Annotated in this window: 45 protein-coding genes (2 of these 45 only partly in view); 17 read left to right on the top strand and 28 right to left on the bottom strand. The window is 71.4% G+C overall.

Features of this window, described 5'->3' with window-relative positions; translation table 11 throughout:
• Positions 1–304: the beginning of a cytochrome P450 gene (locus tag OV090_RS09275; RefSeq protein WP_267703181.1), read on the bottom strand. The gene continues 1,085 nt to the left of window position 1, outside the view; only the first 304 of its 1,389 coding nucleotides appear in the window; the start codon lies at positions 302–304; its stop codon lies beyond the left edge, outside the window.
• A gap of 224 nt (positions 305–528) precedes the next feature.
• Here OV090_RS09275 and OV090_RS09270 point away from each other — a divergent pair, with 224 nt between their 5' ends.
• On the top strand, positions 529–1,473 hold the full coding sequence (locus OV090_RS09270) for an SMP-30/gluconolactonase/LRE family protein (protein WP_267703180.1): 945 nt from the start codon (positions 529–531) through the stop codon (positions 1,471–1,473).
• A gap of 2 nt (positions 1,474–1,475) precedes the next feature.
• Here the strand turns inward: OV090_RS09270 and OV090_RS09265 are convergent, their stop codons facing one another.
• The 4 genes from OV090_RS09265 to OV090_RS09250 form a co-directional block, all read right to left on the bottom strand.
• A complete protein-coding gene (locus OV090_RS09265; protein WP_267703179.1) occupies positions 1,476–3,440 on the bottom strand; it encodes a hybrid sensor histidine kinase/response regulator in 1,965 nt (654 codons plus the stop codon).
• A gap of 1 nt (position 3,441) precedes the next feature.
• Entirely contained in the window at positions 3,442–3,894 is a 453-nt protein-coding gene (locus OV090_RS09260; protein ID WP_267703178.1) for a response regulator, read from the bottom strand.
• Positions 3,891–5,381, bottom strand: coding sequence for a PAS domain-containing sensor histidine kinase (locus OV090_RS09255; RefSeq protein ID WP_267703177.1), 1,491 nt, complete (start codon positions 5,379–5,381; stop codon positions 3,891–3,893). Before OV090_RS09255 ends, OV090_RS09260 begins: the two co-directional genes overlap by 4 nt.
• A gap of 502 nt (positions 5,382–5,883) precedes the next feature.
• Positions 5,884–8,334, bottom strand: coding sequence for a hypothetical protein (locus tag OV090_RS09250; RefSeq protein ID WP_267703176.1), 2,451 nt, complete (start codon positions 8,332–8,334; stop codon positions 5,884–5,886).
• A gap of 265 nt (positions 8,335–8,599) precedes the next feature.
• Here OV090_RS09250 and OV090_RS09245 point away from each other — a divergent pair, with 265 nt between their 5' ends.
• Both OV090_RS09245 and OV090_RS09240 read left to right on the top strand, forming a co-directional pair.
• Complete coding sequence (locus OV090_RS09245; protein ID WP_267703175.1) at positions 8,600–9,322, top strand: hypothetical protein; 723 nt, start codon at positions 8,600–8,602, stop codon at positions 9,320–9,322.
• 108 nt (positions 9,323–9,430) lie between these two features.
• Positions 9,431–9,757, top strand: a complete 327-nt coding sequence (locus tag OV090_RS09240) for a plasmid stabilization protein (protein ID WP_267703174.1) — start codon at positions 9,431–9,433, stop codon at positions 9,755–9,757.
• Positions 9,758–9,779: 22 nt separating this feature from the next.
• Here the strand turns inward: OV090_RS09240 and OV090_RS09235 are convergent, their stop codons facing one another.
• From OV090_RS09235 to OV090_RS09220, 4 genes are all read right to left on the bottom strand, one after another.
• Positions 9,780–10,181: a hypothetical protein gene (locus OV090_RS09235; RefSeq protein WP_267703173.1), complete on the bottom strand. Its 402-nt coding sequence runs from the start codon at positions 10,179–10,181 to the stop codon at positions 9,780–9,782.
• Positions 10,145–10,753: a hypothetical protein gene (locus OV090_RS09230; protein ID WP_346660360.1), complete on the bottom strand. Its 609-nt coding sequence runs from the start codon at positions 10,751–10,753 to the stop codon at positions 10,145–10,147. Before OV090_RS09230 ends, OV090_RS09235 begins: the two co-directional genes overlap by 37 nt.
• Positions 10,754–11,009: 256 nt before the next feature.
• Positions 11,010–11,486 carry a DUF2243 domain-containing protein gene (locus OV090_RS09225; RefSeq protein ID WP_267703172.1) on the bottom strand — a complete coding sequence of 159 codons (477 nt, stop codon included), beginning with the start codon at positions 11,484–11,486 and terminating at the stop codon, positions 11,010–11,012.
• Positions 11,477–11,686 carry a hypothetical protein gene (locus OV090_RS09220; RefSeq protein WP_267703171.1) on the bottom strand — a complete coding sequence of 70 codons (210 nt, stop codon included), beginning with the start codon at positions 11,684–11,686 and terminating at the stop codon, positions 11,477–11,479. Before OV090_RS09220 ends, OV090_RS09225 begins: the two co-directional genes overlap by 10 nt.
• A 96-nt stretch (positions 11,687–11,782) precedes the next feature.
• Here OV090_RS09220 and OV090_RS09215 point away from each other — a divergent pair, with 96 nt between their 5' ends.
• Both OV090_RS09215 and OV090_RS09210 read left to right on the top strand, forming a co-directional pair.
• The gene (locus tag OV090_RS09215) at positions 11,783–12,469 is read left to right on the top strand and encodes a UdgX family uracil-DNA binding protein (RefSeq protein ID WP_267703170.1); all 687 of its coding nucleotides are present in this window, start codon (positions 11,783–11,785) and stop codon (positions 12,467–12,469) included.
• A gap of 180 nt (positions 12,470–12,649) precedes the next feature.
• Positions 12,650–13,636 (top strand): hypothetical protein, encoded by a 987-nt coding sequence (locus OV090_RS09210; protein WP_267703169.1) that lies wholly within the window; start codon positions 12,650–12,652, stop codon positions 13,634–13,636.
• Between the two features lie 75 nt (positions 13,637–13,711).
• Here the strand turns inward: OV090_RS09210 and OV090_RS09205 are convergent, their stop codons facing one another.
• From OV090_RS09205 to OV090_RS09190, 4 genes are all read right to left on the bottom strand, one after another.
• Positions 13,712–14,926 (bottom strand): LanC-like protein, encoded by a 1,215-nt coding sequence (locus OV090_RS09205; RefSeq protein WP_267703168.1) that lies wholly within the window; start codon positions 14,924–14,926, stop codon positions 13,712–13,714.
• Between the two features lie 95 nt (positions 14,927–15,021).
• Positions 15,022–15,666: a hypothetical protein gene (locus tag OV090_RS09200; protein WP_267703167.1), complete on the bottom strand. Its 645-nt coding sequence runs from the start codon at positions 15,664–15,666 to the stop codon at positions 15,022–15,024.
• A 295-nt stretch (positions 15,667–15,961) separates the two neighbouring features.
• Positions 15,962–17,116 (bottom strand): STAS domain-containing protein, encoded by a 1,155-nt coding sequence (locus OV090_RS09195; RefSeq protein ID WP_267703166.1) that lies wholly within the window; start codon positions 17,114–17,116, stop codon positions 15,962–15,964.
• 390 nt (positions 17,117–17,506) lie between these two features.
• The gene (locus tag OV090_RS09190) at positions 17,507–18,652 is read right to left on the bottom strand and encodes an alpha/beta hydrolase-fold protein (protein ID WP_267703165.1); all 1,146 of its coding nucleotides are present in this window, start codon (positions 18,650–18,652) and stop codon (positions 17,507–17,509) included.
• A 45-nt stretch (positions 18,653–18,697) separates the two neighbouring features.
• Between OV090_RS09190 and OV090_RS09185 the strand changes: the two genes are divergently transcribed.
• Positions 18,698–20,668, top strand: a complete 1,971-nt coding sequence (locus OV090_RS09185; protein ID WP_267703164.1) for a hypothetical protein — start codon at positions 18,698–18,700, stop codon at positions 20,666–20,668.
• A 234-nt stretch (positions 20,669–20,902) separates the two neighbouring features.
• Here OV090_RS09185 and OV090_RS09180 read toward each other — a convergent pair whose 3' ends face one another.
• Positions 20,903–21,532, bottom strand: coding sequence for a hypothetical protein (locus OV090_RS09180; protein WP_267703163.1), 630 nt, complete (start codon positions 21,530–21,532; stop codon positions 20,903–20,905).
• 31 nt (positions 21,533–21,563) lie between these two features.
• Here OV090_RS09180 and OV090_RS09175 point away from each other — a divergent pair, with 31 nt between their 5' ends.
• The 4 genes from OV090_RS09175 (at position 21,564) to OV090_RS09160 (ending at position 25,737) form a co-directional block, all read left to right on the top strand.
• A complete protein-coding gene (locus OV090_RS09175) occupies positions 21,564–22,511 on the top strand; it encodes a LysR family transcriptional regulator (RefSeq protein WP_267703162.1) in 948 nt (315 codons plus the stop codon).
• A 17-nt stretch (positions 22,512–22,528) separates the two neighbouring features.
• The gene (locus OV090_RS09170) at positions 22,529–22,714 is read left to right on the top strand and encodes a hypothetical protein (protein WP_267703161.1); all 186 of its coding nucleotides are present in this window, start codon (positions 22,529–22,531) and stop codon (positions 22,712–22,714) included.
• A gap of 166 nt (positions 22,715–22,880) precedes the next feature.
• Positions 22,881–24,308, top strand: a complete 1,428-nt coding sequence (locus OV090_RS09165) for a hypothetical protein (RefSeq protein ID WP_267703160.1) — start codon at positions 22,881–22,883, stop codon at positions 24,306–24,308.
• Between the two features lie 25 nt (positions 24,309–24,333).
• Complete coding sequence (locus tag OV090_RS09160; RefSeq protein WP_267703159.1) at positions 24,334–25,737, top strand: DUF2403 domain-containing lipoprotein; 1,404 nt, start codon at positions 24,334–24,336, stop codon at positions 25,735–25,737.
• A gap of 33 nt (positions 25,738–25,770) precedes the next feature.
• Here the strand turns inward: OV090_RS09160 and OV090_RS09155 are convergent, their stop codons facing one another.
• From OV090_RS09155 to OV090_RS09120, 8 genes are all read right to left on the bottom strand, one after another.
• A complete protein-coding gene (locus tag OV090_RS09155; RefSeq protein ID WP_267703158.1) occupies positions 25,771–27,606 on the bottom strand; it encodes a M23 family metallopeptidase in 1,836 nt (611 codons plus the stop codon).
• Between the two features lie 72 nt (positions 27,607–27,678).
• A complete protein-coding gene (locus OV090_RS09150; RefSeq protein WP_267703157.1) occupies positions 27,679–28,689 on the bottom strand; it encodes a hypothetical protein in 1,011 nt (336 codons plus the stop codon).
• A gap of 33 nt (positions 28,690–28,722) precedes the next feature.
• Positions 28,723–29,739: a hypothetical protein gene (locus OV090_RS09145; RefSeq protein ID WP_267703156.1), complete on the bottom strand. Its 1,017-nt coding sequence runs from the start codon at positions 29,737–29,739 to the stop codon at positions 28,723–28,725.
• A 151-nt stretch (positions 29,740–29,890) separates the two neighbouring features.
• Positions 29,891–31,069, bottom strand: coding sequence for a FecR family protein (locus tag OV090_RS09140; protein ID WP_267703155.1), 1,179 nt, complete (start codon positions 31,067–31,069; stop codon positions 29,891–29,893).
• A gap of 1 nt (position 31,070) precedes the next feature.
• Entirely contained in the window at positions 31,071–31,697 is a 627-nt protein-coding gene (locus tag OV090_RS09135) for a sigma-70 family RNA polymerase sigma factor (protein WP_267703154.1), read from the bottom strand.
• A gap of 375 nt (positions 31,698–32,072) precedes the next feature.
• Positions 32,073–32,228: a hypothetical protein gene (locus OV090_RS09130; protein ID WP_267703153.1), complete on the bottom strand. Its 156-nt coding sequence runs from the start codon at positions 32,226–32,228 to the stop codon at positions 32,073–32,075.
• On the bottom strand, positions 32,195–32,881 hold the full coding sequence (locus OV090_RS09125; protein ID WP_267703152.1) for a hypothetical protein: 687 nt from the start codon (positions 32,879–32,881) through the stop codon (positions 32,195–32,197). Before OV090_RS09125 ends, OV090_RS09130 begins: the two co-directional genes overlap by 34 nt.
• 206 nt (positions 32,882–33,087) lie before the next feature.
• Positions 33,088–33,465, bottom strand: a complete 378-nt coding sequence (locus OV090_RS09120; protein ID WP_267703151.1) for an MAPEG family protein — start codon at positions 33,463–33,465, stop codon at positions 33,088–33,090.
• Positions 33,466–33,557: 92 nt separating this feature from the next.
• Here OV090_RS09120 and OV090_RS09115 point away from each other — a divergent pair, with 92 nt between their 5' ends.
• Positions 33,558–35,066 (top strand): aldehyde dehydrogenase family protein, encoded by a 1,509-nt coding sequence (locus tag OV090_RS09115; protein ID WP_267703150.1) that lies wholly within the window; start codon positions 33,558–33,560, stop codon positions 35,064–35,066.
• A gap of 142 nt (positions 35,067–35,208) precedes the next feature.
• Positions 35,209–36,528, top strand: a complete 1,320-nt coding sequence (locus OV090_RS09110) for an SMP-30/gluconolactonase/LRE family protein (protein WP_267703149.1) — start codon at positions 35,209–35,211, stop codon at positions 36,526–36,528.
• Between the two features lie 3 nt (positions 36,529–36,531).
• On the opposite strand, the gene OV090_RS09105 is transcribed toward OV090_RS09110, so the two are convergent.
• Together OV090_RS09105 and OV090_RS09100 are read right to left on the bottom strand one after the other, a co-directional pair.
• The gene (locus OV090_RS09105) at positions 36,532–36,999 is read right to left on the bottom strand and encodes an SRPBCC family protein (RefSeq protein WP_267703148.1); all 468 of its coding nucleotides are present in this window, start codon (positions 36,997–36,999) and stop codon (positions 36,532–36,534) included.
• Positions 36,996–37,370: a metalloregulator ArsR/SmtB family transcription factor gene (locus OV090_RS09100; protein ID WP_267703147.1), complete on the bottom strand. Its 375-nt coding sequence runs from the start codon at positions 37,368–37,370 to the stop codon at positions 36,996–36,998. Before OV090_RS09100 ends, OV090_RS09105 begins: the two co-directional genes overlap by 4 nt.
• Before the next feature lie 592 nt (positions 37,371–37,962).
• Here OV090_RS09100 and OV090_RS09095 point away from each other — a divergent pair.
• From OV090_RS09095 to OV090_RS09075, 5 genes are all read left to right on the top strand, one after another.
• On the top strand, positions 37,963–38,283 hold the full coding sequence (locus tag OV090_RS09095; RefSeq protein ID WP_267703146.1) for a hypothetical protein: 321 nt from the start codon (positions 37,963–37,965) through the stop codon (positions 38,281–38,283).
• 221 nt (positions 38,284–38,504) lie between these two features.
• On the top strand, positions 38,505–39,854 hold the full coding sequence (locus OV090_RS09090; RefSeq protein WP_267703145.1) for a dipeptidase: 1,350 nt from the start codon (positions 38,505–38,507) through the stop codon (positions 39,852–39,854).
• A gap of 65 nt (positions 39,855–39,919) precedes the next feature.
• Entirely contained in the window at positions 39,920–40,660 is a 741-nt protein-coding gene (locus tag OV090_RS09085) for a dienelactone hydrolase family protein (protein ID WP_267703144.1), read from the top strand.
• Between the two features lie 89 nt (positions 40,661–40,749).
• A complete protein-coding gene (locus OV090_RS09080; RefSeq protein ID WP_267703143.1) occupies positions 40,750–42,210 on the top strand; it encodes a hypothetical protein in 1,461 nt (486 codons plus the stop codon).
• 284 nt (positions 42,211–42,494) lie between these two features.
• The gene (locus OV090_RS09075) at positions 42,495–43,607 is read left to right on the top strand and encodes a hypothetical protein (protein WP_267703142.1); all 1,113 of its coding nucleotides are present in this window, start codon (positions 42,495–42,497) and stop codon (positions 43,605–43,607) included.
• On the opposite strand, the gene OV090_RS09070 is transcribed toward OV090_RS09075, so the two are convergent.
• The 4 genes from OV090_RS09070 to OV090_RS09055 all read right to left on the bottom strand — a co-directional run.
• Complete coding sequence (locus OV090_RS09070) at positions 43,556–44,689, bottom strand: hybrid sensor histidine kinase/response regulator (protein WP_267703141.1); 1,134 nt, start codon at positions 44,687–44,689, stop codon at positions 43,556–43,558. The genes OV090_RS09075 and OV090_RS09070 overlap by 52 nt on opposite strands.
• On the bottom strand, positions 44,686–45,996 hold the full coding sequence (locus OV090_RS09065; protein WP_267703140.1) for an ATP-binding protein: 1,311 nt from the start codon (positions 45,994–45,996) through the stop codon (positions 44,686–44,688). Before OV090_RS09065 ends, OV090_RS09070 begins: the two co-directional genes overlap by 4 nt.
• Positions 45,997–46,288: 292 nt before the next feature.
• Positions 46,289–48,646, bottom strand: coding sequence for an N-acetylmuramoyl-L-alanine amidase (locus tag OV090_RS09060; protein ID WP_267703139.1), 2,358 nt, complete (start codon positions 48,644–48,646; stop codon positions 46,289–46,291).
• A 200-nt stretch (positions 48,647–48,846) separates the two neighbouring features.
• A protein-coding gene (locus OV090_RS09055; RefSeq protein ID WP_267703138.1) for a non-ribosomal peptide synthetase/type I polyketide synthase crosses the window boundary here: on the bottom strand, positions 48,847–57,671 show its 3' portion. The gene runs 592 nt beyond the window's last position; the window shows 8,825 of its 9,417 coding nt (coding positions 593–9,417); its start codon lies off the right edge, out of view; the stop codon is at positions 48,847–48,849.

Raw genomic sequence — 57,671 nt, 5'->3', positions numbered from 1 at the left:
ACAGCTCGCCGTTGCTGGCCGGCAGCCCGTCGCCGATCAGCGGCGCGGCGCGGTGCATCGCCTTGGTGTAGTTCTCCCGGCGCGTGACGAGCACATGCTGGATCTGGTCGGGGTGGACGACGAGATAGAGCAGTCGAGTGCCGACCCGGGCGCAGCTGATGTCGCCGTGGGCCCGCCACATATGATGCAGGAGCTCGAACATGCGGCCCTGGGCGACCTCCGGGAGGTTGCCGAGGAGAAGCCCGCCGCGCGGCCCGGGGGCGGTGCGCCGCATCAGGTGAGCGACGATTCCGGAGCGTGTCATCGCCGGCAGGATAGCAGCCCGACGGAGCCGACCCACTTCGATTTCGAGAATTCCGCGACGCGCCGCCGCCGCGCTCGTCGCCGCGCCCTCCGATCATCATACTGTGTGGCGCGACGATTTCTTTGATCCTTGACGACGTACCGCGACGCTCCATGCCCCGGGTCGAATCGGGGGGATTTGTCATGGGTCGCAACCTGATCGCGTCAATCTCTGTAGGGCTTTTCATGTCTCTCTCGCCGGGGGTGGCCGCGGCGGGCGGCAAACTGTCGACTGTGGTGGCGTTCAACCCGGCCCTGGGCGAATTACCGGAGTCGATCACCGTCGACGACGACGGGAACATCTATGCTTCCATGGGGGCGCACATCAAGAAGATCACCCCGTGGGGCCACGTAAGCGTGTTCGCGACCTTGCCGCTGCCGTCCGGCGTGCTGTCGGCCGGACTCAAGTTCGGCGAGGACGGTGACCTCTATGTGGCCACCGGCAGCATCTCGCCCACGCCGCCGGTCGCGTTCGTGTTTCGCGTCGACCCCGACGGCGGGGTGTCGACCTACGCGACCCTCGATCCCACCGGCTATCCCAACGATCTGGCGTTCGGCGACCACGGCGAGCTGTTCGTCACCGATCCGCTGCACGGGCTGATCTGGAAGATCGACGAGGACGGCGACCCCGCGGTCTGGCTGACAGACCCTGCATTCGCGGGCAATGAGGAAGATCCGTATCTGCAGCTGTCGGACTTCGGGGTCGACGGCATCGCCTTCGACCGCCACAAGAACGACCTTTACGTGTCGAACCTCGATTACGGGACGATCCTCCGCGTCGAGATCGAGTGCGACGGTTCGCCTGGCGACGTCGAGGTGTGGGCCGACGACTTCGACGCGCTGGCCGGGGCCGACGGAATCGCGTTCGACGACAAGGGGACGCTGTTCGTGGCGGTCAATGGGCAGGACCGGCTGGTCGCGATCGACAAGCACGGGGACATCGACGTGGTCGCCGAAGGCGGACTGCTCGACGCGCCGTCGTCGCTGGTGTTCGGGGTGACGAAGCAGACCAAGAAGACGCTCTACGTGGCGAGCTTCGCCATCACCCGCGCGTACGGGATCGTGCCCGGCGCGCCGAAGCCGGCGCTGCTGAAGCTGCCGGTGCAGCACAAGGGGCTGCCGCTGCTGTGAAATCAGTCGTGGCGCATCTTCGCCATCAACGCGGCGCCGACCTCCCGCGCGAGCTCCTGGCGCGGGATGCCGGTCTGCTCGACGAGCGCGCGCATCTCGGCGGCGAAGCTCGGCGGGACTGCGCGCGGGTCGTGGGGCGCGACCAGGACGACGGCAGGGCCGCGCGCGCGATCGTCGACCCGCGCGGCCGCGAGGCCCCACGAGGCCCCGGGCGCGGCGAGGTGGACGAGGTGCAGCTCGCTCGGGTCGACGACCGCGCCGCCGGCCGGGGCGGCGATCCGGCGGGTGTGGCGGATCATCTCGCTGGCCTCCTGCAGCAGGCCGGCGCTGTTCGACCACAGGTGCAGCGGCTGAGCTGTCCCCGGGGACAGGCGCTCGACGATCCGCTGCAGCTGCAGCGCCTGCAGCGGGGCGCTGACGATCCCGTCGTTGACGAGCAGGCAGCCGAACTGGGCCTGCTCGTCGACCAGGTAGACCAGGATGCCGGCCTCCTGCAGGCTGGGCTCGCGCGCGAGCTGGCCGAGAGTGACGAGGGTGGCCGGGGCGCCGACGTTGAGCTCGACCACCAGCAGCGACGGGCCGAGCGCGCGCGCCAGCTTGACGCCGCGGCGCAGGTCGGCCTCGACGACGATGTCGAGCTGGACGTCGGCGAGCTGGTCGCGCAGCTGGCGGCCGAACGCGTCGGTCGGGCCGAGCACGAACACGATCGGCAGCTGGCCGCGCTCGCCGGCGGCGAACTGCCGCTCGGGCGTGAGGCCGCGCCAGCGCGCAGCGGCGGTGCTGTCCGACGGCAGCGACAGGCGGAACGAGGAGCCGCGGCCGATCTCGCTGCGCGCCCGCAGCTCGCCGCCCATGGCCCGCGCGAGCCGACGGCTGATGGCGAGGCCGAGGCCCGAGCCGCCGAAGCGGCGCCCTCCCGTGTCGTCGACCTGCGAGAACGGCTCGAACAGCCGCTCCATTTGCTTCGGCGTCATGCCGATGCCGGAGTCGGCGACCACGAACTCGACGCACTCGACGCCCTCGATCGGCTGGTCGCCGGCGTGATGGTTGAAGTCGCTGAGCCGCGCGGCCCGGCGGACGACCGCGAGCGAGACCACGCCCTTGCGCGTGAACTTGCCGGCGTTGGAGAGCAAGTTGAACAGGATCTGGCGGGTCCGCGTGGCGTCGGCCACCATCTCGCCGAGCTCGTCGGCGGGGGCGTAGACGAAGCGGTTGCCGTTGCGGTGGATGAGCGGAGCGACGGCGTCGACGACCTCGCGCAGCAGCTCGCCGAGCTGGTAGCGCTCGGGCGCGAGGCTGAGCCGGCCGGCCTCGATGCGGCTGAGGTCGAGGATGTCGGTGACGAGCGCGAGCAGGTGATGGCCGGCGTTGCGGATCCGGTTGAGGTCGTCCTCGATCTGCTCGAACTCGCCGGCGCGCGCCTGGTCGATCAGCATGTCGCTGTAGCCGAGGATGGCGTTCAGCGGGGTGCGAAACTCGTGGCTCATGTTGGCCAGGAACGTGCTCTTGGCCTGGCTCGAGCGCTGGGCCTGGACCTGCATCAGCCGCAGCTCCTCGGTCAGCCGGCGCTGGGCGGCGCCGGTGGCCGCCCGCTCGATGGCGTAGCGGATCGCCCGCTCGAGCTCGCGGGTGGTGAAGCTGCCCTTGATCAAAAAATCGTCGGCGCCGGCGTGCATCGCCTCGACGTCGAGCTCGCGCTCGGTCTGGCCGGTGAGGAAGATGATCGGGACGTCGCAGCCGAGCCCGCGGACCTCGCGGAGCAGGTCGATGCCGGTGCGCGCCTCGAGCCGATAGTCGAGCAGGCACACGTCGGGCGCGGCGGTCAACAGGGCGTGGACGGCGTCCTGGTACGACTGGACCCACCGCACCCGATAATCGCTGGTCTCGATGTCGGCGATCAGCTCGCGCGCGAGGACGAAGTCGTCCTCGTCGTCGTCCACGATCAGCACGTCGACCGGCTCGTGCATCTCAATCCGCGGCGATCTCGACGATCTCGAACCAGTACTTGCGCAGCACCTGCATGACCTCGACGAGCGAGTCGAAGGTGACCGGCTTGACGATGAAGGAGTTCACGCCGAGGTCGTAGCTGCGATAGATGTCGATCTCGGCCTTGGAGGTGGTGAGCACGATGATCGGGATCCGGCGCAGCTCCGGGTTCTCCTTGATCTCGCGCAGCGCCTCGCGGCCGTCCTTGCGCGGCATGTTGAGGTCGAGCAAGATGACGCCTGGGCGCGGCGCGTCGTCGGGGTTGGTGAAGCCGCCGCGCAGCAGCAAGTAGTCGAGCAGCTCCTCCCCGTCCTCGACGAAGCGAATGTCGTTGGCGAGGCGGCTCTCCTTGAGCGCCTCGGCGGCGAGCATGCGGTCCTCGGGGTCGTCGTCGGCGATGAGTATCGTGATCGGTCGCTTGCTGTTGGACTTCATGGGTACTGGTGCTTCCTCTCCTGACGGAGCGGGAGTTCGACGATGAAGGTGCTGCCCGCGTCCGGGTTGCTCTCGACCCGGATCGCGCCCCCGTGTTGTTCGCAGATCTTGCGGCACACCGCCAGGCCCACGCCGGTCCCCTCGTACTTGCCGCGGCTGTGTAGGCGCTCGAAGATGCCGAAGATCCGTTCGTGGTACTTCGAGTCGATGCCGATGCCGTTATCCGACACGCGCATGACCATGCTGGTCGCCCGCCCGCGCGCCGGCAGCTCCTCGGCCGTGATCTTGACCACAGGGGCGTGGTCGGGCCGGCGGAACTTGATCGCGTTGCTGATGAGGTTCTGAAACAGCTGCCGCATGTGCATCGGGTCGGCCTCGAGCATCGGCAGGCCCTCCGCCTCGATCTTGGCCTCGTTCTCCTCGATGCGCACCTCGAGGTCGGACAGCACGGCGGTCAAGATCTTGTTGAGGTTGACCGGCGCGTGGCGCTGCTCCTTGGTGGTGAGCCGCGAGAACATCAACAGATCGTTGATGAGGTCCTGCATGCGCTTGGCGGCCTCTTGCATGCGCTGGACGTAGTCGCGGCCGGCCTCGGGGAGGAGCTCCGCGTACTTCTGGCGCAGGCGGTCGCCGAACGCCTGGATCTTGCGCAGCGGCTCCTGTAGGTCGTGGGAGGCGACCGAGGCGAACCGCTCGAGCTCGCGGTTGCTGCGCTCGAGCTGGATGGTGTACTCGCGGATCTGCTGCTCGGCGGCCCGCCGCGCCTCCTCCGCCTGGCGCTGACGGGTGAGGTCGCGGGTCACGAGCACGGTGCCGGTGATCCGGGTGCCGTCGAAGATCGGGCCCAGCCGGCTCTCGAAGGTGCCGTAGGTGTTGTCGGGGTAGAGGACCTGGGTCTCGTAGGTGAGCGTCTCGCCGGTCTGGACCACGTGGGCGAACCGCTGGCGCAGGGCCGGCCGCTCGTCAGGGGCGATCGGGGTGAACATGCTCTCGGGTCGACCGACGAGCTGATCGGTGGGGATGCCCGGGACCTCGCGGTTGATGGTGAGGACGACGCCGTCGAGGTCGGAGGTGACGACGAAGTCGGGGAGGCAGTGGACCAGGGCGTCCCAGCGGTGCCCGATCTGCCGCAGATGGTCGCGCTCGGCGTCGTCGAGCCAGCGCTCGCGGGCGATCAGACAGACGTCCCCCGATTCGGGGGCCCGCAAGGCCCGGAGGTGGGTCAGGCGATATTCACCGTTGCCGGCGCGGAGCCGGGTATGCAACTCCCGGGGCCGGCCGTCGGGGGCGAGGTCGCCGAGCCAACGACCGAGGTGTTCGGCCTCCTGCGGGGGCAGCAGACCCATCAAGGCCTGGCCCACGAGCTCGTCCGCCGAATGCCCGAAGGTCGGCTGCCAGCTGTCGTTGACGCGCGTGACGACGCCCTGCGAGTCCAGCAATACCGCCGGGTCGAGGCTCATGGCAAAGATGGGCTCGTGATAGCTCATGCGCGGCCGCCCTCCATCGAACGCCTCGGATGATGCCCCGAAGCCCGGAAGCGGCGCAACATTGCGCGATCGCGCAGCGGGCGGATGCGACCCCATCCGCAGGATGCGACGACACCCCATATCTGCGACTCGCGGCCCGCGGCCGCGATTCGCGGCTGCGAGACCGCTGCGGGATCGTCGCGGAGGTCGATTCGGCCGACGGACGTCGCGGACCCGGCAACCGGTCCTGCGAAGCCACAGGGCTCGAATGCGCGCGGAACCGGCGGGGTACCGATCGCATCCGGCTCGAACCGGGTTATTCCCGGCATCACCGTCGGGTACGGCGATTCGCCGGTGAGACCCCGGGTGGGGCAGGGTGCGCGAATGCCGTCGGCGACGCGCAGCACCTCGGGGTTCGCCCGGACGGCGGGGCTCCTCTCTTTTCTTGTTTAAGGAAAGAGGCGAAGCTGATCCGCGGCCGGGCGCGCGAGACGCGAGGCCGCGAGACCAGCAGTCGAGTCAATCAGCGGAGGTGGGCGATCCCGACCGACGAGAGCCGGGCTTCGGGCGGCCCTGCCTCCGCGATCGTGCCGCCGAACCACAGGCCGTCGTGGGCAAGCGCCGACGATTCGACGTAGATCGCGGTCGCTCCGCCGCGCAGGCTCGAGAAGCCGGCGCCGTCGTAGACGAAGAGGTTGCGCTGCCCGGAGTTCGGCCAGGCGAAGCCGGCGGCGACCACGTATTGGCCGCGGGCCAGCAGCGAATAGAAGGCGTAGCCGGCCTCGACCGGGCCGGGCTCGGGGGTGGCGACGTCGGCCCAGGCCGCGCCGTCCCAGCGGGCGAGGATCGGTCGATTGGGGGTACCGTCGTCGGCGGTGCTGGCATAGATCGCGCCGTCCTCGGCGTAGGCGACGGCGAGGACGCTGCCGACGATCCCGTCGGCGAGCGGCTCCCAGGCCTCGCCGTTCCAGTGGGCCACGCCGCCGGCCGGGACGCCCTCGAATTCGCTGAAGTAGCCGCCGACCACCGCCTGCGCCGGCTCGCCCGCGGGGACCGGGCGGAAGGCGAGCGAGGCGACGCGGCCATTGCTCGTCCCGAAGACCGTCAGCGCGCCGCCGTCCTCGCGGGCGACGAAGCCCTCGCCGCCGCCGCCCGCTGCCCACAGCGCGCCCGCGGGGTCGAAGCCGACGGTGGCCACGCCGCCCTGCGGGAACGGCTGACCGACGACCTGCCACGAATCATCGACGAGGCGCAGGACGCCGCCCTCGGGCGGCAGGTCGCCCTCGGGCGGCAGATCGCAGCCGAGCACCGGGACGCCGGCGGCGTCGACCGCGAGCTGCCAACAATAGGCGTCGGCGGGGACCGGCGGACCGAGCGGGGTCCAGGCGTCGCCGTCGTCGCGCATGACGCGATTGTCGACCGCGACGCCGCCGGCATGCGTCACGCCGCCCATGACGTGGACCGCACATTCGGGCCCGCCGACGGCGAGCGAGCGGGTGGCGCCGGAGAAGCCGCGGCCCGGCTCGCCCTGGGCGACCCATTGATCGTCGGCGTCGAGGGCGATGACGCTCTGGGAGGCGACCCCGCCCGCGCCGGCGAACGAGCCGCCGAGGAGGAGCCGGTCGCCGTCGACGAACAGGCGCTGGTGCTGGGCGTCCCAGATCGCGTCGGGGCCCTCGTCGCCGCACTTCAGCGGGGTGAACCACGCAGTGCCGACGCCGAGGCCCGGGTCGGCGAGGGTCTCCCAGGCGCCGCCGGCCCAGCGCGCCAGGCCCGGGGCCGGGATCGCGGCCGGCTCGCTGGGGGTGCCGCCGGCCGAGGTGAAGCAGCCGGCGACGTACAGCTCACCTGACCGAACGGCCAGGTCGGAGACGACCCCGCGGAAGGTCGGATTGGCCAGACCGCCGGCGACCGACTGCCATGATTGGCCGGACCAGCGGGCGATGCCGCCGGTCTCGACGCTGCCCTCGACCGAGAACAGGCCGCCGGCGTAGAGGTCGCCCTGGCCGTCGCGCGCCAGCGCGAACACCGTCGATTCCGGCAGGTCGAAGGCGGTCCAGTCGGCGCCGTCCCACGCGGCCACCGATTGCGCAGGGATGCCGCCGACGCCGGAGAACGCGCCGCCGACCAGCAGCTCGTCGCCGTCGACGGTGAGCTCGAAGGCGCCGGTGCCGGTCAGCGCGCCGCCCGGCGGGGCGTGCCAGCCCATGTCGCCGTAGACCGCGAGGTGCGGGGTGGCCGGCTCGTCGTCGAGCGAGAACACGCCGGCGACCCACAGCTCGCCGTCGTAAAAGGCCATGCTGCGCACCGCGCCGTGGAAGGTGCCGATGACCTCGAACTCGCCGCCGTCGGCCAGCAGCAGCTCGCCCTCGCGCTGCATCAGGTCGAACGGCATCGCGGAGTAGGTGGCGAGGGCGATCCGACCGCCGTCGTCGGCGGCCACCGCAGAGAGGGTGGGCCGCTCGAGCTCGACGCCGAGGCTCGGGTCCTCGATCCAGCCGCTGCCGTCGTTGCGCGCGAATGGCTGGACCATGTCCTTGCCGATGTAATGGAAGTACCCGACGGCGAGCACGTCGCCGTCGGCGTCGCGGGCGAAGTCGTAGACGTTCGGGGTGAGGCCGTCGTAGCCGGCGAAGCCGGAGATCGTGAGGCCGTCGTCCCACGCGCCGTCCTCGACGAGCGCCGCCGGGAGCGGGAGCTCATGGCACGCGAGCGCCGGACCGTCGGTCGTCGAGGTGCCGTCGGTGGTCGAGCTGCTGTCGCTCTCGCTGTCGCCGGCGGTCGGATCGACGTCCGTGGTCGGTGCGCCGGTGGTCGGAATGGTCGTGGTCGGCTCGCCCGTCGGCGCGGTCGTGGTGGGTCCGTCGGTGCTCGCGTCGTCGGTGGCCGAGGCGTTGCCGTCGTCGCCGCAGGCGATCAGCGCGAGGCCGGACCCGGAAATCATCATCATGCCAAGGAGAGGTCGAAGGTGCATGGGCTTGCCATAGCATCCCTGGCGGACCGGCCCCCGTGATTTCCGTGTGCGGTCATTTCGCGCAGCCTGCGCCCGGGCGAGCGCGCCCTCGGGTGATTGCGATGATTTGCCGGATCTGGAGCTGGCGAATACCGGGAGCGAATGTTAGGTATGTGCGCACTGACGCTCTGGCGGCGTTCTGGGGCCGCCAGGCCGCGTGAGGAAAGTTTTGGACAAGCCGGGCTCGCTGGCCCATCTTCCTCGAATGCGACTTGATGTTACGAGCTTGATGGTGAGGACAGTCCGCGGTCTCTGCGCAGCGTCGATCTTCCTGTTCACGGCGTGCCCCGAGAAGGAGGACGAGTCGGCGTCGGCCTCCGAGTCGACTACGACCGGAGCGCCGACGACGAGCGAAGCGACGACCACGGACGCGACTGCGACCGCCGCGACGACCGAGGTGAGCACGACCGAGGCGAGCACGACCGAGCCGACCACGACTGCGACGACCGGCGAGGCCCTGTGCGAGGGCGACATGACGGAATTCGAGGCGTCGTGCGACCAGGTGTGCGAGGTGTACGCCTCGTGCCCCACGGACGTCGATCCGGTCGCGTGCGCCGAGAACTGCAAGACCGACACGCTGTTCAAGGACACGCCGGCGTGCCTGTGCAGCGGGACGGCGTGGAACACCTGCCGCGGCGCGCTCGACTGCGAGGGGATCGACGCGATCATGATGGTGGCGGACACGCCGTGCTTCGCCGAGGGCGCCGCCTACCTCATCCATTGCGCGGACTGCCACGTCCAGCCGGAGTTCGTCGCCGCGGACGTGTGCGTGACGGGCGTCGAATGCCCGGACGCGCTGGGAGTGAGCTTCATCTGCCAGCAGGACACGTGCGTGTGCAACGACGGCGAGAAGGACTTCGCCTCCTGCCCCGCTGCGGGCGTGTGCGCCGGCATGGACGCGGCGGCGTTGAACGCGGCCGCCACGGAGTGCTGCGGGATCCCGCTCTGAGGTTCGTCGTCACGGCCGCGATCGGTCGGATGAAATCCGCGGGCCGCGTGTTGCCGCGGCTCGCGTGTGTGCCACCTTCTCGAGCAAATCGTCGGAAGGAGGATCCCCATGGCACGCGGAAGCAAGGAAAAGTACACCGACAAGCAGAAGCGCCAGGCCGAGCACATCGAAGAGGGTTATAAAAAGCGAGGCGTCGGCGAGGACGAGGCAGAGAGCCGGGCCTGGGCCACCGTCAACAAGGAGACGGGCGGCGGCAAGAAGTCGGGCAGCGGCCGCGGCAAGAAGGTCAATCGCTCCTCGTCGCGCAAGGGCGGGCGGATCGGCGGCAGCAGTCAGTCGGCCAAGAAGCGCAGCGAGGCGGCCAAGAAGGGCTGGGAGACGCGTCGCCGCAAGGCCGCGAGCGCGCGCAGGAAGACCAGCGCGAAGCGGCGGTGAGCGCGACGTGAGGCCTTCCGGGTCAACCTCGCGGGAGCCCCGCGAAGGGCCGAGCCCGGCGGTAGAACGGCTGGACCTGCGCCACGTCGACGTGCGGATGCCCGCGATCGATCACGACCCGGCCGGTGAGCATCACCGGGCCGGGGTTGCGGATCGGGTCGCCGAGCGCGGCGTAGACTGCGGACGAGACCAATGCCTCGACCAGGCCCGATTCGTTATCGAGGGTGACGAACTGCATGACGCGGCCGTGCGCGCCGCGGTGGCGACGCGAGGCGGCGACGAGCCCCGCCAGCCGGACCTCGCGGCCCGCGTGGGCCGTCACTGCGCAGGTCGGGATGCAGCCGGCGCGCTCCGCTTCGCCGCGGAGGAGCTGCAGCGGGTGGTCGCTCAGGTGCATGTGCAAGTAGGTGAGCTCGTTGCGCACGCGCACCAGCCGGCGATAGAGGTCGGCCGCGGGGCCGACGAGCGCGCCGGGGACGAAGTCGTGCAGGCGAGCCGGCGAGCGCTCGACGTCGAGGCGGGCGAGCTGGGCCTCGTGGGCCGCACCGCGGCGAGGTCGAAGGTGCAGGCCTCTGCGAGGTGCCATGATTCGCGGAGCAGCGGCTCGGCGAAGCGCTGGCGCAGGCTCCGCGGCTCGGGCAGCCACTGCACGGGGGCGCGAGGGACGTCCAGCCGGCGCTGCTGGGTGCGCACCGCGATGAGCAGGCGGTGCAGCTCGAGGTCCGCGCGCTCGAGCACGACGACGTCGGGGTCGGCGACTGCGCGGACCGGGAGCGATGATTCGTCGCCGGCGAGGGCGAGGCGGCGGATGTCGGCCGGATCGACGCCCCCGGCGAGCAGGCGCGACAGCACCGCAGGATCGTCGCCGAGGTAGAAGAGGCCGGTCGGGGCGACCGCGAGACAATCGTCGACATTGTCGCCGGCCCTGGCCACGCGCCGGCGGGTGAGGACGCGGCACAGGCTGGCGTAGCCGCCGGCGTCGCGGGCGAACAGCACGAGGCGACCCTGCTGCCGGCCGAGCTCGCCGGGGACGAATTCGTCGCGCAGCTCGACGCCGGCGATCGCTCGCAGGCCCCACGCGCGCGCGGCGTGGTGAAATTCGACCTGGCCGGCGAGGGTCTCGACGTCGGTCAGGGCGAGCGCCGAATAGCCGTACTCGGCGGCGCGGCGGACGAGCTCGGTCGGGGTGGCGGTGCCCTGACCGAGCGAGTACTCGCTCTTGACGTGGAGCGCGGCGAACCTCTCGGCGCGCTCAGCGGCGCGCCGGGCAGACGAGGGCGATGCCGAGGGCGATGCAGAGGAGGCCGGAGCCGAGGAAGCCGAGGTCCCAGGCGAGCTCGTGCGCGCCGGGGTGGACGTGGTGGATGCCGAGGATCTGGTGATCGACGAGGCCCTCGACGAAGTTGAACAGGCCCCAGCCGAGGGACAGACCGCCCACCAGGGTGCGGCCGCGCCACGGCACGTCCTCGCGGCCGCCGGCGCGCCACAGCAGGGCGAGCCCGACCACCGTCATCAGCCAGGTCAACACGTGGAACAGGCCGTCCCACATCATGTTGACCTTCATCGCCACCAGGGTGTCCGGCGGCAGCCGGGAGCTGAGCATTTGGTGCCACTGCAACAGTTGGTGGAAGAGGATGCCGTCGACGAACCCGCCCAGGCCGACGCCGAGGGCGATCCCGGCGGCGACGAGCGGACCGTCGTGCTGCTTGTGCTGCTGGTTCAGCGCCATCGCGTGACCTCCCGGCTCGGCTCGCTGCGGCCGAGGCGATACACCAGAGCGATCACCACCGAGGCGACCAGGAACGGGGCAGCGACCCCGAACGCGTACAACCAGCGGTCCGGATCGGCCGCGATCGCGGATCGGGCGGCGCGGACGGGGGCGCAATCGGGGCAGGCCAGCGATTGCGCGAATGCGGCGAGCGCGAGCATGGCCGGTATGTAGCACCGGATCTCCGGCGAGCACGCCCGCGCAAAATCGTGGCTCGCGGACGCGCGCGCGGTCGCAACCCGCGCCACACTTTGTACATGCACGACGACGAAGACGACGACGTGACGGGCAGCGCCCGGGACTTCCTCCCGGAGCGGCTGTCACTCCCGACCCTGCGGTCGGCCGCGGCGGGATGCCACGGCTGCCCGCTCTACCGCAACGCCACGCAGACGGTGTTCGGCGCCGGTCCCGGCGGCGCCCGCCTGATCCTGGTCGGCGAACAGCCCGGCAACGACGAGGACATCGCCGGCGCGCCGTTCGTGGGCCCCGCGGGCCGCGTGCTCGACCAGGCGCTCGAGCAGGCCGGCATCGCCCGCGACGACGCGTACGTGACCAACGTGGTCAAACACTTCAAGTGGGAGCGGCGCGGCAGTCGTCGCCTCCACAAGAAGCCGAGCGCCCGCGAGATCGGCGCGTGCCTGCCGTGGCTCGACAAGGAGATCGAGCTCATCCGTCCGGAGGTGCTGGTGTGCCTCGGGGCGACCGCGGCGCAGGCGCTGCTGGGCCGGTCGTTCCGCGTGACTACGATGCGCGGGCAGCTGATGGCCAACGACCGCGTGCCCCAGGTGCTGGCGACGGTGCATCCGTCTTCGATCCTGCGCCAGCCGAGCTCGGCCGATCGCCGCGCGGAGATGGCGAAGTTCACTGCGGATCTAGAGGTCGTGGCCGGCGTGCTGTACGGGCGCTCCGAGGCGGCAGGCCGGCGCTCGTCGGCGGCGCGGTGAGGCGAGGTGTCTGGAGAGGTGCCGAGGCGGTAGCGATTGCGACTGCAGACGGGCGCCGGCGCGCGGATCCAATATTTTTCCCCGGCCCCGGCAATTGCGATCGGGCCCGCGGTTACTCCACGATCGCGCCGGCGGCGATCGCCGGCGCGATCCTTGGCTTTCACCGACGAGACTCGAATCATGCCCCGCTCTCCTCGTTCCTCGCGTCTGCTCGCCTCGTTCGCCCTGGCGGCGGCGGCCGGCACGGCGCTGCCCGGCGCGCTCGCCTGCAACCGGTGCGACCTCTACTACCTGCCGATCGAGTGGCAGGCGGAGGAGGTCCCGGTGGACGCCGACCTGTTCGCGGTCGCGGTGGCCAAGGGCGTCGTGGTGGCGGTGGGCGACGGCGGTGCGATCGCGCGACAGGCGGGCGAGGGGGCCTGGACGGCGCCCGCGAGCGCGACGGACGCTGCCCTGCGCGGGGTCGAGTTCGCCACGGCCGAGGTCGTGATCGCGGTGGGCGAGGGCGGCGTGGTGGTGCGCTCGGTCGACGCGGGCGAGACGTGGGCGGTGGTCAACGCCGGCGTGACGGACGACCTCGCGGCGGTGGGCTGCCACGAGGCGGGCACGTGCGTGGCCGCGGGCGACGGGGTGCTGCTGGTCAGCACCGACGCCGGGGCGAGCTGGGCGCCGCCGGCGTCGGCTCCGGCCGAGCTCGGCGCGCTGCGGGCCGTCGGGGTCAACAACGGGTACGACGAATTCGTCGCCGTCGGCCTCGCCGGCGCGATCGTGATCAGCCCGGATGCGCAGACCTGGACGGCGGTGCCGGGGGCGAGCGCCGACTTCCACGCGGTCGCCCTGACCGCCAGCGACTGGGCGCTCGGCGGCGCCGACGGGGCCCTGATCATCCTGGCGAACGGCGTGCTCATCGACCTCTCTCAGTTCGATCGGGCGACCATCACCGGCCTCACCCGCGAGGGTGAGTGGATGGCGCGCGCCGACGGGGTCGTGGTCCACGGGTACCCGGCCTGGGCGGAAGACGGCGGCGGGGTGCGCACGGAGGAGGAATTGCCGCTCTTGCACGCGGTCGTGGCGATCGGCGACGAGGCGGTCGTGGTCGGCGACGACGGCACCGTCGGTCGCGTCCGCCTGGCCGAGGAGCGGGAGTGCGACCGGCGCTATCAGTGATACGTTCTTCGGGGCATGTCTGAGAGGACATGTCCCATGAAGCATGGTCTTGCGGGCATGCTCGCCCTGGCTGCGTCACTCGAAGGCGTCGAGCGCCGGCAGGTCGGCTTTCTCGGTGAGGCAATGCCACACGTACACCGCGACCCCCGGGTCACCGGTCCACAGGGTGTAGCGGCCGCGGCCGTGCTCCTGGCGCATGCGCTCGCTCTGGCGAATGGCGTGCATGGCGAACGCGCGGGCGCGGGCCAGCCATAGCGGGTCGCCGGTGCGCCGATACAGCTTGAGGAACGCGTAGCCGTTGCCGGCGGTGCCGTGACACACGCCGGCGCCCTTGGCGAGCGGGCCGGCCTGCCAGGTCGCGCGGCCGGCCGCGAGCAGGAGCGCGTCCATCTCGGCGGATTCGCCGGGCGGGAAGTCGTTCAATGCGGTGACGATGCCCGGGGCGCCGTGGCACCATTGCATGAGGATCTTCTCGCGGCCGGGCGGCTCCGGGCCGACCTGCGGCGGCCAGTTGGCGGCGTCGCCCTCGTGCCGGGCGGTGATCCGCAGGGTCTCGACGCAGCGGGCGAGCAGCTGCTGGCGGCGCTCGGCGGGCAGCAGCGCTCGCCCGCGCAGCAGCGGGTAGGCGTTGCCGGCGAAGCCGTGCCCGGCGCCGAGGTATTGCACGACGTTGCCGTAGAGGTCCTGCGTCCACAAATGACACGACGGGCGCTCGCTCGGCAGCCAGGTCCGCCACAGCTGCTCGACGTTGGCGAGGAACAGCTCGCGCCAGCGCGGCTCGCCGGTCCATTGCAGCATGTGCAGGGCGCCGAGCATCGTGCCCGGGGCGGCCCACAGCGCCTCGTTGGTCGGGTTGGGGATGTTGGCCTCGATGGCCGCGTACAGCCGCTCGGCGGCCGCCTCCGCGCGCGTCAGCTTCCACAGGACGAGGAGGATGCCGACCTCGCCGAGGTAATAGGACGGCACGACCTCGCCGACGTCGGGCGTAGCGAGGAAAGCGGCGTGCACGCGGGCGATGTGGTCCTCCGGCCCGAACGGGAGGCTCGCGGCGCCCTCGCGCGCCAGGTACCACAGGGCCCACAGCGCCCCGGCGGCGCCGAGGTAGATCGACTTGTAACCGCCGGCGAGCGGCGGGGCGCCGACGTCGTCGAGCGGGTGCTCCGGCCACAGCTCGGAAGGGCTGAAGCTCGCGGCGAGGTCGGCGACGATCGTGCGCACCGCGGCGCGCGCTCGCTCGGGGCCCCACGCCTCGTCGGTCAGCGGCTCGTGGCGGTCCGGCTCGAACAGCATGAGCCGCAGGCTAGTGCTGCGGGGCCGAAAACGCCAGAAGTCGGAGCGCAATCGCGCTCGGGGTACTCAGCCGGCCGGAAGACCGACATGGCACGTCATGGCGAGCACGGGCCGACCCGCCGGATCGAGCGCTCGTCCTTCGTCGTCCCCGTCGAACGTCGACCCGCAGCCGAGACCGTGGCGATCGTCGTCCGCGAGGATCGCAGCTCCTCGACGAAGCCGTCGAGCGCATAACGACCCTCGGCCGCGCCGCTCTCGTCCCACTGCTCGAGGTCCGCTCCGGCGTACGTCTGGTTCGCGGCGGACGTCGTCCACGCGAGCTCCACGGCCGCGCCACGCGCGTCGTCGTGAAGTCTCGCCGTCCACCGAAAGAGACGTGCCGGCAGCAGATCGGCGGTCCCATAGCTGTTCGGGACGCCGAACTTCGGCACGTCGAGCTCCCACGATTGCGTCTCGCCAAGCGCCGGCTTCCGCGGCAGAGCCATGACGAGCAGCGCGTCGTGGACGTCGGTCCGGAAGGTCTGCTCCTGCAGCAGCGCCGTTCGCGTCGGCTCGGGAGCGAACATCACGCCGGAGAGCACGCCGCTCTCGTTCAGGTGTGCCGTGCCCTTCATCGAATGGATCTTCGAGAGCTCACCTCGGTATTCGTCGGCCGTGTGTCCCGACACTGGATCGAGCGAGAACTCCGTCACCTCGAACGCGATCGTCTTCGTGGCGTCGACCTTCAGCGTGTAGCCCATCCGGCGCTCACCATTGTCGATCGAGGCCCTCACCTCGAACGTGGCGCACGTAAAGCGCTGCGGCGCGCGCGAGGCATTCGTCACGTCGTCACGCGCGACGTCTCGCGGCTCGGAAGAGGCCTCCGGGGTGGCTTTGCTGGAGGCCTGCCGGAACGGCGTGCAGCCGACAGCGCACACGAAAAGCAGGAGGGGCGTCGTCTTCGAGCGTGTCCTCAAATTCGTCTCGATTCCGCGTGGTTCAGACCGCGTCGCGGATCATACGCTCGGGCTAACCCTTCAGGTGGACCTACGACGGTCAAGCGGCGCGCAGGGCGTCCTCGAGGGTCTGGAAGCACGGCACGCCGCGGAGGTCGAGGCCGGCGGCGAGGATCGCATGCACGAGCCGGGGGTGGATCCCGCTGAGGGCCGACGCCACGCCCTGGAGGCGGAGGACGCGGAGGATCCGGAGCAGGCCGTCGGCGGCCGCGTCGTCGATGTCGGCGGCGCCGGTGAGGTCGAGGACGACGCGAGACACGCGCTCGGCCGTGGTGCGCTCCAGCAGCGCGGCGACTGCGACCTCGATGCGGTCGCGGTCGAGCTTGCCGATCAGCGGCAGCGCGAGGATGCCGGCGCCGACGCGGATCACCGGAGCCGCGAGGTTGCGCAGCTCGTCGGCCTGGGCGGCCAAGAGCTCGCGGCTGCGCTCGAGCTCCTCGACGTGCGAGCGGCGCTCGGTGATGTCGCGCTGGGTGACGAGCACGCCCGGCCTGCCGGTGACCGGATCGAGGACGCCGCGGGCTTCGGTGTCGTACCAGTGCTCGCCGGCGGTGGTGCGGACGCGGGCGTCGGCGCGGTAGACCGTGTTGTCGGCGATGCAGTCGCGCAGCTCGGCGACCTGCGCCGGATCGACGAAGCTGGCGAGCAGCTGATCTTGCGTCGCTCCGGGGGCGACGGGGTCACCGAGGGCGCGGATCGCCGCGGGGTTGCGCAGCAGGGCCTCGCCGCTGCCGGCGTAGTACGACACGAGCTCGCCGATGTGGCGCAGGGCCTCGTAGCCGCGGCGCTCGGTGGTGTGGATCTCCTCGGCGCTGAGCGGCCGCGCCTCGACGAGCATGGCCAGCCGACCGGGTTCGCCGCGGCGCTCGGCGATCCAAAAGCCCGAGGCGCGGCACTCGGCGACCACGGGGGTGGGCGCGCCGGTCGGGTAGAAGGTCCAGCGCTCGGTCGCGACCTCGCCGCGCTCGAAGCGGCGGAGCAGGCTCTCCATGCGCGTCAGCGTGGCGGCCGACGGGGGATGCAGGGTGTTGCGCCCGATCCACTCGGGCAGCGAGGGCGCGTTCCACATCGCCAGCCCGGCGCGGTTGCACCACCACCTCCAGGCGTGCGGGAGGTCGACGATCCACATCGGCGTGCGCAGCCGGTCGAGGACGGCGAGGTCGTCGGGGGTGCAGGGCGTTGCGTCGGGGTCCATGCGCGGCGGCGGAACCCTGGCATATCCTCGCAGGCTTGCCGAGGTCGTAGGATGCGTGGCAGCGCCCATCGCGCTGCGGACTCAGGAGGAGCACTGCGGCGAGCTCGGGCTGCTCACGCCCTTCGTGCGCCGATGCTCACAGTTTCTCGCTGCATCGCTCGAGCGATCGGCCGGAGGAAACTCGAGGTCCGTCTGCATGCACCAGTTGCTGCGAGGCGTGAGCTCGCGGGGGTCTTCTCTTTTGCACCCTGTCCGGCCCGGACGCCGTGGGGGTCGGATGTCCGGTTCGGGGGCGAGATCCGCGAGGCCGGCTGCATCACGGGATGGGCGCGCAGCAGCGGGTGTGTGGATTCGTCGACGGCCATTGTCGGCACCATGCGTATGGGCGGGTCAAGGGCAGCGCGACTGCGGATGAGCGGCGCGGAAGCTGGTCCACATGGCATCCTCGATGCGCTGGATGAGACCTGCGGGGTACAGCTCCGGGTGCGGATCGAACAGGTCGACGTGATCGCGGCCGGGGACGAACAGGATGTCCGCGTCGCCGCCGAGCCGCTCGAGCTCTTGCGCCAGCAGGCGCACCGGGGCGTCGAGATAATAGGTGTCCTCGAGGCCGACGATCACGTGCAGCTTGCCGCGGAGCTGCGGGCCGAGCGTGGGCCACTCGCGGCGCAGCCTGGCCGAGATGTCGTAGCGCTGCCAGCTCGAGACCACGGAGCGATCGATCTGCCCGGTCTCGCGGTCGAACAGCGGCAGCGGACCGTCGGGCCCGCGGGGGCTGAACACCGCGTCGAAGCTGGCGTAGATCCGTCGACCTGCCGGATCGGCGCGGACGAAGGCCTCGAGGTTCGTGACGACCTTCGCGCCGTCGCGCACCAGGGGGACCGCGGCGCCGTCCGAGCCGCGGTACATGTTGGCGTCGCGGTAGAGGTCGACGTTGGTGAAGCTGCGGAAGTCGACCGGGTCGGGGGCGAGGCTCCACGCGCCGCCGAACGCCTCGGGGTGCTCCATTTGCAGCCACAGGCTGGCCCAGCCGCCGCTGCTGTGGCCGCTGAGGAACCGCGCCGTGGGCTCGGCGAGCGCGCCGTAGCGGGCCTCGATCGCGGGCAGCAATTCCTCCACCAGCGCGGTGCTCCACGGGCCGGTGTTGGCCGAGTCGGCGAACACGTGGTGGCCGAGCGGGTGGTTGGCGTCGAGGAACACGCGGATCAGCGGTGACGCGGTGCCGGCCTCGTCGCGCGCGAGCACGTCGCTGATGTAGCCCGCTCCGGTGCGCAGGCCGCTGCTGCCGAAGCCGTGCACGAAGTACAGGGTCGGCCAGCCGCAGCTCGGGTCGTAATCGGCGGGCGTGAAGACCATGGCCTCGAAGGACACGTCGCGGCCGGCGAAGGCCGAGAGCCTGGCGGAGCGCAGCGTGAACGGTTCGAAGCGGGGCTGCTGCGACGCGGTCGCGCGCAGGGTGGGGGCGACCGTGGGCGCGCGCGTCGTCGCAGTGCACGCGGCGAGGCTGGCCGTGAGCGCGGCGACGAGGCGGTACACCCGGCGAATGTACCGCGGGCCGCGGCGCTCGAGGTACAAGGCGGAGTGCGATCCGTTCCTCTGGCCGGCTTCTTCACCGCCGACGCGGCGGCGATCCTGGGCGCGCAGGACCGACTGGCCGCGGCCGACGAGCCGGCGCGCGCGCGCGTCGTCCATCCGGGACCGGTGCCGTTCTTGCCGGGCATGCGGACGGCCCGCCACGGCCTGTGGTCGGAGCCGTTCTTCGGGCCGATCGAGGCGCGCGATCCGGCGGCGTGGGGCGTGATCGAGTTGCCGGTGGCGGTGGTGCATCCGGGGCTGGTGCCGGCGATCGCCGCGGCGCTCGGGCTGCGCGAGGTCGAGGTGCGGGCGGTGGCCGCGATGACCGCGTGGATCGACGCGGAGGGCCGGGTGCGCACGCCGCCCGGGCACCCGGGCGTCGACTCGGGGCTGGACACGTGGCTTCACGATTGGCCGCCGTACCCGCCCGACGCGGAGCTGCGCCGGCTCGAGGCCGCGTGCGATCCGGGGTACATGACCCGCCTCGCCGAGGTGTACGCGGCGCTGGGCATCGACGCCGGGGTCGTCGAGCGCGACGACAAGTCGTGGCAGGACGAGGCCTACGCGAACACCGGGCCGGTGGCGCTGCAGGCGGCGCTGACGGCCCGAGTCGGGGCCGAGGCGGCGGCGCGGCTGCTCGTGCAGCGCGTGCCGGTGCCGCCGGTGAGCGAGCGGCCGCTCGAGCGGCGCCCGGGCGGCGTGCTGGTGGCCGGGGCGCGCAGCGGCGGCCTGGCGGAGCTGCTGCGCGCGGCGGTGCGGCTGGGGCGGCTCATCGAGCTCCACGCGCCGCCGATCATCGAGCATCACGACAGCCTCGTGGTCCAGCGCGCGCTGCAGGCGGTGCTGGCCGCGTGGGACGCGAGCGAGGCGCCGGCACCGACGTGCGACCGGGAGCTGCCCGCGGCCGCAGGCGGGCCGAACGAGGCGCCGGTGTGGCCGGTGCCCGAGACGTACGCCCAGCTGGCGGCGCCGCGCGGGCTGGCGTTCGTGGCCGCCGACCGGGCGGTGCTGGCGACGCCGACGGCGACCTTCGAGGTCGACCTGAAGACCGGGGCGCTGCCGCGCTGGTGGCCGAGCGCGGGGCTGTCCCTCATGACATGTCTCGAAGGCAATGTCCTGTACGCCGCCGGCTGGAGCTTCTCCTGCTACGAGCTGGGGCGCGGGCGCTGGTGCTCCGGGGCGCTGCCGGCCTGCGTGCCGTTCGTGTTCGAGGAGCTGCAGGAGGTGTCGTTCGTGATCGAGACGGCGACGGGGCGGCGGCACCGGCTCGACGCGCTCGGCGACTACCCGGTCGAGCTGCGGGTCACGCCGTGCGCGCGCTACCTGGCGGCGCGCGACAAGCACGGCGACGGGGCGGTGTATCGCTTCGACGGCGAGCTGCAGCTGCCGCTCGAGCTGTACAGCCAGAGCGTGCCGGCGATGTGGCCCGAAGGACAGCTGCGCGAGCCGACCGAGCACGAGTCGGACCGGCTCGACGACACCGCCTGGGCCGAGACCGGGCTGGAGGCGCTGGTGCTGTGCGAGGCCCGCGACGCGTGGCGGCGGGTCCAGGACGGTGGAGTAATCGAGGCGACGACGATGCTGTTCCGGGTGCCGTTCGCGATCACCGCGGCGGCGTTCGATCCGAGCGGCAGCGAGGTGCTGCTCGCGGGCGAGGCGGAGCTGTGGCACCTCGCGCTCGACCCCGAGCCGCGGCTCCTGGCCCGCTTCGACCTGCAGCCGCTGCGGGCGATGCTGCTGGGCCCCGAGGGTCGCTCGCGGCCGCGCGCCGACGCGCTCAACGCGGCGCTGTGTCGCCACGGCACGCTGCTGGGAGTGGGCGACGTCGACGCGGGCGAGCTGGCGCGGCTCAACACTGCGTCGACGTTCGACGAGGCGAAGCCGCTCGGCCTGCGCCGCGCGCGGACCCTCGCCGCGCACGCGCAGGGGGTGAAGCGGGCGCGCAAGCTGCCGCGGCTGTATCCGCCGAAGCGATGAACTCGGAGATGGCTTCGCGGCGGGGCATGCGCGAGGACGCTGCGCTTGCGAGCTTCGCGGTGGGCATGCGCGAGGACGCTGCGCTCGCGAGCTTCGCGGTGGGCATGCGCGAGGACGCTGCGCTTGCGAGCTTCGCGGTGGGCATGCGCGAGGACGCTGCGCTCGCGAGCTTCGCGGTGGGGCATGCGCGACGGGGTTGCGCCCCGCGGATCGTCGAAGTTGCTGGCCCGGCGCTCAGCGGCGGTGGTTGGCGACGGGGCTCAGCGCGGCCGGGCGCTTGGCGGCGGTGCACATGTTGTTGTCGGCCGGGCGGGCGCCGAAGAACAGGTCGTCGCCGTCGCGCTTGACCACGTCGTAGTCGGCCGGGCAGTCGGCGCCTGGGTGCTGGCCGAAGCCGGCGCAGCCGGTCTTGAGCACGTCCTGGGCGACGCCGGTGGCGAAGTCGGCGGCGCCGCAGCCGTCGAGCGAATTGAGGTAGTCGCGCAGGCCGTCGACCTCGGGGCGGATCGTCTTGGTGGTGAAGCCGAAGCGGGCCTCCCACGCGCCCTCCACGGCGGTCGAGGGCCGCTCGAGCTCGTAGGGGCCCTCGATGTGGACGGTGACCAGCTTGGTGGCGCAGGCGTCGTCGGCGTGGGTGACGTAGTCGAGCTTCCACGCGGCGTCGTCGATGGCGAAGTCGAGCCGCAGGTACTGCGTCGAGCCGTCGGCCTGCGGGCTCGGCAGGCAGTCGCTGACGTACCGCCCGGCGATGTCGGGGGCGGCCTCGGGGTTGTCGAGGTCGTCGCCGCCGTCGCACCCGTGGGCGCAGGCGAGGGCGAAGGCGGCGGTGAGCAGGGCGGGCGCGAGCAGCTTGGTGGTCGTCATGCCCGCGACTGTGCGCCCGGAGCATGGCATCATGAAGCTCATCGTCGTCATGTCAGCCATGAACGTCATTCATACGTCGGGGATCGATCTGGGCCACCTGCGCGTGCTCGACGTCCTGCTGCGCACCCACAGCACGGTCCGGGCCGCGCGCGAGCTCGGCCTGACGCAGAGCGCGGTCAGCCACGCGCTGCGGCGGCTCCGCGAGGCGCTCGGCGACCCGCTGTTCGTCCGCGTCGGCCGCAAGCTGGCGCCGACCGAGCGGGTGTTGGGGCTGCGCGTGCCGCTGGCCGAGGCGCTGGCGGCGGTGGGGCGGGTGTTCGCGGCCGGCGCGGCGTTCGAGCCGGCGGCGCTCAAGGCCAGCTTCCGCATCATCGCCGCCGACTACGCTGAGCTGGTGGTGCTGCCGCAGCTGCTGGCGGCGCTGGCGAGCGAGGCCCCGGGGGTCGACCTGGTGACGATGGTGGTCGGCGACGCGGTCGAGGACGTGATCCAGCGCGGCGAGGCCGACCTGGCGCTCGGAGCCTCGTTCGCCGAGCGCGGCGGGCTGATGCTGCGCCCGCTGTTCCGCGATCCGTTCGTGGTGGCGATCGCGGCCGAACACGCGCCGGGGCGGCTGACTCTCGAGCGCTATCTGGCGGCCCGCCACGTGCTGGTGGCCCCGCGCGCGCTGCCGGGCGGGGTGGTCGACAACCGCCTGGCGAGCCTCGGCCGCGCGCGCCGGGTGGTGCTGCGCACGCCGTGCTTCCAGACCGCGCTGGCGATCGCGGCTCGCACGGACGTGATGGTGACGGCCCCGCGCAGCCTCGTCGGCGAGTACGCCCGCCACGCGCCGGTGGTGATGTTCCCGCCGCCGCTCGAGCTGCCCGAGGTCCGCTTCGGCGCGCTGTTCTCGGCGTCGCGCCAGGACGACGTGGCCCACAAGTGGCTGCGCGAGCGAGTGGCGGCGCTGTTCCCCGCGAAGCCGCAGCGCAAGCGATGAGCGCGACGCATCGATGAATGAAGTTCAAGGGCGAATCGCCCGCGGCACCGGACGACGCGCTCGGGCGATGGCCGAGCGCGTCGACGGGGGACGGCCCGAACTGCGCGCGCATGCAGGGCCGGATCGACGCAGACGTCCTGGAGGCCGAAGCCCACGAAGCGTCGGGCGACGCCGGCCGCGAAACACGGCCGTCACGCGCGTGACGGCGACCTGCTCGTCGATTGCGAGATCCACCGCGAGTGGTGTCGAACGACCTCTCCTCGCGATGTGCTCACTTCGGACTTCCTGCCCACACGCGCATCACGGGTAAGCCCTGAGTGCTCGCTTTCTGCCCTTCCGGCGCGCTTCGGCGTGCGATAGCATCCGGGCATGAACACGCGGAAGCTCGGGGTTCTTGGGTTGTCGATGGGGTTGCTCGCGTGCGGGAGTGCGAATAGTGGTGAGGCCACCGACGGGACCGCGGGCAGCGAAGGTTCCGCTGGTACGGACGGGCCCGGCGGCAGCGAAGGCTCCGAAGGGCCCGAGGGTCCCACCAGCTCCGCAGGCTCCGAGGGGAGCGGGGATTCCGACGGCCCCGAGCCGCTGCCGCCCGACGACTGCCAGGGCGAAGGCGTCGACAACAGCACCCCGTTCTCGGACACCTACCGCGTGATTCATCTGGCGGACACGACGTTCGAGGGCAAACCGTACCCGATCGTCTCGGCGATGCCGTGGACCTACACGCTGTCGGCGGTCCAGTGCGGCAAGGACTTCCCGGTGGAGGAGACCGAGACTCACTACATCGTCGACAGCGACTTCGAAGTCCCGTACCTCAAGGGCGTGACCGACGAGATCGCGTGGATGCCGGGGGCGAAGAACAAGGGCTGGGCGATCGGCGAAAACGACGACCCGGCGGAGAAGATCGCGGAAAACGGCGGGATGCGGCCGTTCGTCTACCACGTGAACGCGGGCTACGAATACGGCTATTCGACGTACAACCAGGATCCTCTGCCCGACGACCCGATCAACTTCACCGGCTTCCGGCCGACGTGGGTCGTTCACCCCGAGGGCGACAGCTATAAAATGTTCTTCTTGATCCCGGAGGCGCCCGATTCGCAGGGGTTCGAGTGGCCCCGCCACGGGCAGGGCTGGCAGCTCAACTTCGGCCTGTACGTCGATCCCGAGGGCCGGGTCTACGTGCCGAAGCCGGAGCGGGCCACCGTGGCCAACCACGACGACGGCTGGGATGATTATCACGCCTGCGTGACGATCAACCTGGGGAGCGCGCCGGTGCCGACGACGCGCACTCAGTTCCCCGGCAACGAATCCTACTACCCGTCGGAGACCTTCCTGCCCGGGTACGCCTCGGCCGGCGCGCCGGGGCACAAGTACTGGGGGCACAAGGGCCGGCCGATGGAGGAAGTGGCGATCTGGGAGGACGACGGCGCGCCCGGTCTCAACTCGCCCGGGAACTTCCACAAGCCGTACTCGGGCGGCTGCGACCGGGCCGGCTACAACTTCGCCCACGCGGAGGGCTTCACGTGGCCGGAGCTGCGCGCGGCGCGGACGGAGATGGGCGACATCCCGACCCGCGAGCAGTTGTACAAGATCACGCTCTACCGCTACCTCGGGCAGGAGGACAAGACGGAGCTGCTCGGGACGCTGTCGTACGAGCAACAGGCCAATCAGGAGTGGATCCCCACGGGCGAGGGCCCAGAGGTGCATTCGCTCAACGACAAGAACGGCCGCTTCATCGTCAACGGCCCGGTGTTCCAGGACCGCGGCGATCACGTGTTCGCCATCATCGAGGACATCTAGCCGACGACGGCGAAGCGAGGCTGCCGTGAAGAATCTTTTTAAAAACGCCGTGGGCTTGCTGGCGCTCGCTGCCGCGTGCGGCTCGAACCCGGAGCAGTCGTCCGCGAGCGGCTCGACGGCGGCCGGGGATTCGACGTCTGCGGGCGAGCCGACGTCTGCGGGCGAGCCGACGTCGGCGGGGGAGCCGACTTCGGCGGGGGAGCCGACTTCGGCGGGGGAGCCGAACACGGGTGATTGGGACGACCTCGACGAGCCCCACGCGCCGCCGCACCCGCCGGTGGAGCCGGACAACGACGGCGAGCCGACGCGCGGCGGGACGTTGACGTTTACCAACATCGGCGCGCCCGGCTACTGGGGCCGCCGGATCGAGGCAGGGCCCGGCGATCCGCGCTGCGACGTGCAGTCGGAGGTCATCGATTTCGGGTGGGGCGAGGAGTTCTGCTGCCGCACCCGGCACGAGGTGACCTCCGACCAGCTGACGCCGTTCAACGAGCAGCTCCATCTGGTGATCGAGGGGCCGCTGCGGGTGAAGGCGCTGGCAGTGTATCAGCCGCTCGCCGCCAACGACGGTCCGTGGGCGATCCGCTCGTTCTGGGACCGGCGCGCGCCGGACCAGCCGTACAACCTCCACCTCTCGGGCCCGAACGGCGCGCCGGCGTTCGTCGGGGACCTCGGCAACAACTGCGCGTATTATGCGATGCAGGAGCAGCCGTTCCCCTGCGGCCCCGGGAGCGAGCCCTACTGCCCCGGGTCGGCGCTCGACTACTACGGGTGGGCCGGCTCGAAGCTGGTCGTGATGCTGGCGTCGATGCCGTACGCCGACGACCCGGAGCTGCAGCCGCTGAGCTGCATCGGCGACGGCGAGGACGAGCGGGAGCAGGACGCCCCGTGGATCGGGGTGTCGCCGTCCGAGCTCAATCGTGACGGGTGGTCGGGCTATCACCCGTGTCACTGCTTCAACAACACGGACAATGGCCAGCTCGGCGACGGCTGCGGCCAGATCAACGTGTTCGAGGTGATCGCGGAGGCGTCCGGGCCGCAGTGGGGCAACCGCGACATCATCAGCACCGGCATCCGCTCGTATCAGGTGGGGTCGCTGGGCGGGGTGACGTGCGGGATCGAGTCGTGTGGGATCGATCAATTCCCGACCGACGCCGACCTGGTCGACGTGAACAGCCTGACCGCGATGGACCAGGGCGCAGTCATCGACGCCGACGCCCCGGCGATGGCCGCGGGGCCGGCGTGGCGGCGGGCCCAGGACGATCGCTACTATCTGTTCCTGATGGACGAGGGCTCGCGCACGGTGCAGGTCGCGGTGATTCATCCCAGCGAGGTGCCGGCCGCGGCGCAGGCGATCGTGCCGGCGCTGCCCAACGTGATCTCGCGCGCGGTGGTCGACGGATTCTTGGAATTGCGCCTGCCGCAGTGAGGGGCAGGCGCTCGGGCCTCCTTGGCGACGCGATCAGAGGCATTCTCTGGTCACGACAACCTTCTCGGACCACCACCACGACTTCTGCTGAGGATCGGCCGCGTCGTAGTCCAGATCTCCCGGCTTCGTCGAGGCCGTCACACAGTAGGCCTTTGTCGTCTGGCCAGGTTTCCAGGACGACTGGAAATTGAACTCGAGCTCGCCGCTCCCCTTTCCCTTTGGAGAGGCGTCGGAAACCACGAAGTGGGAGGACGCCGGTCCGCAGGCGGGGTCGTTCAGGTCCGACACGCGGACGTGGTACTCACGGTCGCCGAACACGGGGTCGGAGTTGGGCTCCTTGCGGGCACGGATCGTCATGAAGCCGGTGTGCGCGTCCGCGGTGCCGCACAGCTCGAACAGCTCGCCGCCCCCCGGGCCGTTGCCGTCCGCCGTCGAGAAGCTCGAGCACTTGAACTTCGTGACCGTGAACGTGTCCGAGCACGCGTCGACGCACGTACCATCGCTGCAACCGTCCGCGCACGCCTCCTTCAGCCCGCCGACGACGCCGCAGCTGTCGTACCAATACACGTCGCCCTGATGGCACTGGTAGGACGACTCGTCGTTACAGCAGCCGGAGGCGTCGAAGGAACACACTTCGCTGCACACGAGCACTCCCGAGTCGTATCCCTCGCTGATGCAGCTGGCACCGCCGAGCTCGTCGGCGTCGCAGTCTTCGCCGGGGTCGATCATTCCGTCGCCGCAGTCCACCGGGGCTTCCTGGCAGGTGGCGCTCGTGGACGTGTGCTGCACGCACTTCTTGGGCGCCACGCACTCGTCGGCGATTGCTCCGGACGTGCCGCAGGAGTCGGCCCAGTGAACGTCGCCGTCGTGGCAGATCGTGTGGTCCTCGGGCACGCACTGGCCGCCGCTGCCATCGGGCGTGACGATTCGCTGGTCCAGAAGGCAGGCCTCGCCGCCGACCGGGCGCGCCCACAGGCCGACCGGGGCGTCGGAATCGGCGAACCCGTAAGCGCCGAGATCGACGATCTCGGAGAACCCGACCGCGACACCCTCGGGAAAGGCGCCGAACACCGCCTTGTCGTGCACTGCGACGCTCCACTTGTCGATCCCGCCGTCGCACTTCAGCGAGCCCGACACGAACAGCGTGTCATCCGAAATCGACGCTTCGCCCAGCGCGCCCTCGCACTTGCAAGAGACGCAGTTGTCCTTGAGCCACGGGATCGGGTCCTGATACCCCGCCAGGCTGGCGAGGTGGCCTTTGAGCACGCCCTGGGCGGGATATACCCCGGTGTAGATGCTGAAGTGGAGGTGCGGGATCCACCCGCCGTTCTCTTGCTGCGTGCCCAGGACGCCGAGCTCCTGCCCGGCGGCGACCTTCTGACCCACGCTTACGAGGATCGAGGACGGCCGGAGGTGGCCGTAGATCGAGTAGAACGTGGAGTCGTCGACGGGGTTGGTGTGTTCGATCTCGACGAGCCCGCCCCAGGACGACACCTTCCCCGCCGATTTGACCGTGCCCTCGTATACCGAATAGATCGACGTACCCGCCGCGCCCTTCACGTCGTCGCCGGCGTGGTAGAAGCCGCCGCCGACCGGGCTGCCGTGGTGATAGCCGACGAGCTGATAGGGCACGGCCGGCAACTGGTAGCAATCCGACATGAACTCGATGTCGGTACCGCCGCCGCCGTGCGGTTCGCCCTCCAGCGAGCCCTCCTGGAAGAAGTCGTCTTCCACGCACACTCCGTAGACGCACACTCCCGGCGACGCGCAATCGTTCGCGGCCTCGCAGGGTCCGCCCAGGACGACGCCGCTGTCGGCGCTGTTGCAGGCGGCGACGAGCACCGGGAGCCAAACGAGCAGGGAATTCATCGTTCTATCCATGACACACCTCTCCTCTCGTGAGAACACGATCGAGTATTCATGCCGATTCGTCGGCAATCGTTACAGGCAGGTCCGGGTCAGGACGAGCTTGTCGGACCACCACCACGATGTTTGCAAGGGATCGGCCGCATCGAAGCCGGGGTCACCGGGCGTGGTCGATGCGGTCACGCAGTAAGCCTTCTCGGTCTGCTCCGGCAACCAGTTCGACTGGAAGGTGAAGACGAGCTCGTCGGTGCCGATGCCTGTCGGAGCGTCGTCCGAGATGACGAAGAAGTTGGCATCAGGTCCGCAGGGCTCGTCGGCGAAATTCGAGACGCGGACCTGATATGGGCGCTCGCCGAAGGCGCTCTGGTCGCTCTTGCGGGCGCGGATCGTCATGAACCCGGTCTGTAGGTTCGTGGCGCCACACACCTCGAAGAAGTTTCCGCCGCCGGAACCGAGCCCGTCCGCCTCCGAGAATGCAGGGCATTCGAACGACGTGACGGCGTGCGTGTACGTACATCCGACGCACGCGCCCTCGCTGCAGCCGTCCTCGTCGCAGTTCTCGAGTATCTTCGGCTCGATGTCGGAGGTGCACGCGGCCGCCTGGCAGCCGACGTTCTCCTGGTCGGAGAACACGTCGCCATCCTGGCAGTACGGGGCACCCAGCGGACCGCTGGTGCCGCACTCCTCGACGATCGCGCCCGGGACGTCGCAGCTGTCGAACCAGCGGACGTCGCCGTTGTCGCATTGCTGATACGACTCGGGTACGCAAGCGACATCAGTCGTCATGGCGGTCAGCCCGGTGGTGCTAGAACTGGTGAGCGCGGTGCCCTCGCCCTCGCTGCTCTCCACGCTCTCGGAGGTACCGCTCGAGCTCGACGGGTCACCCGGCGACGAGGTCGTCGAGGTCGTCGGCGCGCTGCCGGTGCTACTCGTGCTACCGGCCGAGGACGTGCTGGCCGGCCCGCTCGTATTCATCGAGCCGGAGGTGAAGTCGGTGTCGATGGGCATCAGCGAGACGGGCACGCAGGCGGTCAGGCTCGCGATCAGGAGGCCGGCGCGGGCCCTGGGATGCACGCGAGGGGTCATGTCATCGTAGTCACCCGCGCTCCGAAAATCGGGTCACTTTTTTTTCACGGTCCACTCGATCCCCATCGCACCGCGGACGAGCGGCAGGCCGAGCCGTAGCACCTCGAAACCGTCGACGACCACGCGCGCGGGCGGCGTCATTACATGGACATCGACCCCGGCGTACAGGCGCAGCCGCGGACGCACCCGAGCGGCCAGGCCGATGCCAGCGGTGACGACACCGACTGGCGCCACCTCATCGTGCCCTCGCAACGGGCTGCGCGCCTCTCCCAGCGCCCAGACGAGCGCCGGTCCGCCGCCCACCCGCACGCGTGGCATCACCCGTCGTTCTCCGCGAGGGCTCAGCCCGAACAGAAGCTGTCCGGCGCTCTGACCCACACGGATCGACCCAGCGTCGAGGTGAATCGGCGTCGGCGAGGCCCACGCGAACAGCTCGGCCTGGAGCGACAGCGCTGGGGCGAGCTGCCAGCCGAAGCTCCCCGAGCCGCCCAGCAGGCCGCGGGCGCCGCCGGGTCCGCCGCCAGCGTTCACGGCGACGCCGACCCAGCCGCCTCTGCTGGCGCGTCGCCGGTGCGTGGCCGGTGGCGGCCGCGGCGCGGCGAGAGGGAGATCGATCTCGTCGAGCTCGGGCGTTACCGTCGGCGACCCCCTCGGGGTCTGGAACTCCACGGGCGCTCGCGTCGACCCCTCGCGCGTGAATCCTGGCGCATCGAGTGACGGCGCTGGAGGCACCAGCACGAGCGCGGTGGCCGGCATGGGCTGCACTTCCTCTCCCGGTGGCTGGGACGCGATGGAGTCTCGCAGCTCGGCGAGCCGGTGACTCACGAGCTCGGCGATCTTGAGCGCGGCCATGTTGCCGTCGACCGCGACGAGCCGCTGCGGGCCGAGCGAGCTCTGGCGGAGATCGTCGGCGAACCACGTGACGATATCGTAGGTATCGCCGTGGCGCTCGAGGCGGATGGCCGCGAGCGCCCCCAGTTCGGCGATGGCTCGCTCGACCTCCACATCGTCCGCGCGAGCTTCGAGTTCCTCCACTCGGAGGTCCATCATGCGCAGCTCGTCGCGGGCCCGATCTTCGTCTCGAGGCCGGGCTCCAGGCGTGTGAAACAAGATCACGCCGTCGACAGGCCCTGCGCGCGCCGGCAGCGGAGCGCCCAGCAAAAGCGCGCCGAGAAGTGCAGCGGATGCGCTTTGCCGGACCTCAGTGCGTCTCAATGAGCCTCCGCGCGATCGCTGCGCTGCGACCTTCGGGGTGATGCTGCAGATAATCCCGTGCGGCGGCCTCGGCGCCAGTACGATCGCCGAGGTCGCGGCGGATCGTCATCAGTCGGGCGCGAGCCTCCTCGGCGAGTTCGCCGTGCGGCTGTTCGCGGAGATAGGTCTCGAACCAGCTTGCGGCGACGCTCGGGTCTTCATCGAGCTCGAGCGCGACCCTTCCGAGCAGGAAGGCAGTCCCCTTCGCGCGCGCGACTGCGGGAAAACGGCGGCGCAACGATTGTAGCGCTTCTCGGGCCGGCCTTGCTGCGCGAGCCAATCGAGCGCTGTGCGCCAGTTGATCGAGGTCGTCGGCCGAGAGCCTGTTGATGAGCGAAGCCAGACCTTCGCGCTCAGCCGCCATCAGAGCCCTCGCGTGCGCGCCCTGAGCGGCGAGCTCGCGCCAACCGCTTGTCACTCGGTGTGAAGACGCGGTCTCGTGGGACGGACAGTCGGGCGTCCCGCAACCGTCCGAGAGCGCGGTGGTTGACGGCGGCTGCGTCGAGGTCGACGTCGAAGCGCCCAAGCGGAGCTGCTGACCTGCGGTGAGCAGGGAGCCGTCGCCGCTCCCACCGTCGCGTACGCGCACGCTGCCCTCGCTCACCTCGACGGTCATGACCCGTGCTTGCGGCCGCCAATCGACGGTGAATCTGGTCCCGGTCACCTCGACGGTGTATGGGCCCGCGACGACGAGCCAAATGCGCGCTGTTCCGGGTGTCACCCGCAGCTCGAGTCGGCCATGTTCGAGGTGCAACTGCATCCGCGCGAGGTCGGCGCGGGTCAACTGTGCGAGTGAACCGGGGGCGAGCTCGACCCGGCTGCGATCGGGAAAGTCGAGCGCGAGCGGCTCGTGCTCGGCTCGCAGCCATGCCCCGGCCGCGAACGGGCCCCGCTCGAGGGTCGCAACCGGCGTCGCCTCGCGCGGTGCCTCTCTCCCGAGCCACATCACCAGGAGAGCCACCGCGGCCGTGACCGCCGGAACCATCAACCACAGCCGACCGTGTCCGGACAGACGGGCCTGGAACATGCGGTCCACCGCCCGACGCTGGCGCGCGATCCGGACAGGGCCGGGCTCATCGCCGATGGTGTCGACGACCTCCTGCATCAGTTGGTCGATCGGCTCCATACTATCCCGTCCTCCTCTCTTCGAGGCTGCGCAGGTACTCGGCGAGCACCGGATCGCGCGAGACGAGCCGGGCGAGGCGCTCCTCTGCCGTCTTTAGATCGCGTTTGGCCTTCGACTCGGAGTATCCGCAGGCATCCGCGATCTCTCGTGTGGTGCAGCCTTCGAATTTCTTGAGCGTGAGGGCGAGGCGCTCCAGCTGCGGCAGTTGGTCGAGCACGGCGTACAGCCGGCGGGCGCGCTCGTGCGCCTCCGGCGAAGGTGTCGTGCCGTCTTCGAGATCGGGTAACTCGGGCTCGCGTCGCCACCACAACCAGCGAATGGACCTGTACCGCAGCTCGCGCCGAATCGTGTGATTCGTGACGCCCAGGATCCAGCCCGCAAGATTGTTGGAGTCTTTCACCGACTCCAGGCCCTTGAATACCGCGAGGAAGACGTTCTGGACAAGATCGTCCAGGTCGGTGTCGGGACCGAGGAGCCGGCGAACCCGACGATTGACGATTGCCTGGTAGCGGTCGAAGATCAACCGACCCGCCCGGGGATCGCCCTCCCGGGCCATCTGCAGCAGCTCCTCCGAACTGAGCGGCGATTTTGGGCCCGACGAGGGGGCAATCCGGAGCCGCGGGGTCACGCCAAGGTAGTGCCTCACGACGCCGAAATCGGTCCAGAAAAATGAAGGGCACGCTCTATAGTCAGAATGAACGATGTTCTGCCAGCCTCTCACTGGCTGAGCCGCTGCTCCGCCCATCAGCGCCCGTGTTCGGGCCCTCGCGGCAGCCGCGGCACTCCTCGTCCTCGGCGACTGCGGGTCAACGCTAAGGGCCGGACCTCTGCCACGGATCAGGCTGGTACTCTCGAGACGGCGGGGCTTTTCGCCTCGTCGCCGCGGCCGGCGAGAGCTCGAGCGCTGATCGCTCCCTCATGTTGCGAGGGCTGGGTCCGCGACGACTCCGCAATGAGGTCGGGCGCTCCAACCGCTATTGCCAGAGTCCCCGGAGTGGGGGCGCTACGAATATTCCCTGCCGGGGTGGAACTCGGTCCACAGCAGCTCGTCCTCGTAGACGAAGCCGCTGGCCGAGACCTCCAGGGTGGCGAGACACAGCCGCGCCAGGTGGCCGCTGCTGCTGCTCAGCGACTCGCTCTTGTCGATGAGCGCCTGCACGCGGGTACCGTCGGCGGTGATGCCGGGGGTGAGCGCATCGGCGACGCGCGCACGCGTGGCCTCGTCCACCCGGTCGCCGAGCAGGTCGACGCCGGCAGCGCCGAGGCCGATGCGGAGGTTGCTCTGGCGCCCCGCCGGCGTCGAGGCGATGTGGATCTCGCCGCGGCGGTGGCGTCGAACCGCGCGAGCAGGTCGAGCAGGGCGAGGACCGCCGACAATCCGTCCGGATCGCCGGCGCGCAGCACCCGAGCGAGCTCGGGCAAGAGCACCGGGGCGAGGTCGACGCGTCGACCGGTGGGCTCTGCCGGCTCGTAGGGGCGGGTCAGGACCTCGTAGTCTTCCAGCCACAGCGGCAGGTGGGGAGCCTCGTAGGTCGGCACCGTCACGAGGCGACGATGCTGGTCGTGCGACTTCATCGACTCGTACGAGGGACGAAGGACGTGAGTCGTGAAGTTCCACCACTCCGGCCCGGCCGGCTCGCACCGCGCGTGCTCGAACACATGCGGCATCCCTTCGTGCACGAGCACGATGTCGTTGGTGGTGATGTAGATCAGCCCCGTGATGTATTGCAGCGCGAATGCATCGATCTTCTCGAACACCCCGGCCGGCATCAGGGTCACCGTCCACCAGTCCTTCGTCTCCGGGGAGGTCACGCGCGTGGCGAGCGGCTCGGGCGCCGGTCGCCGATAGGGGCTGTCGCTCTCTGTCGCCGGCGCGGGCGTCGCGGCGGGCGGAGCGGCGGGCGGAGCGACGGGCGGGGAGGGGCCCCGGAGCCAGCGAAGCAGCCGCCCGAACATGCGGACAACATACCCGCGTCCGGGCCGATCCGGAACCATCGCCCCCGGCGGCGCGCCGGCGCTCACAGGACGTTGCGCAGCAGCGCCAGGGCGACCCACACCTCGAGCAGGGCGGTGAGGGTGGCGCTGAGGCGGAGGAGGTCGAACGGGCCGCGCAGCATGCCCACCGCGTGGCCGACCCGCGCGGCCAGGAACAGGCCGCCGGCCCAGCGAATGGTGGCAGCGCAGGCGCCCGATTGTTCATAGAAGAACAGCAGGAGCACGAATGGCAGCACATGCTCGAACGCGTTGGCGTGCGCGCGGATGGCGCGAGTCATGCGTTCGTCGCCGCCGTCGCCGAGCCGGATCTTCAGGCGCATGCGCGTGAGGGAGGTGTTCACGGCCAGCAGCGCGACGAGGAGGAGCAGGAGGGCGGCGAAGACGGGCGTCTCGGTGACCATGGCGGCGAGGGTAGCAGCACCCGAGGCGGGCCCGGCCGGCCGCCCGTATGCGCGATGACGCCTTCACGGGTAGACTCGCGGCCTCGACCGCCATGGACACTGCCACGATCCCCGCCGGTGCCGCCCGCTTCCTCCAACCCAGGGGCCACGTGATCGACGGCCGCGTGGTGCCGCCGACGACCAGCGCGACGCTGCCCGTCGAGGACCCTGCGACCGGCGAGATCTTCGCGCAGATCCCCGCAGGCAGCCCCGAGGACATCGACCGCGCAGTCCGGGCCGCGCGCGCCAGCTTCACCGCCGGGACGTGGTCGCGCGCCGATCCGGCCCACCGCGGGCGGGTGCTGTGGGCGTTCGCGCGGGCGATCCGAGACGAGGCCGAGGCGCTCGCGTGGCTCGAGACGCGCGACAGCGGCAAGCCGATCGCCGAGGCGCGCGCGGACATCGTCGGCACTGCGGAGATCCTCGAGTACTACGCGGGCCTGGCGTCGCAGCTGTTCGGCCAGACCACGCGCGTGCCGGGCAACAGCTTTGCCACGGTGATCCGCGAGCCGGCCGGGGTGGTCGGGCAGATCACGCCGTGGAACTTCCCGCTGTACGTCGGCGCGTGGAAGTTCGCGCCGGCGCTGTGCAGCGGCTGCAGCGTGGTGCTCAAGCCCAGCGAGCTGACCAGCCTGACGATGCTGGCCGCGGCCGAGCTGGCGCTGGCGGCCGGGGTGCCGCCGGGGGTGTTCAACGTGGTCTGCGGCACCGGAGCCGAGGCCGGCGCGCCGCTGGCGGCGCACCGGGACGTCGACGTGCTGGCGTTCACCGGCGGGGCCGTGACGGGGCGCAAGGTGCTGCACGCGCGCGCCGACCGGCTGCGACCGACGCAGCTCGAGCTCGGCGGCAAGTCGCCCAACATCGTGTTCGACGACGCGGACCTCGAGCGCGCCAGCGCGGGCGCGGCGTTCGGCATCTTTTACAATCAGGGCGAGAACTGCAACGCGGGCAGCCGCCTGCTCGTGCAGGCCGGGATCTACGAGCGCTTCGTGGCGCGCCTGGTCGAGCGGGCGCAGGCGATCCGCGTGCTGCCGCCGCTCGACGAGCGCAGCCAGATGGGCGCGCTGATCTCGGCCGCGCAATTGCGCAAGGTCGCGGGTTACGTGGATGTCGGGATCCTCGAAGGCGCGACGCTGCTGTGCGGCGGGCCACCGCCGGCGGAGGGCCACTTCAACCGCGGGTACTGGTATTTGCCGACGGTGCTGGCCGACGTGAAGGCGGAGCATCGCGTGTTTCAGGAGGAGATCTTCGGGCCGGTGGTGACGGTCACGAAGTTCACCGACGACGACGAGGCGATCGCTCTGGCGAACGCGACCGAGTTCGGGCTGGCGGCCGGAGCGTGGACGTCGAGCGTGCAACGGGCGCTGCGCTGCTCGCAGGAGCTGCAGTCGGGCTACGTGTGGATCAACAACTACAACCCGACTCCGGTCGAGGTGCCGTTCGGCGGGGTGAAGTCCTCCGGCTTCGGTCGCGACTGCGGACCGCAGGCGGTCGATACGTACACGACGTGGAAGACGGTGCTGTGGGCGCTGTCGCCGTTCGACGACTGGTACAAGCAATGAGCGAAGCGCTCGCAGAACGCTGATTGCGAGCGGGCGCCGGCGGAGCGGTCGCCGGCGCCTTCGCGAATGGGGGCAGCGGCGCCCGGGCCCGCGCGCTGCATCGCGGTCGTGGGGCGGCGGCGGTTGGGATAAGGTCGCGGGGATGCGACGATTGCTGCTCCTCGCCGCCCTCCTGACCGCCTGCACGCCCCGCGGGGCGCCGTCCGAGCCGGCGGGTGAGGAGGCGCCGGCGATGCTCTCGGAGGCCGAGGTGGGCGCGCTGACCGGCGCATACGGCAAGCTCGGCGGATCGCTCGGGCGCCAGGACTACGCGGCGGGGTTGGCTGCGCTCGACGCGGCGGCGGCGCTCGACGGCGAGAACCAGGCGATCGACTATCTGCGCGCGCAGGTGCTGGCGGCCGCGGGGCGCGGCGAGGAGGCCATCGCGGTGCTGACCCGCCTCGACGCCGCGGGCAGCCTGCTGGTGCCGCAGGTGCACGACTTCCCCGGGCTCGGCGGGCCCGAGTTCGATCGCCTGGTCGCGACCGCCCGCGCGCGGCTGCCGGCGTCGGCGAGCGCTCGCGCGTTCACGCTGGCCGACCGCGCGCTGATCCCCGAGGGCATCGCCCACGATCCGGGGACCGGCACGTTCTTCGTCGGCAGCATCTACAAGCGCAAGGTCGTGGCCGTCGATCGTGAGGGGGCGGCGCGCGACCTGGCGGTGGTGGACGCGACGAACGGTTTCTACGGCCCGCTGGGCATGAAGTTCGACGCGCGCCGCAATTCTTTGTGGGTGGCCAGCGCGGCCGTGCCGGAGATGCAGGGCTACGTCGAGGCCGAGCACCGCGGCAAGGCGGCGCTGCACGAGATCGATCCGTCGACCGGGCAGTCGCGGGCCCGCTACCCGCGTGAATCGGCCGGCCGGCACCTGCTCAACGATCTGGTGATCGCGCCCGACGGCGCGCTGTACGTCACCGACAGCGAGGCCGGCGAGGTGTTGATGCTGCGACCGGGCCCCGGCGCGCAATTCGAATCGGTCGCCCCCGCCGGCGAATTCGGCTACCCCAACGGGATCGCCCTGTCCGACGACGGGAGCGTGCTGTTCGTGGCCGACTTCGTGCGCGGGCTGACTGCGATCCCGCTGGCGACCCGCCAGCTCCGCGTGCTGCCGCACCCGCGCGGCGCGGCGACCCACGGCTTCGACGGCTTGTACTTCCACCGCGGCGCGCTGGTCGGCGTCGACAACGGCGCCGGCGGGGGACGGATCGTTCGCCTCGAGCTGGCGCCGGACCTCGGCAGCATCGTCCGTGCAAAGGTGCTCGAGGCCGGGCACCCCGACTTCCTCATTCCGACCACCGGGGTGCTGGACGGTGATTCGCTGGTCTACATCGCCAACTCGCAATTGCGCAGCTTCGAGGGCGGGCAGATCTTCCCGCCGGAGCGGCTGTTCCCGGTGCAAGTGCTGCGATTGTCGCTGCGCTGATCGTCAGCGCGGGGCCTGGAGCTCCGCGGCGAGCCGATCGAGCAGCTCGCGCCAGCCCTGCTCGCGCATGCGCGGGCCGTCGGCGCCGTCGAAGAAGGCGCCCTGCTCGGTGTAGACGAGTCGGGTGCCGTCGCCCTGGGGGCGCAGCTCGACGGTGGCGAGGGAGGCGGAGATCCGCCTGCCGCCGACGCTCATGGTATAGGCGACGACGATCCGGCGGCCAGGGACGATGTCCTCGTAGTGGCCGTCGTTGCGGATCTCGGCGTCGCTCTTCTCGTCGCGGAAGCGTGCAGCTTCGCGGCCGCCCTCGCGGAAGTCCAGGTCGAATTGCAGGACGCTCCAGCCCTCGCCCTCGGCGAACCACCGCCGCTTTTGCTTGGGGTCGGCCCAGGCCGCGAACACGCGCTCGGGGGCGACGGGGTAGGTACGATCGATCGTGATGGTGCTGTGGACGACGGACTCCGTGATCATGACTGTTCCTCCGTGGTGTCGTTATCGTGCGCTCGCGGCTCTCTGCTCGGTTCGGGCTCGACGAGGAGGTCGCCCAGGCGATCGAGGCGGCGCTCCCACAGGGCGCGCCGCTCCACGATCCACCGCTCGGCGACGTTCAGCCCGGCGGGGTCGAGACGACAGCTGCGGACCCGCCCGACCTTCTCGGTGCGGATGACGCCGCTCTGCTCGAGCACCTGCACGTGCTGCACGACCGCCGCGAGGCTCATCGCCAGCGGCGCGGCCAGCTCCTTCACCGAAGCCGGCCCCCTGCTCAGCCGCTCGACCATGGCACGACGAGACGGATCGGCGAGCGCGTGAAAAACCCGGTCGACGGCGCCATGGTCAAGCATGGACTTGAGTATTTAATCGAAGGCGAAAAAGGTCAAGTTAAAACTTAAGTATTTTTAGGAGGGCGGATGTGACGGTAAGAACGTTGTTCTTGGTGTGGGCTGAGGACGGTCGGAGCGTCTTCATCGGTGGAAGGAGGCTGGCGTGACGGGGCGGGGAGGTTCGATGAGACATGTCGAGATGGACATGTCTTTTAAAACAGGATCATGGCATGACGAGCGGGCCCGCCTGGGTCGGACGCGGACGGCGAATCGGGCTCATTCGCCGGTGCGGCAGTACGATTCGCGCGGAGAGCGGAGAATCGCCGGATCGACGGGTAGCGAATCGCAGTACGTCATGTCGTCGCGCAGGCGGCGCGGCGGGGCTGATGGAGCGTCGCGCGGGCGAGGTCGCGGCGAGGCGGACGCGCGTGATCGAGGCAACCGGTGCGGCCACGTTTTCGTCGCTGCGCGGCAATCATCGCAGCGGGCCACGCCTGGCCTCGCTGGCTCGGCCGATCCGGCGAGAGTTGCGCGGCCGGGAGCGAATGGGGTGAGTGGAGCAATGGCCCCGGTTCAGCTGGACGGGTCTCTGGAGGCGACTACGGTTGAGATCATGAAAGAGCGCATCCTGACTCGCATTCTCAAGTCCGCTTCGGTGACCGCCGCCGCGCTGGCGCTGGTGACCATTGCAGTGCCCGAGGCCGTCGCAGCGGCCTCGGCCGCGACGATGCAGCCGTCCCCGGCTCCGCCGTCGCCGACGCCGAACCCGACGCCGCCGCCGAACCCGAACCCGAACCCGAATCCGAACCCCAATCCGCCGAGCCCGGGGCCGAAGCCGCCCTCGCCGCAGCCGCAGCCGCCGCCCAATCCGATGCCGCCGCCGCAGCCGCCCCCGCCCTCGCCGGCACCGTCGCCGTCGCCCTCGCCGCTGTGACCCGCGACGAGGTCGGGCCGCCGCGATTGCGCTGTGCCGCCGTCGCCCGCGACGCATGGCGGGCGCGGCGCCGCGGACCTTCAGGCGAGCCGCGGCGCGCGAGCCCGTGATAGAATCGGCGGGTGATTTCGAGCCCGCGGCTTCTCTCTCGTGCGCGCGCGCCGACGTGGACGCTGGCCGTGCTCGCGCTCGGATGTTCGGCGCCCACGGAGCAGGAGCCCATGAGGCCGGCTGCGCCGGCGCTCGAGCGTTCGGCGGCCGAGCCGCCGGCCGCGACAGTACCGGTGGTGGCCGCGTCGCAGTCGCCCGATGCGGTGATGGCCGCCGCGCCGGCGCCCGATGCAGGGAGGGCCGCGCCGCTCGATCCGTCGCTCGCCGCCGATCCGGCGCTGCAGCGGGCCCATGCGGTGCTGGCTCGCGTGCCGCTGGTCGACGGCCACAACGATCTGCCGTGGACGATCCGCGAGTACAAGGAGGCGCCGGGGGACGTCGCCGCCTATGACCTGCGCGCGGCCACCAAGGGGCACACCGATCTGCCGCGGCTGCGCGCGGGTCGGGTCGGCGCGCAGTTCTGGTCGGTGTACGTGCCCGGCGATCGACCGGCCGGCGACATGGTGCGCCTGCAGCTCGAGCAGATCGATGTGGCGCGGCGGATGATCGCGCAGTACCCCGACGACCTGGCGCTGGCGCTGACCGCCGACGAGGTCGAGGCGGCGTTCAAGAGCGGGCGGGTGGCGTCCCTGCTCGGCGCCGAGGGCGGGCACACTCTGGCCAATTCGCTGGCGACGCTGCGGGCCTATCACGCGCTCGGGGTCCGCTACCTGACGCTGACGCACAATGTACATACCGACTGGGCCGACTGCGCAGTGCTGCCGCCGCGCCACGACGGGCTGACCGCCTTCGGCGAGGAGGTGGTGCGCGAGATGAACCGCCTGGGCATGCTGGTCGACCTGTCGCACGTGTCGCCGGCGACGATGGACGACGCGCTGCGGGTGAGCGAGGCGCCGGTCATCTTCTCGCACTCGTCGGCGCGGGCGATCGCCGACACGGCCCGCAACGTGCCCGATGACATCTTGCGGCGGATCCCGAGCAATGGGGGGGTGGTGATGGTCACGTTCCTGCCGGCCTACGTGTCGCAGGCGGCCGGGGACGCCCGCGAGGCGCGGCGCAAGGCCCGGGCGGAGGCGGCCAAGCTCGCCGATCCGGCCGCCAGGGCCGCCCGGCTGGCGGAGATCGACGCCCAGCCGCAGCCGCGCGCGACCCTGGCGCAGGTCGCCGACCACGTCGAGCACGTGCGCCGCGTCGCCGGCGTCGACCACGTCGGCCTGGGCGGCGACTTCGACGGGATGTCGGCGGTGCCGGTCGGCCTGGAGGACGTGTCGAAGTACCCCCATTTGCTGGCCGAGCTGGCCCGTCGGGGCTGGACCGACGAGGAGCTGGAGAAGCTCGCCGGCCGTAACCTGCTCCGCGTCCTGCGGGCCGCGGAGGCGACGGCGCAGCGGCTGCAAGCGGCGCGGCCGCCGTCGCTGGCGACGTGTACGCCTGCGAGCGAGGACAAGCGCGAGCCGTGATCTTTCGCGGGGCTTGTGGGACCGGGCCGCGCGTGCGAATCAATTGGGTGCCGATGACCGCAACCGTGAGCCGATCGATCGTCACCGAGTTCGTCGATTACCCCGCCGGCGATATCGTGGCCGAGGGCTATCTTGCGCATGACGGGGCGACCGGGCGGCCGCGCGCGTGCGTGGTGCTGGCCCACGCGTGGGACGGCCAGAACGGCTCGATTCGCGCCCGCGCCGAGGAATTCGCGGCCCAGGGCCGGGTGGCCTTCGCCCTCGACGTGTACGGCAAGGGCGTGCGCGGCGAGGAGACCGGCGACAACTCGCGCCTGATGTTCCCGCTGCTGAACGACCGCGCGCTGCTGCGCGACCGCCTGGTCGCCGGGGTGGCCGCGGCCCGCCAGCACCCGCTGGTCGACCCCGACCGCCTGGTGGTGATCGGCTGGTGCTTCGGCGGCCTGTGTGCGCTCGACGCGGCGCGCAGCAACGCCGGCGGGGTCCGCGGGGTGGTGTCGATCCACGGGGTGCTGCGGCCGCCCGGCTTCCCCGAGCAGCCGAAGATCGGCGCCAAGATCCTGGTGCTGCACGGCTGGGAGGACCCGATCGCGCCGCCGGAGGACGTGCTCGGGATGGCCCGCGAGCTGACCGCGGCCCGCGCCGACTGGCAGCTCCACGCGTACGGCCACGCGATGCACGCGTTCACGTTCCCCGGCGCGCAGATGCCCGAGCGCGGGCTGCAGTACGACGCGAACGCGGCCCGCCGCGCGCAGCTGGCGATCGACGGCTTCCTCGCCGAGACGCTCGGGCCGATCGAGCGTTAGCGCAGGGGGCTGCCGGCCGCGAAGGCGTTCGCTGCAATGATGGCAGGAGCCCGCGCCGCGGGGCGGTGATCTCGGATAGAAATGGGGCCATGCGGCTCTCCTTATGCGCATTGTCCGTCTCGATTCCGCTGGCCGGCGCGGCCCTGGTGCCCGCCGAGGCCACCGCCTGTTCGCCGGGGCCGCAGCACGGGCCGTGCTGGTACGCCGATCAATGGGCCGCGCTGGCGCCGGTCAACGCCGCGGCGATCCCGATCGACGGGGTGCTGGTGCTGCAGGGCACGCAGACCGGGCCCTCGCCCGAGGCGGAGTGGCTCGACGCGATCACGTTCACGGTCACGCGCGACGGGCAGCCGATCGCAGGGGCGATCGAGACGACCGGGATCGATGACGTGCTGATCTGGCGCCCGGCCGCGCCGCTGGTGCCGGGGGCCACGTACCAGGTGGAGGGCGCGCTCGACAACCCGGACGAAGATCCGGAGGGCGAGGCGTGCGGGCCCGATCTGCTGCCGCTGGTGTTCGAGTTCCACGCCGACGCGGGGCCGGCGGCGCCGCTGGCCACGCTGACGACCGAGACGCAGGGGATAGTGACGATCACGCCGCAGATCGCCGAGCTCGACGCGCTGGTCTGCTGTGACGACGCGATCCCGTTCCTGTTCGAGACCGACGACTGCGAGATCGAGATCAAGTGGAACAAGGGCGCGTGCGCGACGCTGATGGGTGAGGGCCGGCTGGGCGTGACGATGACGACGAAGGGCGTGCCGGCGTCGACTCTGGCGATGACGTCGCGCCGATTGGTGGTCGACGGGGTGCCCGGGGCCACTTTCGTCGGCGCAGATCCGGCGACCTCCAGCCTCGCGCCGGTGTGCCTGCAGGTTCAGGTGCGCAACCTGGCGAGCGGCGAGATGGTGCTGTCCGAACCGCAATGCGTGGGGGACGACGTGGTCGGGTCGCTCGGGAAGCAGGAGGTCGATCCTTCGGCCGAGCTGGCCGCGCTGTGCGCGGGCTCGCCGTACGAGTGCAACGTCCAGGGTGATGTCTGGCAGCCCGACGAATGCGAGCCGTGGCCGGCCGAGATGGGGACCACCGGGGAATCGACGGACACCGACGGGGACACGACGGGCACGGCGAGCACGGACGGGGAATCGACGGGCACGTCGGAGACGGACGGGGAATTGACGGGGGTCTCGGCGACGGACGGGGAATCGACGGGGACGCCGGGGACCGGCGGGGATGCGACGGGCGGGCCCGGGACGACCGGGACGACGACGGAGACCGGCGGGGACGACTCCGGCGCGCCGACGACCGGCACCGCGGGCACGAGCGGGCCGACGACGAGCGGCACGGGGACGCCGGGGGAGACCGCAGGGAGCACGGGGACGGCCGGGGATTCCGAGGCGACCGCGGGGACGCATGGGGACAGCGACGGCGGGGATACGAGCCAACAGGACGATCCGGCCGGCTCGGGCTGCGCATGCGAATCCGGGGGGCGGCCGGACGCGCTGGTGATGGTGGCAGGATTCATGGCGTTCGTCCGCCGGCGCCGACGCTGAGCCGCGAGTCATGCCATTCGTCGAGCGCCCGGCCGGGCCCGCTCGCGCGGTCGGCCGGATTCGAGAATGGATGTTCCGGAACCGCCGTGCTCGCCGAAGCCGGCGAGCCGTCGTCGGCGGCGAATCGATGGTGCGCACGTATCGCGCCCGGTCGGCGCTCGCCTCGCGGCGTGGCGGTCGCGTCTGCCACGATTGCCCGAGACCGGCCGCCTGGTCCGGCAGAGGTTGCTCCCGGGTTTGCACGAGCGCGCCGATTGCCCAGACTTCGCGGCAACGAGGTCTGCATGCTCAAGCTTACCGATGTCCATCGCGTGCTCAGCCAACCGGCGGCCGACAAGACGCTGTCGATCTACGCGCAGGTCGATCCCTCGCTGTTCGAGAACCAGGGGCGGACGCCCGGCTGGCGGATCTGGCTCAAGAATTCGCTGCGCGACCTGAAGGCGGCGCACGAGGACCCGGCGGCGGCGGAGCTGATCGCGCGGGCCGAGCAGTTCTTCGCCACGCTGCGGCCGGAGTGCAAGGCGGTCGCGGCCTTCTTCACGCCGGGCGCCGAGGAGGTGCTCCGGCTGCAGGTCCCGATCGTCCAGCCCGAGTGCCACTTCGGCCGCCCTTCGGTGGCCTCGCTGCTGTGGCTGCTCGACGAGTACGAGCCGTACGTGGTGGCCCTGGTCGACTCGGAGAAGGTCCGCTTCTTCGTCGCCAACCTCGGCCGCGCCGGCCTCGGCGGCACCCGCTACAACGAGGTGCGCGAGTACGACTTCCCGCCGAAGTACCTGCCGGCGACCGGCCGCGGCGAGGGCGGTTACACCCAGGGCGGCAACAACCGCGACGCCTTCGAGGCGACGATCAGCGACCATACGCGCCGGTTCTACCGCCAGGTCGCCGAGCAATGCGGTAACCTGCTCGAAGAGACAGGTGCCAAGCGGATCCTGCTCGGCGGGATCGACACGTCGGCCCACGCGGTCCAGGGCCTCATGCACTACACGGTGCGCAAGGCCGTGATCGCGGTGGTGCCGACGCAGATGCACCTCAGTGACCAGGCCGTGTGGGACCACCTCATGCCGCACGCGCTCGAGCACGAGCGGGCCCACGAGTGCGCGCTGGTCGACGAGGTGGTCGACCTGGCCAAGGCCGGCGGCCGCGGGGCGCTGGGGATCGCCACGGTGCTCGCTTGCCTGAAGAACAAGCAGGTCGAGCTGCTCCTGGTGCCCTGGCCGCTGGCCGAGCCCGAGCTGCAGGTGAACCTGCCCGAGCTGGCGATGGCGGCGGGCGCCCGCATCGAGCTGATCGCCGGCGCAGCGGCCGAGCGCGTGCTGCAAGAAGGCGGGCTAGCGGCCCGGCTGTTCTACGGCATCCCCGAGGCGGCGCCGGCGGCCCCGTTCAAGGGCGCGGCCTGAGCCGCGAGGAGCGTCGGGAACCACATGCGCACGCAGGTCCCGGCGCCCGGGGCTGTCTCGAAGGACAGCTTGCCGCCGTGACGGTCGACGAAGGCGCGGACGATCGCTAGCCCGAGGCCGGTGCCCTCCGCCTTGGTGGTGAAGAAGGGCTCGAGCATGCGCGCCTGCACCTCGGCGGCGATGCCGGGGCCGTCGTCGACGACCTCGACGTAGGCCCCGCCGGCGCCGGCGCCGGTGCGCACTGTGACGGTGCCGACGGTCTCGACCGCGTCGAGCGCGTTGCCGATCAGGTTGACCAGCGCCGAGGTGAACTCGCCCGGGCAGATCTGCACCGGCGGGGTCGGCGAGGTCTCGTCGACGACCAGCCGCACCTGCGGGGGCGAGCGGTGACGGCACAGCTCGACGGCCTCGCGGGCGAGCTCGGCGAGCGCGCCCGTGACCGTCTCGACGCCGCCGCCGCGCCGGCTGAAGCCGCTGAGGCGATCGATGACCTGGACGCCGATCGCCAGGCCGTGCTCGAGCTTGCAGAGCGAATGCATGGCCTGCGGGTGGTCGGCGACGAGCCGCCGCAGCAGGCCGGTGTGCAGCGTCAGCGGGGTGAAGATGTTGCGCAGGTCGTGAGCGATGCCGGCGGCCATCAGGCCGAGCGCGCGCAGCTTCTCCGTCTCGGCCAGCCGCGCCTCGGTCTCGCGCTGGCGCCGGCGCAGCTGGGCCTCTCGCAGCTCGCGCTCGACCGCGGGCAAGAGCCGCGCGAGCCGACCCTTGACGATGAAGTCGTGGGCGCCGGCGCGGAGGGCGTCGACGGCGTCCTCCTCGCGCATGGCGCCGGACACGACGATGAACGGCAGGTCGAGGCCGGAGGCGTGGAGCTCGTCGAGCGCCTCGCGGCCGCTGAAGCGCGGCATGGCGCAGTCGGACAGCACGAGCTCCCAGCCGCCGCGCTCGAGCTCGTCGCGCATGTCCTCGGCGGTGTCGACGCAGACCCAGCGGACGTCGAAGCCGCCGCGCTCGAGCTCGTAGACGAGGAGCATGGCGTCCTCCTCGTCGTCGTCGACGACCATGACCGCGAGGTGGCGGGTCACCGGGCGCCTACCAGCGCCGGCTCGGCGCCGCCGCGAGGCCGCGCGTCCGAGTCCCTGCGGATGTCCTGAGGGACAGGATCGACGCTCGCGGGCGAGAGGGTCCAAAAGAAGGTGGCGCCGCTGCCGGGCGCAGACTCGGCCCAGATCCGGCCGCGGTGACGCCGGACGATCCGCTGCACCGTGGCGAGGCCGATGCCGTCGCCGGGGAACTCGCTGGCGTCGTGGAGGCGGCGGAATGGCCCGAACAGCTCTTCCTGGCGGGAGGCGTCGAAGCCGACGCCGTTGTCCCGCACGTGATAGACCCGCTCGCCGGCGGGCGAGACCTCGGCGCCCACCTCGACCATGGGCTCGGCGCACGGGCGCGTGAACTTGAAGGCGTTGCCGAGCAGGTTCTGCAGCAGCAGGCGCACGAGGCCGGCGTCGGCCAGGACGTCGAGGCCGTCCTGGACGACGACGCACACGCGGTGGGTGGTGTGCCCGGCCTGCAGCTCGGCGGCGACGCTGCGCGCGAGCCCGGACAGGTCGATCGATTGCCGCCGCGGTGAGTCGGCGCCCCCGCCGACGCGCGAGAGGTCGAGCATGTCGTCGATCATGCGATCCATGCGGGCGGCGCCGCGGCGCACGCGGTCCAGACAGTCGCGGCCGCGGGCGTCGAGCTGCGCGCCGCAGCGCTCGTCGAGCGCGCGGCTGAAGCCGGCGATCGCCCGCAGGGGCGCGCGCAGGTCGTGCGAGACGGCGTAGGCGAACGCGCCGAGCTCGTCGTTGAGCGCCTCGAGCTGGGCGGTCCGGTCGCGGACGCGGCGCTCGAGGTCGTTGTAGAGCTCGACGTTCTCGAGCGCGATCGAGGTGCTGTCGGCCAGCGCTTGCAGCAGCCGCACCTCGTCCTCGCCGGCGACGCGGTGCCGGGCCCAGTACGTGCCGATGGCGCCGATCGGCCGGGCCTTGCGGATCGGCACCATCGCCATGCTCTTGACGAAGGTGGGTCGATACGCGTCGCCGGGGATCCGCGGGTCGACGAACACGTCCTCGATGACGAGGTGCTGCGCGCGTTGCATGACCCACCCGCTGGCGCAGAGCTCCATGGGGAACCGCTTGCCCTTCCACAGCGGACTTATCGCCTCCTCGTCCGCGTAGAAGCACTGACCGCAGTCACGCAGGACGAAGGTGGCGCCGTCAGCCCCGACGAGCGCGCGGGCGGCATGACGGACGATCGCGGTGACTTCGTCCAGGGAGCGGGCCAGCGACAACTCCTGGACGACGGCGATCAGGTGCCCCTGCCGTGATTCGAGGTGCGAGACGTCCGCCATGCGCCGAATTTTGCGCGCCCGAATGCGCGACGCCAAGTGGCGCAGGCCGCGGCGGTGGGCCCCGGCGCGGGGGCTCCTCACACGTGAAAAACGGCCGCTCCAGGGCCCTGACGGCCTCGGCGGCAGCGCGACGCTCGCCGTTCGCGCGGCCGCCGCGGGTCCGGACGGTGCTCCTGCGCACAATGCCCCTCGGGACATGTGCGCGGCCGCGGCGCGGGTGAGGCCGGTCGAGGAGGCCCGGAGGCGCATGTCCGGAGGTACATGCTCTCCAGGACATGGCGGAATGCGCAGGTCAGTTGTCGACCAGCAGCTGGGCGGCCAGTTGCTTGCCGAGCGCGTCGGCGGCGGACTGGCTCTCGATCGGGTCGACGTAGTTGGCGCCGGTGAAGACGATGTAAGTGACGCCGCTGGCGACGCCGCCGTTGATCGGGCTCGGCGGGATGCCGAGCAGCTCGGCCGCGCGGTACGACAGCTCACCGATGACGCCGGCCGGGCCGGCGTCGGCGTAGGGGGCGTAGATCAGCTTGCCGTTGTAGAGGATCGCGCCGACGCTGCCGTAGCCGGACCAGCCGGTCTTGATGCCGTAGGTCTTGGGGTCGAAGCCGTTGCTCGGCAGCGGCACCACCAGGAACGCGGTCTTGGCCGCGTTGATGAAGTTGCCCAGCGAGTCCTTGGCCGAGGTCTCGGGCTGGTAGTACGGGTCGACGGTGCACTTGGGGTCCGGGGCGCCGTCGCAGTCGATGTCGGCGTCGGCGCGCCACCACACCGCGCCGTCGAGCTGGCAGATCGGGATGGTGGCAGCCGCGGCCGAGTCGGTCTTGAACTTGGTGGTGCCCGGCAGCTGCGTGCAGCTCTGCGTCAGCGCGAGCAACTGATCGTAGGTCGGGTCGCCGTTCGGCGGCGGGGGCGGCGGATCGTCGCCGGCCGCGGTGACGCGGATGGCGTCGGCGATGACGACGTAATTGCCGGTGGTCCAGCGCGACACCGCGATCTTGTTCCACCCGGCGGTGAAGGCGAAGGTGCCGACGGCGGTCCACGCCTTGCCGCCTGCTTGCATGTTGACCTTCACCGTGCCGAGGTTCTTGCCCTGGGCGTCGAAGGCGACGATCGGCGCGTCAGGGGCGCGATTGGTGCCGCTGGTGTACCAGATCTCGACTTTCTTGCTGCCGACGGCCGCGAGGTAGAACGAGAACTCGGCCGCGTCGGACATCGGCGAGACGGCGGCGAACAAATAGTTGCTGCCGTAGAAGCCGGGCGTCGCGGCGGTCGCCGACCAATTGGCGGAGGCGGTGAACTTGGCGCGCGCCGGATCGTTGTTGCCGTTGCTGCTGTCGACGATGATCTCGGATGGATCCGAGTTCATCGGCGGCGGCGGATCGTCGGGCGGCGGGTCCTGCGGGTCGGGCGGCGGCTCGTTCGGGTCGGGCTGCTCCGGCGGCGGGTCCTCGGGCTGTCCGCCGCAGGCGGCCTCGATCTTGTTGAAGTACGTGGCCCACGGCCAATTGGGGCCGGGGTCGATGCGGTTGTTCGGCTGCAGCTGGCCGTGCGCGACCACGTGGTACTTGTCGCGCGGGATGCCCTGGCGCTTGGTGACGTCGCACACCAGCTTGGCCGACTGCTCGATCAGGTTGGCGTTCCAGTCGGCTTGCTTGGCGTAGCCGGCGTGCTCGATGCCGACGGTGAAGTTGTTGCTACTGGTGCCGTGGAGCTGCGACTCTTGCCCGCCGTTGAGGCTCTTGTCGTAGCTCGCGGCGATGTGCCAGGCCCGCTTGTCCTCCTTGACGAGCTGGGAGATCTCCGAGCCGTCCTCCTTGACCACGTAATGAGCGCTGACGCCCGAGTCCTTGTTGACGAGCCAGCCCCAGCAGCCTGAGTAGGCGCCCTCGCACGAGTGGATGATGACCATGCGCCGCTCGCCGGTGACGCCGGCCGGGCGGCTGCCGTAGTTGGGCGAGCTGCGGAAGATCGCGCCGGCGTGGTCGGGGTTGGTGGCCAGGGTCGGACCGCCCGGAGGGGTGTACTGCGGCTCGACGTCGGGCTCGGGCGGGATCTCCGAGATCACGTTGCCGTCGTGGTCGGTGACGACGAGGCCGTTCTTGATCAGGCCGTAGACGTCGTTGTGGATGTAGCCGACGCTGGCGGCGTCGTCGCCGATGGCGGCCAGAGCGGCGATCGCCAGGGCCCACGCGCCGAGGTCGTCGCGGTCGATGCCTTCCTGATCGGACATGTCTCGCAGGACAGCCGCGGCGGCGCGAATGTTGGTCTCGCGGTCGGTCTTGATCGCGTCGAGGTCGACGCCCAGGAGCTCGGCGGCCCGCTGTTGGTTGGCGGCGCGCAGCGCCATCGGCCCGAAGGCGGCGTCGCGCCCGTCGAACTCGACCTGGCCCTCGACCGTCTCCCAGCGGGTCTCGACGTAGGCGACTGCCTTGAGCAGGGAGACCGGGACGCCGAACTCCTCGGCGGCGCGGATGAACTCGCCCTCGATGCCCTCGAGGTATTCGCCAGGGTCGGCCTCGGGCGGATCGACGGGGTCGGGGACGTCGATCGGATGATCGCCGGTCTCGCCGCTCTCGCGGCCGCCGTCGCTCTCACAGGCGAGGGCGAGCAGCGAGAGGATCGTGAGGGCGCGCGTCGAGACGAGTCGCAGCATCGTCTGCGGCTATAGGCCAGAGCGCGCGCGATCACAAGAGCGGGGCCGCGTGACGCGGAGAAACATGTTTCGCTGGTTGGTCCATGATTGCCGTGATTGCGGGTCGCAAGCCCTCGTTCACGTGGGGGCCGGCGCGCGCGATCGGGGGTTCGCGGACGGCGGGGCGGCAAGGGCCCTGCGATGGTCCCCGGGACGACGCGCTACTTCGAGGATGGCCGGCGGTCATCAGCGAGGGCGGCGTTCATCACCGACGCGACCTCGGCGACGGCGGGCTCGTCCATCATCGAGAAATGATCGGCGTCGACGCTGGCGCGGGTATACGCGCCGTCGACCAGCTCCATCCACGCCCGGTCGGCGTGGCGTTCGTCGGGGTCGGGCTGCACGCGGGCCTTGACGTAAAGGACGTCGGCGGCGAGCGGGGCCGCATCGCAGGTGGCGAGGGCGCTCCAGGTGGCGCGCACGAGGCCGCGGAAGGCCGGGTCGTCGCGCAGGGTCGCCGCGAATTGTTCGTAGGCGAGCGACGATTCGTTGCGCATGCGCTCGGCGATCTGGAACACGTCGTCGTCGTCGAGCAGGACCAGCCGCCGCGACAGCGCGAGCGAGGCGGTGTCGAGCATGGCGACCCGGTCGACGCGTTCGCCCTCGGCGAGCAGCCGCCGCGCGAGCTCGAAGGCGATGACGCCGCCCGCCGAGTGACCGCCGAGCAAATAGGGCCCGTGCGGCTGTGCGGCCCGGACCTCGGCGAGTTGATGCGCGACGAGCTCGTCCATGCGCGCGAACACGGGCTCGCCCGGCTCCATGCCCGAGGCGCGCACGCCGATGACGTGCAGCGACGGATCGAGCCTCCGCGCCAGCGGCAGGTAGGTGAAGACGGTGCCGCCGATCGGCTGGAGCAGGAACAGGCGCCGGCCCGGGCCCGGCCGCAACGTGACCGTGAGCCGCTCGCGCGCGGGTGTCGGCGCGACGGGGGATTCGGGGAGGCGGGTGCGGATTAATGCTGCGAGCCCGCCGATCGTGGGGTGCTCGACGAATGCGTGCACCGGCAGCTTGACCCCGAGCAGCTCTTCGATGCGGACCCGCACGCGCAGGGCCAGGAACGAGGAGCCGCCCAGGTCGAAGAAGTTGTCGGCCGGGCCCGGCGGCGGGACGCCGAGCACGTCGGCGAACACGCCTGCGAGGGTGCGCTCGACAAGATCGGTCGGAGCCGTCGCGTCCGCGGTGATCGTCGTGAGCGGCGCGTCGGGAATCACCGGCACTGCGCGCGCGGGGCGGCCGCGCTGCGCCGGCTGCTCGTGGTGGACGCGCTCGAACGCGTAGGTCGGCAGTGGCACGCGGCGGCGGCGTTCGCCGGCGAACAGGACGTCCCAGCGAATGTCGACACCGCGGCACCACAATTGGCCGAGCGCGTGGGTGAAGGCTTCGAGGTCGGTGAGGTTGCCGCCGCGCGCGGCCATGGTGGCGAGGATCGGGCGGGCGCCGGCGTCGGGGTGGCGGCGGGCCAGGCCGGCGAGGGTGCGACCGGGGCCGACCTCGACGAGCAGGAGCTCGGGATCGGCGAGCAGGCGGCCGACGCCGGCGGCGAAGCGCACCGTGCCGCGCAGGTGTCGGCCCCAGTGCTGCGGGTCGCGGGCGTCGTCGTCGCCGAGCCAGTCGCCGGTCACGTTGGAGACGATCGGGATCGTCGGCGCAGCGAGCGAGAGCTGGCGCGCGCAGGCGACGAGCGGTTCAATCAGCGGCTCGACGAGCGCGCAGTGCGAGGCGCCGGCGACCGGCAAGCGGCGCGACTCGACGCCGTCGCGGGCGAGCGCTGCCTCGAAGGTGTCGATCGCGGTGAGCGGCCCGGCCACGACGCAGCTGTCGGCCGCGTTGACGACGGCGAGGTCGAGGCCGGGCGGGAGGCGCTGCACGAGCGCGGCCTCGGACAGGGCGACGACCAACAGGCCGGCCTCGACGTCCAGCGATTCGTGAAGGCGCGCGCGGGTGGCCAAAAGGCGGGCGGCGTCGGCGAGCGAGAGGATGCCGGCGATCGCGGCGGCCGTGTATTCGCCGAGGCTGTGGCCGGTCAACGCCGCCGGTACCACGCCGAGTGCCATCATTCGCCGGGCCAGCGCGTATTCGCAGCAGAAGATCGCCGGCAGAAAGCGCGTGGGTCGCAGCAATTCGCGGGCTGCCGCGTCGGGGTCGGCGGCGTAGAGCAGGTGGCGGACGTCGACGTCGAGGAGGGCTGCGAAGCGGTCGGCGGCGGCGTCGAACTCGGCGCGATAGGCCGGGTCGCCAAAATAAAGCTCGCGGCCCATGCCGAGCGACTGGGTGCCGCCGCCGGGGAACAGGAACGCGATCCGCGGCGGCCTCTCGCCGGCGACGCCCTCGACCAGGCGGACCCGATCTACCCCCTGCAAGGCGCGCACTGCCGAGTCGGCGTCGCGGGCGATCACTGCCAGGCGGCGCCGCAGAGGCGTGCGGCCGCGGGCGAGGGTGTGGGCGACTTCCGGCAGCGCGGGGGCGTCGGGGCGGGAGAGGGCGTCGGCGAGGCGAGCGGCGCCGGTCGTCAGAGCGCCGGGCGATTGCGCCGACAGCACGAGCAGCTGCACCGGCCGCGACGGATCGGTCGCCGGTGAGGGGGGAGCCTCGCCGAGGATCGCGTGCGCGTTGGTGCCGCCGACCCCGAACGAGCTGACCGCGGCGAATCGCGGGACATGTCTCCTGGGCCAGTTCAATGTATCGGCATTGACGAAGAACGGGCTGGTGTCGAGCGCGAGCTCGGGGTTGGCGGCGCGGAAGTGCAGGGTCGGCGGGATGGCCTCGCGGGCGAGCGCCAGGGCGGCCTTGATCAGGCCGGTGACGCCGGCGGCGGCGCCGAGGTGGCCGATGTTGCCCTTGATCGAGCCGAGCGCGCACCAGGCCCGCGCGGCGGTGCGGCGGCGATAGGCCTGGGTGAGCGCGGCGACCTCGATCGGATCGCCGAGGCGGGTGGCGGTGCCGTGCGCCTCGACGAGGCCGATCTGGGCCGGCTCGAGGCCGGCGACCGCGAGCGCGCGCTCGATCACCTCGCACTGGCCGGGGACGCTCGGGGCGGTGAAGCCGACCTTGCGCGCGCCGTCGTTGTTGATCGCGGTGGCGTGAATCACCGCGTGGATCGTGTCGCCGTCGGCCACCGCGTCGGCGAGCCGCTTGAGCACGACGAGGCCGACGCCGTTGCCGCCGACGATGCCCTGGGCGTCGGCGTCGAACGGCCGGCAATGGCCGTCGGGGGCGACCACCGAGCCGCCCTCGGAGACGTGGCCGAGGCGATCGGGGGGCATGACGACTGCGCCGCCGGCGAGCGCGACGTCGCATTCGCCGGTGACGAGGTTTTGACAGGCGACGTGGACTGCCACCAATGAGGTCGAGCAGGCGGTCTGCACGGTGAAGGCGGGGCCGCGCAGGCCGAGCTCGTAGGACACCCGCGTGGCCAGGGTGTCGTTCATGTTGCCGAAGCCGACCTCGTACTCCTCGATGCTGAGCGGGCCGCCGGGGGTGCCGAGGCGCTCGAGCCAGTAGCGCGGGACCTCGGAGCCGGCGAATACGCCGACAGCGCCGTCGACCCCGCGCGGGGCGTAGCCGGCGTGCTCGAGCGCGGCCCAGGCGACCTCGAGCAACACTCGCTGCTGCGGATCGAGGAGCCTCGCCTCGCGCGGGCTGTAGCCGAAGAAGGCGGCGTCGAAGCACATCGCGTCGGGCATGACGCCGATCGCGGGGACGAACCGCGGGGCCTGCACCAGCGCCGGATCGACGCCGGCAGCTTCGAGCTGTTCGCGGGTGAAGAACGAGATCAGCTCGCGGCCTGCCACCAAGGCTTCCCACAGGGCGTCGACGCTGGCGGCCCCGGGGAAGCGCCCGGCCATGCCGACGATGGCGATCGCGCGGGTGTCGGCGTTCGCTCGCGGCGCGGGGGATTTATGAATGGTTGGCTGAGAGGAGGCGCCGCCGAGGTGGGCGGCGAGGCTGCGGATGGTCGGGTGGCGGAACAGCTCGACGATGGCGATCGCGCGCCCGGTCGCGCGCTCGAGCTCGGCCCGCACGCGCGCGAGCAGCAACGAATGACCGCCGAGGTCGAAGAAGCGCTCGTCGAGGCCGACCTGATCGAGCTGCAACACGTCGCGCCAGATCGCGGCGATCTGTAGTTCGAGCCCGGTGCCGGAGGATGGGGCGGGTCGTGACGCCGGGGCGCGTTCCCGCGGGAGCGGCAGGGCGCGGCGATCGAGCTTGCCGCTCGGGAGCAGCGGCCATTGCGGCAGCTCGACGAATTCGGCGGGCAGCATCGGCTCGGGCAGGTGCGCGCGCAGGTGGTCGCGCAGCGCGGCGAGGTCGAGCGGAGCGCGGGCGAGGACGTAGGCGACGAGGCGCCTGTCCCCGTGGACATCTTCGCGCACGACTGCGGCTGCGGCGGCGACTGCAGGGTGCTGGGCCAGGACTGCCTCGATCTCGCCGAGCTCGATTCGTATCCCGCGCAGCTTGACCTGCGAATCGCCGCGCCCGACGTATTCGAGGTTGCCGTCGGGATCGCTGCGGGCCCGATCGCCGGTGCGGTACATCCGCTCGCCGGCGACGAACGGATCGGGGACGAACCGCTCGGCGGTCCGCGCGGACCCACCGAGGTAGCCGCGGGCGAGCGCGGCGCCGGCGATGTACAGCTCGGCGGTCACGCCCGGCGGGACGGGGCGGTGGTCGGCGTCGAGCAGGTAGATCCGCGTATTGTCGAGGGGGGCACCGATCGGCGGCAGGAGCGGCCACGCCGCGGCTGGACCGGTGAGAATGTGGGCAGTGACGACGTGCGCCTCGGTCGGGCCGTAGTGATTGTGCAGGCTGCAATGCGGCAGGCGCGCGAAGAGGTCGCGGATGGCCGGGGAGATCTTCAGCTGCTCGCCGGCGGTGACGACGTCGAGCAACGTGGCCGGCGGACGCTCCGAGCTCGCAGCCTCGGCGAGGTGCTGCAGGAACACGAACGGGAGGAACAGCCGCTCGACAGCGTGGCGCTCGAGCAGGGCCAGCAGGGCCCGCGCGTCGCGGCGCGTGTCCTCGGACACGAGCACCAGGGCGCCGCCGGTGGCCCAGGTCGAGAGGAACTCCTGCGCCGAGACGTCGAAGTTGAGCGAGGCGAACTGCAGGGTCCGCGCCGGTCGCCCGAGCCGCGCGTGGCGCAGGTGCCAGCCGGTGAGGTTGGCGAGCGGGCCGTGCGTCATGGCCACGCCCTTCGGCTGCCCGGTCGAGCCCGAGGTGTAGAGGACGTAGGCGAGGTCGTCCGCGCCGACGTCGGCGATCGGCCGCTCGTCGGCGGCGTGCGCTGCGTCGGGCGCGACGAGCTTCGCTGCGTGCGGAGGCAAGCTGGCGGCGGCGTCGGGCTCGGCGACGATCCAGCGCAGCGCTGCGTCCTCGACGATGAAGGCGAGCCGCTGCGAGGGATAGGACGGATCGAGCGGGACGTAGGCGCCCCCGGCCTTGAGGATCGCCAGGACCGCGACGAAGGTGGCGCTGGTGCGCGTGGCGACCACGCCGACGAGGCTGCCGCGGCCGACCCCGAGCGCGCGCAAGTGATGGGCGAGGCGATTGGCGCGGCGCTCCAATTGTGTATAGGTTACGATCTCGTCATGGCTGACGAGGGCGACTGCGTCGGGGGTGCGATCGACCTGCGCCTCGACGAATGCATGGACTCCACTCGAATGTACGACTGGCGCACGCGGACCGCAGGCGCGCAGGAGCTGCTGCGATTCGGCGGCGGGGGACATCAGCGGCAGCTCGGCGGCGGACGAAGCCGGGGCGTCGACGCCGGCGAGCGCGGCCTCGAGGGCCCGCGCGAGCTGCTCGATGCGCCAGCGGTCGAACAGATCGGTGGCATATTCGAAGAAAGCCTCGAGGCCGCCCTCGGCGGTTTCGCGGGTGAGCAGGGTGAGGTCGAAGATCGCGCCGCCGGCGTGCACGTCGAGCGGCCGCACGGTGCAGCCGCGCAGGTGCAGGCCGCCGTCGCCGGGCGGCTGGGGCGCGAAGGCGACCTGCACCAGCGGCGAGCCGCCGACGTCGCCCGGCGAGCGCAGGGCCCGGACGATCTGCTCGAACGGGACGTGCTCGTCCTCGTGGGCTGCGAGCACCGCGTCGCGGACCCGCGCGAGCAAGGTGGGCAGCGTGGGGTCGTCGGCGAGGTCGAGGCGGATCGGCAGAGTGTTGACGAAGAAGCCGGCGACCGCCTCGAGCTCGACCCGGCCGCGCGCCGCGGCGGTCAAGCCGATCACGAGATCGTCCTGGTCGGCAAATCGTCGCAGGACGGCCGCAAATACGGTGAGAATGGCCTGCGACAGGGTCGCGCCGCCGGCCAGCGCCAGGCGGCGCAGCGGGGCCAGGGCGGCCGGCGAGGCGGTGAATGCCACGCGTGCGCCGCGATGGGCCGGGGCGTCGCCGCGAGGGCGGTCGGTGGGCAATGCGAGCAGGGAGGGCGCCCCGGCGAGTCGGGCCCGCCAGCGGGCGAGCGCGGCCGCGTGACGCTCGCCGGATAACGCGCGGCGTTGCCAGGCCGCGTAATCGGCGTAAGTCGGGGCGGGCGGAGCGTCGCTCGCGGCCGAATCGTCGTACAGCCGGCCGAGCTCGTGCAAGAGCATCGATTCGGTCCAGGCGTCGGTGACGATGTGGTGCAGCACCAGCCACAGGACCCGCGCGTCGGGGGCGAGTCGCACGAGACCGGCGCGGAGCGGGGGACCGGCGGCGAGGTCGAAGGGGCGGCCGGCCTCGGCGGCGAGGGCCGTATCGAGGGCGTCCGTGCGATCGGCGGGGGAGAGATGGCCGAGGTCGAGGCGGGCGAGCTCGAAATTTTCGTCGGCGTCGATCACCCGTCGCGGCGCGCCGGCGTGGTCGACGTAGCGGGTGCGCAGGACCTCGTGGCGGTGGATCAGCGCGCGCAGGGCGGCGTCGAGGCGCGCCTCGTCGCATTCGCCGGTGATGTGAAACGCCAGCGGGCAATGATAGGCGGGGCTCTGCGGCGCGAGCTGGTGGAGGAAGTACAGCCGCTCCTCGGCGAAGGACAGCTCGCCCGTGTTCGCCGCGGGCGTGATGGCCACCTCGTCGGCGGGGCGACGATCGGCGAGCAGCGTGGCCTGGCCGGCGATCGTCGGGTGAGCGAAGAACTCGGCCAGAGAGAGGGCGCTGCCGAGCGTTCGCTTGAGGCGGGCGACGATCTGCGCGGCGTGGAGCGAGTGCCCGCCGACGGCCAGGAAATCATCGGTCACGCCGCAGCCGGCGGCGAGGACTGTGTGCCAGATCTCCGCGATCGCGCGCTCGAGCGGGTTGCGCGGCGCGACGCGCTCGGTGGGGCCCGCGAAGTGATGCGCATTCGGGCGAGGCAGCGCGTTGCGATCGATCTTGCCGTTCGACAGCACCGGGATCGCCGGCAGCGGCACGAACGCGGCGGGGACCATGGCCGCGGGCAGGCGCGCGACCAGGCTCGCGCGCAGCTCGGCGATCGCGGCCGCGCCGGTGTGCTGTGATTCGCCGGCGAACACGACGTAAGCGACCAGGCGCCGCTCGCCGCCGTCGTCGTGGACCACGATCAGGCCGTCGCGGACGGCGGGGTGCTCGCGCAGGACGACCTCGATCTCGCCGGGTTCGACGCGGACGCCGCGGATCTTGACCTGATGATCGAGACGGCCGAGGAACTCGAGCACGCCGTCGCTGCGCCAGCGGGCCAGGTCGCCGGTGCGATACAATCGCTGCCCGGGCGCCGCGGCGAACGGGTCGGGCACGAAGCGTTCGCCGGTCAGGCCGGGGCGGCCCCAGTAGCCGCGGCTGACCTGCACGCCGCCGATGTGGAGCTCGCCCGGGGCGCCGGGCGGGACCGGCTCGCCGCGGCGGTCGAGCACGTAGATCGTGCAATTGGCGATCGGTCGACCGATGGGGATCGCGGCGAGGTCGACGCCGCGCTCGCAACAATGGGCGGTGACCTCGATGGCGGCCTCGGTCGGGCCGTAGAGGTTGTGGACTTCGACGTCGAGCCGCGCGTGACAGGTGCGCACGAGCGCGGGCGCGAGGATATCACCGGTGCACAGGACGCGGCGCAGCGAACGACAGGCGCGCGGGTCGACCTGCTCGAGGAACGCGGCCAACATCGGCGGCACGAAGTGAATCGTCGTGATGGCGTGGGCGCGGATCGCCTCGACCAGGTAGGCCGGGTCACGGTGCCCGCCGGGCCGCGCCATCACCACGGTCGCGCCGGCCAGCAGCGGCCAGAAGAACTCGTAGACCGAGATGTCGAACCCGCACGGGGTCTTTTGAAGCAATCGGTCGTCCGGCCCGAGGGGGATGGTGCGCTGCATGTCGAGCAGGCGATTGACGACCCCGCGGTGAATGTTCATGACCCCCTTGGGCCGGCCGGTCGAGCCCGAGGTGTACATCACGTAGATCAGATCGTCGGGCGTGACGTCGTCGGGCACTGGGTCGGCGTCGCGCCGCGCTTCGTCGAGGACGACGATCGCGTTCGGCGAAGCCGGCAGGGCCAGGGCGTGCCGCCGCTGGGCCAGGATCAGGCGGGCGCCGCAGTCGGCGAGCATGAAGGCGAGGCGCTCGCGCGGGTGATCGGGGTCGAGCGGGACGTAGGCAGCACCGGCCTTGAGCACGCCCAGGAGGCCGGCGAGCAGCTCGCGCGAGCGGTCGGCGCAGACTGCTACCAACGAGCCGCGACGCGCGCCGCGACTACGCAGCTCCGCGGCGATGGCGTTCGCGTGGCGGTCGAGCTCGGCGTAGGTCCAGCTGCCCTCCTCGGCGACGACCGCGACGCGATCGGGGCAACGCGCGACCTGGGCCGTTATCAATCGTTGCAGGCAGACCTCGCCCGACAGATCGATCGCGGTGTCGTTCCATTCGTGAAGGACGCGACGGCGCTCGTCCGCCGGCAGCAGCGGCAGCGCGTCCGCGAGGGCGTCGGGCTCGTCCGCGGCGGCGCGCAGCAGCACCTGCCAGCGAGCGAGCACGCGCCGGGTGGCGGCGATCGCCACCCCGGCGCCGA

It is taken from the genome of Nannocystis sp. RBIL2, assembly GCF_026626745.1.
Lineage (GTDB): Bacteria > Myxococcota_A > Polyangia > Nannocystales > Nannocystaceae > Nannocystis.
The sequence above is the reverse complement of the archived record's forward strand: the minus strand, read 5'-3'. Positions and strand labels throughout refer to the sequence as shown.

Bases quoted from the DNA above. Each gene is read 5' to 3' on its own strand.
- OV090_RS09270 (WP_267703180.1), top strand. From the start codon at position 529: ATGTCTCTCTCGCCGGGGGTGGCCGCGGCGGGCGGCAAACTGTCGACT.
- OV090_RS09265 (WP_267703179.1), bottom strand. From the start codon at position 3,440: ATGCACGAGCCGGTCGACGTGCTGATCGTGGACGACGACGAGGACGAC.
- OV090_RS09260 (WP_267703178.1), bottom strand. From the start codon at position 3,894: ATGAAGTCCAACAGCAAGCGACCGATCACGATACTCATCGCCGACGAC.
- OV090_RS09255 (WP_267703177.1), bottom strand. From the start codon at position 5,381: ATGAGCTATCACGAGCCCATCTTTGCCATGAGCCTCGACCCGGCGGTA.
- OV090_RS09250 (WP_267703176.1), bottom strand. From the start codon at position 8,334: ATGCACCTTCGACCTCTCCTTGGCATGATGATGATTTCCGGGTCCGGC.
- OV090_RS09240 (WP_267703174.1), top strand. From the start codon at position 9,431: ATGGCACGCGGAAGCAAGGAAAAGTACACCGACAAGCAGAAGCGCCAG.
- OV090_RS09225 (WP_267703172.1), bottom strand. From the start codon at position 11,486: ATGGCGCTGAACCAGCAGCACAAGCAGCACGACGGTCCGCTCGTCGCC.
- OV090_RS09220 (WP_267703171.1), bottom strand. From the start codon at position 11,686: ATGCTCGCGCTCGCCGCATTCGCGCAATCGCTGGCCTGCCCCGATTGC.
- OV090_RS09215 (WP_267703170.1), top strand. From the start codon at position 11,783: ATGCACGACGACGAAGACGACGACGTGACGGGCAGCGCCCGGGACTTC.
- OV090_RS09210 (WP_267703169.1), top strand. From the start codon at position 12,650: ATGCCCCGCTCTCCTCGTTCCTCGCGTCTGCTCGCCTCGTTCGCCCTG.
- OV090_RS09205 (WP_267703168.1), bottom strand. From the start codon at position 14,926: ATGCTGTTCGAGCCGGACCGCCACGAGCCGCTGACCGACGAGGCGTGG.
- OV090_RS09200 (WP_267703167.1), bottom strand. From the start codon at position 15,666: ATGGGCTACACGCTGAAGGTCGACGCCACGAAGACGATCGCGTTCGAG.
- OV090_RS09195 (WP_267703166.1), bottom strand. From the start codon at position 17,116: ATGGACCCCGACGCAACGCCCTGCACCCCCGACGACCTCGCCGTCCTC.
- OV090_RS09180 (WP_267703163.1), bottom strand. From the start codon at position 21,532: ATGACGACCACCAAGCTGCTCGCGCCCGCCCTGCTCACCGCCGCCTTC.
- OV090_RS09175 (WP_267703162.1), top strand. From the start codon at position 21,564: ATGAAGCTCATCGTCGTCATGTCAGCCATGAACGTCATTCATACGTCG.
- OV090_RS09170 (WP_267703161.1), top strand. From the start codon at position 22,529: ATGAAGTTCAAGGGCGAATCGCCCGCGGCACCGGACGACGCGCTCGGG.
- OV090_RS09165 (WP_267703160.1), top strand. From the start codon at position 22,881: ATGAACACGCGGAAGCTCGGGGTTCTTGGGTTGTCGATGGGGTTGCTC.
- OV090_RS09155 (WP_267703158.1), bottom strand. From the start codon at position 27,606: ATGAATTCCCTGCTCGTTTGGCTCCCGGTGCTCGTCGCCGCCTGCAAC.
- OV090_RS09150 (WP_267703157.1), bottom strand. From the start codon at position 28,689: ATGACCCCTCGCGTGCATCCCAGGGCCCGCGCCGGCCTCCTGATCGCG.
- OV090_RS09145 (WP_267703156.1), bottom strand. From the start codon at position 29,739: ATGATGGACCTCCGAGTGGAGGAACTCGAAGCTCGCGCGGACGATGTG.
- OV090_RS09140 (WP_267703155.1), bottom strand. From the start codon at position 31,069: ATGGAGCCGATCGACCAACTGATGCAGGAGGTCGTCGACACCATCGGC.
- OV090_RS09120 (WP_267703151.1), bottom strand. From the start codon at position 33,465: ATGGTCACCGAGACGCCCGTCTTCGCCGCCCTCCTGCTCCTCCTCGTC.
- OV090_RS09115 (WP_267703150.1), top strand. From the start codon at position 33,558: ATGGACACTGCCACGATCCCCGCCGGTGCCGCCCGCTTCCTCCAACCC.
- OV090_RS09110 (WP_267703149.1), top strand. From the start codon at position 35,209: ATGCGACGATTGCTGCTCCTCGCCGCCCTCCTGACCGCCTGCACGCCC.
- OV090_RS09105 (WP_267703148.1), bottom strand. From the start codon at position 36,999: ATGATCACGGAGTCCGTCGTCCACAGCACCATCACGATCGATCGTACC.
- OV090_RS09100 (WP_267703147.1), bottom strand. From the start codon at position 37,370: ATGCTTGACCATGGCGCCGTCGACCGGGTTTTTCACGCGCTCGCCGAT.
- OV090_RS09095 (WP_267703146.1), top strand. From the start codon at position 37,963: ATGAAAGAGCGCATCCTGACTCGCATTCTCAAGTCCGCTTCGGTGACC.
- OV090_RS09090 (WP_267703145.1), top strand. From the start codon at position 38,505: ATGAGGCCGGCTGCGCCGGCGCTCGAGCGTTCGGCGGCCGAGCCGCCG.
- OV090_RS09080 (WP_267703143.1), top strand. From the start codon at position 40,750: ATGCGGCTCTCCTTATGCGCATTGTCCGTCTCGATTCCGCTGGCCGGC.
- OV090_RS09075 (WP_267703142.1), top strand. From the start codon at position 42,495: ATGCTCAAGCTTACCGATGTCCATCGCGTGCTCAGCCAACCGGCGGCC.
- OV090_RS09065 (WP_267703140.1), bottom strand. From the start codon at position 45,996: ATGGCGGACGTCTCGCACCTCGAATCACGGCAGGGGCACCTGATCGCC.
- OV090_RS09060 (WP_267703139.1), bottom strand. From the start codon at position 48,646: ATGCTGCGACTCGTCTCGACGCGCGCCCTCACGATCCTCTCGCTGCTC.